At 56.4% G+C, this 56,246-nt stretch carries 55 protein-coding genes; 28 read left to right on the top strand and 27 right to left on the bottom strand.

Going from position 1 to position 56,246, the window contains the following annotated elements; translation table 11 throughout:
- The first annotated feature begins 501 nt into the window (after positions 1-501).
- Positions 502-804: a hypothetical protein gene (locus CKW17_RS26915; RefSeq protein WP_095122874.1), complete on the top strand. Its 303-nt coding sequence runs from the start codon at positions 502-504 to the stop codon at positions 802-804.
- A 114-nt stretch (positions 805-918) separates the two neighbouring features.
- Here the strand turns inward: CKW17_RS26915 and CKW17_RS26910 are convergent, their stop codons facing one another.
- The 9 genes from CKW17_RS26910 to CKW17_RS26870 all read right to left on the bottom strand — a co-directional run bounded on the left by CKW17_RS26910 (position 919) and on the right by CKW17_RS26870 (position 10,311).
- Complete coding sequence (locus tag CKW17_RS26910; RefSeq protein ID WP_095122872.1) at positions 919-2,556, bottom strand: BatD family protein; 1,638 nt, start codon at positions 2,554-2,556, stop codon at positions 919-921.
- Complete coding sequence (locus tag CKW17_RS26905; protein WP_095122870.1) at positions 2,553-4,298, bottom strand: tetratricopeptide repeat protein; 1,746 nt, start codon at positions 4,296-4,298, stop codon at positions 2,553-2,555. Before CKW17_RS26905 ends, CKW17_RS26910 begins: the two co-directional genes overlap by 4 nt.
- Entirely contained in the window at positions 4,295-5,374 is a 1,080-nt protein-coding gene (locus CKW17_RS26900; protein ID WP_095050115.1) for a VWA domain-containing protein, read from the bottom strand. Before CKW17_RS26900 ends, CKW17_RS26905 begins: the two co-directional genes overlap by 4 nt.
- Positions 5,367-5,864: a DUF4381 domain-containing protein gene (locus CKW17_RS26895; RefSeq protein ID WP_034155614.1), complete on the bottom strand. Its 498-nt coding sequence runs from the start codon at positions 5,862-5,864 to the stop codon at positions 5,367-5,369. Before CKW17_RS26895 ends, CKW17_RS26900 begins: the two co-directional genes overlap by 8 nt.
- Positions 5,861-6,805, bottom strand: a complete 945-nt coding sequence (locus CKW17_RS26890; RefSeq protein ID WP_038369285.1) for a DUF58 domain-containing protein — start codon at positions 6,803-6,805, stop codon at positions 5,861-5,863. Before CKW17_RS26890 ends, CKW17_RS26895 begins: the two co-directional genes overlap by 4 nt.
- Positions 6,806-6,810: 5 nt before the next feature.
- A complete protein-coding gene (locus tag CKW17_RS26885) occupies positions 6,811-7,770 on the bottom strand; it encodes a MoxR family ATPase (RefSeq protein WP_007913915.1) in 960 nt (319 codons plus the stop codon).
- 269 nt (positions 7,771-8,039) lie between these two features.
- Positions 8,040-8,393, bottom strand: a complete 354-nt coding sequence (locus CKW17_RS26880) for a hypothetical protein (protein ID WP_095122868.1) — start codon at positions 8,391-8,393, stop codon at positions 8,040-8,042.
- Between the two features lie 70 nt (positions 8,394-8,463).
- Positions 8,464-9,030 carry a hypothetical protein gene (locus tag CKW17_RS26875; protein WP_095122866.1) on the bottom strand — a complete coding sequence of 189 codons (567 nt, stop codon included), beginning with the start codon at positions 9,028-9,030 and terminating at the stop codon, positions 8,464-8,466.
- A gap of 81 nt (positions 9,031-9,111) precedes the next feature.
- Positions 9,112-10,311 carry a colicin-like pore-forming protein gene (locus CKW17_RS26870; protein ID WP_038369291.1) on the bottom strand — a complete coding sequence of 400 codons (1,200 nt, stop codon included), beginning with the start codon at positions 10,309-10,311 and terminating at the stop codon, positions 9,112-9,114.
- A 373-nt stretch (positions 10,312-10,684) separates the two neighbouring features.
- Here CKW17_RS26870 and CKW17_RS26865 point away from each other — a divergent pair, with 373 nt between their 5' ends.
- Together CKW17_RS26865 and CKW17_RS26860 are read left to right on the top strand one after the other, a co-directional pair.
- Entirely contained in the window at positions 10,685-12,079 is a 1,395-nt protein-coding gene (locus CKW17_RS26865) for a hypothetical protein (RefSeq protein WP_095122864.1), read from the top strand.
- 480 nt (positions 12,080-12,559) lie between these two features.
- Complete coding sequence (locus CKW17_RS26860; protein WP_095122863.1) at positions 12,560-17,455, top strand: NAD-glutamate dehydrogenase; 4,896 nt, start codon at positions 12,560-12,562, stop codon at positions 17,453-17,455.
- 56 nt (positions 17,456-17,511) lie between these two features.
- Here CKW17_RS26860 and CKW17_RS26855 read toward each other — a convergent pair whose 3' ends face one another.
- The 5 genes from CKW17_RS26855 to CKW17_RS26835 form a co-directional block, all read right to left on the bottom strand.
- Entirely contained in the window at positions 17,512-18,816 is a 1,305-nt protein-coding gene (locus CKW17_RS26855; RefSeq protein ID WP_095122861.1) for a hypothetical protein, read from the bottom strand.
- A gap of 226 nt (positions 18,817-19,042) precedes the next feature.
- Positions 19,043-19,756: an ATPase gene (locus CKW17_RS26850; protein ID WP_095122859.1), complete on the bottom strand. Its 714-nt coding sequence runs from the start codon at positions 19,754-19,756 to the stop codon at positions 19,043-19,045.
- Positions 19,757-19,973: 217 nt separating this feature from the next.
- A complete protein-coding gene (locus CKW17_RS26845) occupies positions 19,974-20,378 on the bottom strand; it encodes a cupin domain-containing protein (protein WP_095122857.1) in 405 nt (134 codons plus the stop codon).
- A 190-nt stretch (positions 20,379-20,568) separates the two neighbouring features.
- Positions 20,569-20,862, bottom strand: coding sequence for a putative quinol monooxygenase (locus CKW17_RS26840; RefSeq protein ID WP_095122856.1), 294 nt, complete (start codon positions 20,860-20,862; stop codon positions 20,569-20,571).
- Between the two features lie 123 nt (positions 20,863-20,985).
- Positions 20,986-22,419: a PLP-dependent aminotransferase family protein gene (locus CKW17_RS26835; RefSeq protein ID WP_095122854.1), complete on the bottom strand. Its 1,434-nt coding sequence runs from the start codon at positions 22,417-22,419 to the stop codon at positions 20,986-20,988.
- 311 nt (positions 22,420-22,730) lie between these two features.
- On the opposite strand from CKW17_RS26835, the gene CKW17_RS26830 reads away from it, so the two are divergent.
- Positions 22,731-23,171 (top strand): carboxymuconolactone decarboxylase family protein, encoded by a 441-nt coding sequence (locus CKW17_RS26830; RefSeq protein WP_095122853.1) that lies wholly within the window; start codon positions 22,731-22,733, stop codon positions 23,169-23,171.
- Positions 23,172-23,299: 128 nt separating this feature from the next.
- Here CKW17_RS26830 and CKW17_RS26825 read toward each other — a convergent pair whose 3' ends face one another.
- On the bottom strand, positions 23,300-23,614 hold the full coding sequence (locus CKW17_RS26825) for a hypothetical protein (protein WP_095122852.1): 315 nt from the start codon (positions 23,612-23,614) through the stop codon (positions 23,300-23,302).
- Positions 23,615-23,821: 207 nt separating this feature from the next.
- Here CKW17_RS26825 and CKW17_RS26820 point away from each other — a divergent pair, with 207 nt between their 5' ends.
- From CKW17_RS26820 to CKW17_RS26810, 3 genes are read left to right on the top strand one after another with little or no spacing between them, the layout of a single operon-like run.
- Positions 23,822-24,487 carry a secretin and TonB N-terminal domain-containing protein gene (locus CKW17_RS26820; protein ID WP_095122850.1) on the top strand — a complete coding sequence of 222 codons (666 nt, stop codon included), beginning with the start codon at positions 23,822-23,824 and terminating at the stop codon, positions 24,485-24,487.
- A complete protein-coding gene (locus CKW17_RS26815) occupies positions 24,484-25,035 on the top strand; it encodes an RNA polymerase sigma factor (RefSeq protein WP_007913935.1) in 552 nt (183 codons plus the stop codon). Before CKW17_RS26820 ends, CKW17_RS26815 begins: the two co-directional genes overlap by 4 nt.
- 31 nt (positions 25,036-25,066) lie before the next feature.
- A complete protein-coding gene (locus tag CKW17_RS26810) occupies positions 25,067-26,005 on the top strand; it encodes a DUF4880 domain-containing protein (protein ID WP_095122849.1) in 939 nt (312 codons plus the stop codon).
- 846 nt (positions 26,006-26,851) lie between these two features.
- Here the strand turns inward: CKW17_RS26810 and CKW17_RS26805 are convergent.
- Together CKW17_RS26805 and gspH are read right to left on the bottom strand one after the other, a co-directional pair.
- On the bottom strand, positions 26,852-27,460 hold the full coding sequence (locus tag CKW17_RS26805; protein WP_095122847.1) for a prepilin-type N-terminal cleavage/methylation domain-containing protein: 609 nt from the start codon (positions 27,458-27,460) through the stop codon (positions 26,852-26,854).
- Positions 27,457-27,903 (bottom strand): type II secretion system minor pseudopilin GspH, encoded by a 447-nt coding sequence (gene gspH / locus CKW17_RS26800; protein ID WP_095122846.1) that lies wholly within the window; start codon positions 27,901-27,903, stop codon positions 27,457-27,459. Before gspH ends, CKW17_RS26805 begins: the two co-directional genes overlap by 4 nt.
- 439 nt (positions 27,904-28,342) lie before the next feature.
- On the opposite strand from gspH, the gene CKW17_RS26790 reads away from it, so the two are divergent.
- Positions 28,343-28,648 carry a hypothetical protein gene (locus tag CKW17_RS26790; RefSeq protein ID WP_095122843.1) on the top strand — a complete coding sequence of 102 codons (306 nt, stop codon included), beginning with the start codon at positions 28,343-28,345 and terminating at the stop codon, positions 28,646-28,648.
- A 209-nt stretch (positions 28,649-28,857) separates the two neighbouring features.
- Here the strand turns inward: CKW17_RS26790 and CKW17_RS30895 are convergent, their stop codons facing one another.
- Positions 28,858-28,962 carry a prepilin-type N-terminal cleavage/methylation domain-containing protein gene (locus CKW17_RS30895; protein ID WP_095122841.1) on the bottom strand — a complete coding sequence of 35 codons (105 nt, stop codon included), beginning with the start codon at positions 28,960-28,962 and terminating at the stop codon, positions 28,858-28,860.
- A gap of 445 nt (positions 28,963-29,407) precedes the next feature.
- On the opposite strand from CKW17_RS30895, the gene CKW17_RS26775 reads away from it, so the two are divergent.
- The gene (locus CKW17_RS26775; RefSeq protein ID WP_095122840.1) at positions 29,408-29,713 is read left to right on the top strand and encodes a hypothetical protein; all 306 of its coding nucleotides are present in this window, start codon (positions 29,408-29,410) and stop codon (positions 29,711-29,713) included.
- Positions 29,714-29,928: 215 nt separating this feature from the next.
- Here the strand turns inward: CKW17_RS26775 and CKW17_RS30890 are convergent, their stop codons facing one another.
- Positions 29,929-30,033, bottom strand: coding sequence for a prepilin-type N-terminal cleavage/methylation domain-containing protein (locus CKW17_RS30890; protein ID WP_095122838.1), 105 nt, complete (start codon positions 30,031-30,033; stop codon positions 29,929-29,931).
- Between the two features lie 119 nt (positions 30,034-30,152).
- Between CKW17_RS30890 and CKW17_RS26765 the strand changes: the two genes are divergently transcribed.
- Both CKW17_RS26765 and CKW17_RS26760 read left to right on the top strand, forming a co-directional pair.
- Complete coding sequence (locus tag CKW17_RS26765; protein WP_095122837.1) at positions 30,153-30,584, top strand: type II secretion system protein N; 432 nt, start codon at positions 30,153-30,155, stop codon at positions 30,582-30,584.
- A 260-nt stretch (positions 30,585-30,844) separates the two neighbouring features.
- Entirely contained in the window at positions 30,845-32,566 is a 1,722-nt protein-coding gene (locus tag CKW17_RS26760; protein ID WP_095122835.1) for a hypothetical protein, read from the top strand.
- A 632-nt stretch (positions 32,567-33,198) separates the two neighbouring features.
- Here CKW17_RS26760 and CKW17_RS26755 read toward each other — a convergent pair.
- Both CKW17_RS26755 and CKW17_RS26750 read right to left on the bottom strand, forming a co-directional pair.
- The gene (locus CKW17_RS26755; protein WP_141234596.1) at positions 33,199-33,957 is read right to left on the bottom strand and encodes a DUF4435 domain-containing protein; all 759 of its coding nucleotides are present in this window, start codon (positions 33,955-33,957) and stop codon (positions 33,199-33,201) included.
- Positions 33,958-34,098: 141 nt separating this feature from the next.
- A complete protein-coding gene (locus tag CKW17_RS26750; RefSeq protein ID WP_176470125.1) occupies positions 34,099-35,412 on the bottom strand; it encodes an AAA family ATPase in 1,314 nt (437 codons plus the stop codon).
- Between the two features lie 822 nt (positions 35,413-36,234).
- Between CKW17_RS26750 and CKW17_RS26740 the strand changes: the two genes are divergently transcribed.
- Complete coding sequence (locus CKW17_RS26740; protein ID WP_008087957.1) at positions 36,235-36,594, top strand: DUF6124 family protein; 360 nt, start codon at positions 36,235-36,237, stop codon at positions 36,592-36,594.
- A gap of 157 nt (positions 36,595-36,751) precedes the next feature.
- Here CKW17_RS26740 and CKW17_RS26735 read toward each other — a convergent pair whose 3' ends face one another.
- A complete protein-coding gene (locus CKW17_RS26735) occupies positions 36,752-37,141 on the bottom strand; it encodes a hypothetical protein (protein ID WP_095122829.1) in 390 nt (129 codons plus the stop codon).
- 284 nt (positions 37,142-37,425) lie between these two features.
- Here CKW17_RS26735 and CKW17_RS26730 point away from each other — a divergent pair, with 284 nt between their 5' ends.
- From CKW17_RS26730 to CKW17_RS26720, 3 genes are all read left to right on the top strand, one after another.
- Complete coding sequence (locus CKW17_RS26730) at positions 37,426-38,574, top strand: hypothetical protein (protein WP_095122828.1); 1,149 nt, start codon at positions 37,426-37,428, stop codon at positions 38,572-38,574.
- Complete coding sequence (locus CKW17_RS26725; RefSeq protein ID WP_095122826.1) at positions 38,571-38,954, top strand: hypothetical protein; 384 nt, start codon at positions 38,571-38,573, stop codon at positions 38,952-38,954. Before CKW17_RS26730 ends, CKW17_RS26725 begins: the two co-directional genes overlap by 4 nt.
- A gap of 85 nt (positions 38,955-39,039) precedes the next feature.
- Entirely contained in the window at positions 39,040-39,426 is a 387-nt protein-coding gene (locus CKW17_RS26720; protein WP_095122824.1) for a hypothetical protein, read from the top strand.
- A gap of 129 nt (positions 39,427-39,555) precedes the next feature.
- On the opposite strand, the gene CKW17_RS26715 is transcribed toward CKW17_RS26720, so the two are convergent.
- A complete protein-coding gene (locus CKW17_RS26715; RefSeq protein WP_256586329.1) occupies positions 39,556-39,897 on the bottom strand; it encodes a hypothetical protein in 342 nt (113 codons plus the stop codon).
- A gap of 592 nt (positions 39,898-40,489) precedes the next feature.
- Here CKW17_RS26715 and CKW17_RS26710 point away from each other — a divergent pair.
- The 6 genes from CKW17_RS26710 to CKW17_RS26685 all read left to right on the top strand — a co-directional run bounded on the left by CKW17_RS26710 (position 40,490) and on the right by CKW17_RS26685 (position 44,610).
- Entirely contained in the window at positions 40,490-40,849 is a 360-nt protein-coding gene (locus tag CKW17_RS26710) for a DUF6124 family protein (RefSeq protein WP_095122821.1), read from the top strand.
- A gap of 306 nt (positions 40,850-41,155) precedes the next feature.
- Positions 41,156-42,481 (top strand): hypothetical protein, encoded by a 1,326-nt coding sequence (locus tag CKW17_RS26705; RefSeq protein WP_095122820.1) that lies wholly within the window; start codon positions 41,156-41,158, stop codon positions 42,479-42,481.
- Entirely contained in the window at positions 42,478-42,861 is a 384-nt protein-coding gene (locus CKW17_RS26700; RefSeq protein ID WP_095122818.1) for a hypothetical protein, read from the top strand. Before CKW17_RS26705 ends, CKW17_RS26700 begins: the two co-directional genes overlap by 4 nt.
- A 53-nt stretch (positions 42,862-42,914) precedes the next feature.
- The gene (locus CKW17_RS26695; protein WP_095122817.1) at positions 42,915-43,304 is read left to right on the top strand and encodes a hypothetical protein; all 390 of its coding nucleotides are present in this window, start codon (positions 42,915-42,917) and stop codon (positions 43,302-43,304) included.
- 124 nt (positions 43,305-43,428) lie between these two features.
- Entirely contained in the window at positions 43,429-43,809 is a 381-nt protein-coding gene (locus tag CKW17_RS26690; RefSeq protein WP_095122815.1) for a hypothetical protein, read from the top strand.
- 441 nt (positions 43,810-44,250) lie between these two features.
- On the top strand, positions 44,251-44,610 hold the full coding sequence (locus tag CKW17_RS26685) for a DUF6124 family protein (RefSeq protein ID WP_095122814.1): 360 nt from the start codon (positions 44,251-44,253) through the stop codon (positions 44,608-44,610).
- 180 nt (positions 44,611-44,790) lie between these two features.
- Here CKW17_RS26685 and CKW17_RS26680 read toward each other — a convergent pair whose 3' ends face one another.
- Entirely contained in the window at positions 44,791-45,732 is a 942-nt protein-coding gene (locus tag CKW17_RS26680) for an aromatic alcohol reductase (protein ID WP_095122812.1), read from the bottom strand.
- A 96-nt stretch (positions 45,733-45,828) separates the two neighbouring features.
- On the opposite strand from CKW17_RS26680, the gene CKW17_RS26675 reads away from it, so the two are divergent.
- Positions 45,829-46,287 (top strand): helix-turn-helix domain-containing protein, encoded by a 459-nt coding sequence (locus CKW17_RS26675; protein ID WP_095122810.1) that lies wholly within the window; start codon positions 45,829-45,831, stop codon positions 46,285-46,287.
- Between the two features lie 111 nt (positions 46,288-46,398).
- Here the strand turns inward: CKW17_RS26675 and CKW17_RS26670 are convergent, their stop codons facing one another.
- The 3 genes from CKW17_RS26670 to gspI all read right to left on the bottom strand — a co-directional run bounded on the left by CKW17_RS26670 (position 46,399) and on the right by gspI (position 48,963).
- Complete coding sequence (locus CKW17_RS26670) at positions 46,399-46,968, bottom strand: LemA family protein (RefSeq protein WP_095122809.1); 570 nt, start codon at positions 46,966-46,968, stop codon at positions 46,399-46,401.
- Between the two features lie 3 nt (positions 46,969-46,971).
- A complete protein-coding gene (locus CKW17_RS26665; protein ID WP_095122807.1) occupies positions 46,972-48,075 on the bottom strand; it encodes a hypothetical protein in 1,104 nt (367 codons plus the stop codon).
- Positions 48,076-48,576: 501 nt separating this feature from the next.
- On the bottom strand, positions 48,577-48,963 hold the full coding sequence (gene gspI, locus CKW17_RS26660) for a type II secretion system minor pseudopilin GspI (RefSeq protein WP_095122805.1): 387 nt from the start codon (positions 48,961-48,963) through the stop codon (positions 48,577-48,579).
- A gap of 146 nt (positions 48,964-49,109) precedes the next feature.
- Here gspI and gspG point away from each other — a divergent pair, with 146 nt between their 5' ends.
- From gspG to gspE, 6 genes are all read left to right on the top strand, one after another.
- A complete protein-coding gene (gene gspG / locus CKW17_RS26655) occupies positions 49,110-49,568 on the top strand; it encodes a type II secretion system major pseudopilin GspG (RefSeq protein WP_038368790.1) in 459 nt (152 codons plus the stop codon).
- Between the two features lie 8 nt (positions 49,569-49,576).
- The gene (gene gspK, locus CKW17_RS26650) at positions 49,577-50,536 is read left to right on the top strand and encodes a type II secretion system minor pseudopilin GspK (protein ID WP_095122803.1); all 960 of its coding nucleotides are present in this window, start codon (positions 49,577-49,579) and stop codon (positions 50,534-50,536) included.
- On the top strand, positions 50,533-51,711 hold the full coding sequence (gene gspL, locus CKW17_RS26645) for a type II secretion system protein GspL (RefSeq protein ID WP_095122801.1): 1,179 nt from the start codon (positions 50,533-50,535) through the stop codon (positions 51,709-51,711). The genes gspK and gspL overlap by 4 nt, the downstream gene beginning before the upstream one ends.
- On the top strand, positions 51,704-52,249 hold the full coding sequence (gspM, locus tag CKW17_RS26640) for a type II secretion system protein GspM (protein ID WP_095122799.1): 546 nt from the start codon (positions 51,704-51,706) through the stop codon (positions 52,247-52,249). The genes gspL and gspM overlap by 8 nt, the downstream gene beginning before the upstream one ends.
- Positions 52,246-54,615 carry a type II secretion system secretin GspD gene (gene gspD, locus CKW17_RS26635; protein ID WP_095122797.1) on the top strand — a complete coding sequence of 790 codons (2,370 nt, stop codon included), beginning with the start codon at positions 52,246-52,248 and terminating at the stop codon, positions 54,613-54,615. The genes gspM and gspD overlap by 4 nt, the downstream gene beginning before the upstream one ends.
- Positions 54,616-54,745: 130 nt before the next feature.
- Positions 54,746-56,152, top strand: a complete 1,407-nt coding sequence (gene gspE / locus CKW17_RS26630; protein ID WP_095122795.1) for a type II secretion system ATPase GspE — start codon at positions 54,746-54,748, stop codon at positions 56,150-56,152.
- Positions 56,153-56,246 lie beyond the last annotated feature (94 nt).

The following is a 56,246-nucleotide window of genomic DNA, read 5'->3' as shown; positions in this document are numbered from 1 at the left end:
GCGGAGGATAACGGGACAGACCTCTTTTAAAAAAAAACGTGGACTGTCCCTGAGGGATCTTTCGTGGGTGTGACTCCAAAATCGCCATAAGGCAAAACTTGAACAGAAAAAGGACACTTCAGTAGCCATGCCAAAATTTGCTTGTGTATGCGGTCACGTCATTAACCTTTCTCAAGGGACGTCCGAGTGTGAAATGTCTCTGGTCGCTGAACAGAAGATAGATGAAATTGGCTATGCGCTATCAAATCGCTGGCTGTCTGAAGACGAATTCTACGAAGCGATAGACCAAGGGGCTGTTACGGTTTATCGATGCCAGCAGTGCGGGCGGCTGCACGTGGACCAAGGTGGTGGACAGTTTTCTTCCTATATAAAGGAAGTGAATTAGTTGCTTGGGATTGGGCGATTGAAGTTGACAGGATGTCGAGGCCAACTGTGTCGAGCTTTTCCGCGCACACTTAAAAGAGGGGATAATTGGAACAATAAATTTCCGGAGGTCAGAGAGTGATTGCTGAAGATTTTGAACTTGTGAAAGCCATTTTTCAGCTGGTTGAGGCCGGAATTGTTCACGGTTATGACGCCTTTCGATACCGCGTTGAATGGGGAGGGAACTATATGGAGGCAGACCTCGCCGTTGAAAAAAATGGCTCAGAAATCTGGGACGCTGAAACTGATTTCAACCATTCGAAAATCTATGCGCTTGTCGAAAAATTACACGAGCGTGCAGTCGCTCGCGGTGAACCCTGGAAGGCATTTGTTCTCTCCTATCGCGAAGGCGAACAAGTGAAAACGAAATTCGACTATTGATTCCGATTGTTTTCAGCCTTTTTTCCCTAAAGTAAAATCGAAAGATCGCAGCCTTCGGCAGCGCCTACACATACCCTCTGTAGGAGCTGCCGAAGGCTGCGATCTTTTGCTCTTTTACTTCGGATAAAGCGGCGGCAACCCGCTGTCACCCACCGGGTCCTGCACCCGTTCCGCCGCCGGAATGGTCCGGATCGCCCGCCACAAATCCTCACCCTGCCAATGCTGCCCCGTTTCGCTGTACAGCGCACCATTCAACCCATCCAGCGCATCCGACAACGGCACAAACCGCGCTGCCATGTCCGCCAGTGTCTCCGGCTGCTGACGCGCCCAAGCATCCAGTGCCTGCCGCGTTGCTTGCGGGTCATTGGCCTGACTCGCGCGTTTGATGTCATCCATCAAGGTGCGCGGGCTCGGGCCGGTTTGGGCGGCGCGATGCACCGCCGGTTGCCAGCGTGCGCGCCACCACAGGCCGAAGCCGAGGAGGGTGGTGCAGGCGAGGATCAGCGTGCTGAGTTTCCACCACCACAACACATCGTTATCGACGACGCTCGGTTGCAAATTGCCGGTCGGGGTGTCGACTTGCAGGCTTGGGTTATTGGCCACTTGCAGGGTGCGCGCCGGCAGGCTGCTGTGTTCCAGGTGATCTTCGAAGGTGTTCCACCAGACCACGTCCACCGTCGGCAAGTCGATGGCGCCGCTGCGGCTCGGCACCAGGGCTTCGCGTTCTTCGCGGCTGCCGACAATGCCGCGGTCGGTGCTCTGGTTGCTCAGCACTGGTTGGTCGGGGTAGCGGCGCAGGCCGTTGACGTCGGTGGCGGGCAGCGCTGGCAGTTGCGAGCTGGCAAGGCCTTCGACCTTCAACGTCAGGCTGCGGGTCAGGGAATCGCCAACCTGGGTGTGTTCCGGTTCCGGGTTCCAGCTTTCGCTGAGGCTCAGACTGCGTGCGGGCAGCCACGGCGCATCGACCGGATAGGTCAGGGGTTTGGGTTTGACGGTCAGGGGGATTTCCGCAGAACTGACGCGCATCAGTTTGCCCGGCTTCGGTCCCTGCGCATTGGCGTCCTGAGACGGCTGCGTGTCGACCAGTGTGGCGCTAAAGGTCTGTGGCGCAATGGTCAGCAAACCGCTGTGTTGCGGGTAGATTGCATAGCGCATTTCGATCACGCCATGGCGCACACCGTTGAGGTCTTTTTCGTAGGTGCGCGTGTCGCCCAGTTGCTCGATGCGTGCATCGACGATTTGCAGCGGCGTCAGGCTGCTGTCGTCGTACAGCGACACTGAATGGTAGATGCGCAGGGTCAGGATCGCCTGCGCCTGCACGTAGACGCTGGACTGATCGAGGCTGGCCTCGATGAACACCGGATCAAGGCTGTTCTGGTTCTCGCGGGTATCGCTTTCGACCACTTGCACGGTGATCGGCTGGCTCTGTGCGTCGCCCAGTTGCAGCGGCGGGATCACCACGCTGCCGTTCTCTTTGGGCAGCAGGGTGATGATCCAGCGCGTGGTCGCGCGGTTGTCGCCATTGAGGGTGTTGAGCTGGTTGACTTGCCGCGTGCCGCGCACTTCGAACAACGCTTCCAGCGCGGTCAGATCGGGTTTGCCGAACTGGGTGACGTCGCTGGTTTCGAGGGTGAGTTCGACCGTCTCGCCGGAGTTCAGGCGACTGCGATCCACACTGGCCGTCAGCTCGGCCGCCTGGGCGGTGGCCGTGCAGAGCAGCAGGGGCAGCAAGAGAGCGGTGAAGCGGGTCATCGAGTGTTTTCCTGATCCTGATCCTGATGTTGTTGCTGTTCGTACCAGAATTTGCGTCGCAGCAGTTCGCCCGGTTCATCCGGGATCTTGCCCAGCCATTGTTCCAGTGCCTGACGTTGCTCGCCTTCGAGGTTGTCCTCGCTCGGGCGCAGCGTCGGCACGGTGTCCGTTTGTTCTTCCTCGGCGCTGCCTGGCACTTCGTTTGGACCTGGCTGCGGCGGCGTGGTCGGTGGCGGTTCGCTGGCCGATTCGCTCGGTTGCGCGTCGCTCTGGGTTTCACTTTTTACCGCCGGTGGCGGCGTGGTCGCGGGCGCTGGTTCGTCGCCCGGCAGACTTTGCTGCTCGCTTGGTTTGGTGTCCGGCTCGGCGGGCGGAGGGGCGCTTTTCTGCTTGAGCAGGTTTTCAACCAGTGCCTTGTTGGTCTGCGCCGGACGCAAATCCGGTTGCAGTTCCAGTGCCTGTTCATAAGCGTCGATCGCTGCTTCCAGCTCACCGCTTTTTGCCAAAGCGTTGCCACGATTGTAGTGGGCGCGGGCATCGCTGCCTTCGGCGAAACGCTGGGCGGCGCCACTGTAGTCGCCGGCTTCGTACAACGCCACCCCTTGCCATTGGTGATCGTCAAAATGCTGCGCGGCTTCGGCCGGGCGCTTCTGTTTGAGCAGGTGCAGGCCCTGTTGATCGGGGCGTAGCCACAAGTCCTCAAAGTCAAAAGCGTAGCTCGGTTGCGGCAGGCACAGCAGTAACGGCAGGCAGAACAACCAGCCGCGACGCCCGGCACACGCGGCGAGCAACAACAGCGGCAACAGCAGCCAGTAACCCTGATCGGCCCAGGTATCGAGGCGCACGGTCTGGCCATCGTCGCGCAGACTGCGCGGGCCATTGAGCAGGCCGAGCGCACCAAGATCCGCTTCGTCGAGGCGGGCAGGGTGGTATTCGCCGCCGACGCTGTTGAGGAATGCGCTCAAGGCCGGACTGTCGAGCTGCGGCACCCGGATCGCGCCTTGTTCGTCCTTGAGGAAACTGCCGTCCTCTTGAGCAATTGGCGCGCCTTCAGCGGTGCCGATGCCGAGCATCAGCAGTTGGGCCGATTCTCCGCTGAGTGCGCGGCGAATGCCTTGGCGTTCTACTTCATCGAGCGATGAGCCGATTAACAGAATCCGCCCCTGACCGAGCGCGCCCTGTTTCAGCAGGGCCAGCGCTTTGCTCACGGCCAGATCGGCACGATGGCCGCTTTCCGGCATCAGTGACGGTTTGAGCGCGTCGAGCAGATTGCGGCTGGTCGCCAGGTCATCCGACAGCGGCACCAGCGTGTGCGCGCTGCCGGCGTAGACAACGATGGCGGTCTGCGCATCGCTGCGTGCCTGCAACAGATCGAAGAGCTTGCGCCGCGCCTGTTCCAGTCGCGTCGGCGGCGAGTCGGTGGCGAGCATTTCCGGGGTCAGTTCCAGCACCACCACCAAGGGATCGGCAGGTTTCTGGCTGGTCTGTTCAACGCGCTCCCAGCTCGGCCCGAGCAGCGCCAGGATGGTCAGCAACCACGCCACGCCGAGGGCGACCCACGGCTGTTTGCTGTCGCGACCGTTACCGCCGCTGAGCAGGGTGGCATGAAACGCCGGCGGCAGAATCATCTGCCAGCGCCCGGCACGTTTCTGCCGGTGCCAGAGTTGCCAGATCAGCCAGCCGAGCAGCGGCAGCAACAGCAACCACCACGGACGGAACCAGTGCGGCCAGAGCGCAATCATCGGCGCCTCCGCAGACGCAGGCGCTTGAGGCGCTCGCGCCAGTCGGGCAGTGGACTTTGCAGATACAGTTCCTTGGTGAACAGGCGTTGCAGCGGGTTGTCCGGCCACAATTCACGGGCGACCAGCAATAGGCTCAACCATAACGCCAGCGCCAAAGGCCAGTGATACAAGGCTTGTGCCGGGCGGGCCTGGGTCGGTTGTTGAGTCACCGGTTCGAGCTGGTCGAGTGTGTCTTTGATGGCTTGCAGTTCTTTGCCGTCGTGGGCACGGAAATACTGGCCGCCGGTGACTTCGGCGATGGCTTTGAGCGCCGGCTCGTCGAGATCCAGGCTCGGATTGACGCCCAGCAGGCCGGTTGAGCCGCTGTCCTCAGGATTGGCACCGATGCCGATCGGGTAAATCTTCACGCCTTCGCTGGCGGCCAGTTTTGCCGCCGTCAGCGGATCGATTTCGCCGCCGTTGTTGGCGCCGTCAGTGACCAGAATCAGTACGCGACTTTGCGCCGGACGCAGGCGCAGGCGTTTCAGCGCCAGACCGATGGCGTCGCCGATCGCAGTGTTCTTACCGGCAATGCCGATCCGCGCTTCGTCGAGCCAGACGCGCACGGTGTGGCGATCAAAGGTCAGCGGCGCTTGCAGATAGGCCTGGCTGCCGAACAGGATCAGGCCGACGCGGTCGCCATCGCGGCTTTCGAGGAAATCACCGAGCAGATGCTGAACCAAGGTGAGACGACTGACTTCTTCGTCCTGCCACTGCATATCGGGGAAATCCATCGAGCCGGACACGTCCACCGCCACCAGCAGATCACGCCCACTGGCGGCAATCGGCAGTGGTTCGCCGAGCCATTGCGGGCGCGCGGCGGCGGTCAACAGCAACAACCACAGGAGCATGAACGGCGCTTGTTGACGCCATGCAGGCAGATTGGCGCGAGCGCGACGGCGGGCGAGGCCTTCGAGGTCGGCGAGAAAACTCACTTTCAAGGCTGGCTCGCCACTGTCGGCGACCGGCAGCACCAGACGCATCAGCCACGGCAGCGGCACCAGCACAAAGATCCACGGCCAGGCGAACTCAAACATGTTTGCGAATCCACGTGTCGACAGCCTGGGTCAGACCGGCGATGGCTTTGTCGTCGAGTTTGCATTCCGGTTTGTACGCGCCTTCGACCAACACCATCCAGCGCGTCAGGCCAGCGGCCGGGCAACGGTTGTCGAGAAACGCCAGCCATTTACGCCCGTTGAGGGTGTGGCTCTGGCTGTAGGGATAGTGGTTGCGGCACAGGCGTTTGAGCAGGCCGTTGAGTTGCTGCAGCCAGGCACCGGCCGGGGCGCCGTCGTAGGGTTTGGGCATTTGTGCCAGTTCGGCAAGGGCGGCGATGCGCACCGGATCGAGCGGCTGTTCGGCACGGACGATCGGGCGTTTCTTCAGCGGAATGAAACGGCGCAGGCGCCACACGGCAAAACCCAGCAGCGGCAACAACAGAAGCAGCAGCCACCAACCCGGTGCCGGCGGCCAGAAGGCGATCGGTGGCGGTGAGATCAGCGGTTGCAGTTGTTCGAGGCCGTTCATCGACCTTTCCCCGGACGCTGCGGATTAAGGAATTCGCGCATCTGCTCGACCATTTCACTTTGCGTGCTCAGCGGCATCAGCAATACCCGCAGCTTTTGCGCGAGCAATTCCCAGCGAGCGATGCGCGCTTCGGCTTGAGCGCGGTAAGTCTGGCGCAGCTCGAAATTCAACGTGTCGAGTTCGAGTTGCGCGCCGCGTTCGGCGAATCTGAGCAGGCCGGCAGCGGGGAGGGCGTGATCCAGCGGATCGGAAATCGGCAACATCAATAAGTCGCAATGACGCGATAAGAGGCTGAGCTGTTGTTCGGCGCTGTCGGACAACGCACGCTCGTCGCAGATGACAATCACCAGACTGCCCGGGCGCAACACTTCGCGGGCACGGCGCAGGGCCACGCCGAACGCATCGCGATCCGGCTCACGCTCGCTGTGCAGCGACTGATTGACCTTGACCAGACGGTTGAGCAATTGCAGCAGGCTCTGTTTGCTGCGCCGCGGTTTGATTTCATAGTGCTCGTTGTCGCCGAACACCAGCCCGCCAACCCGGTCGTTATGACCCAGCGCGGCCCAGCCAATCAGCGCCGCCACTTGCGCAGCCAACACCGATTTGAACATCAGCCCGGAACCGAAAAACAGCCGCGTGCTTTGCTCGACCATGATGAAGATCGGCCGCTCGCGTTCTTCATGGAACAGCTTGGTGTGCGGCTCTTGCGTGCGCGCCGTCACGCGCCAGTCGATGGTGCGCACGTCGTCGCCAGCCTGATAGACCCGCACCTGATCGAAGTCGACGCCACGGCCACGGAATTTCGAGTGATGCAGGCCGATCAGCGGGCTGCGCTGACTCGGCGTGGAAAACAGCTGCACTTCACGCACGCGGTGACGCATCTCGATCAGCTCGGCGAGGCTGACGCGGATACCCGGTTCGGACGGCAGGGGGGCGTTCATAGGGGTCAAGCGACGGCTACGACGTCGAGAATTCGCTGCACCACCCGATCCTGATCGATGCCGGCGGCTTCGGCTTCAAACGACAGGATGATGCGGTGACGCAACACATCGAACAGCACCGCTTGAATGTCTTCCGGGCTGACGAAGTCGCGGCCGGCAAGCCAGGCGTGGGCGCGGGCGCAGCGGTCGAGGGCAATCGAACCGCGCGGGCTGGCGCCATAGGCGATCCACTCGGCCATTTCCGGGTCGAACTTGGCCGGGTTGCGCGTGGCCATGACCAGTTGCACGAGGTATTCCTCCACGGCGTCGGCCATGTACAGACCGAGGATTTCCTTGCGCGCGGCGAAGATCGCCTGCTGGCTGACGCGGCGTTCGGGTTTGGTTTCACCGTTCAACGCTTCGCCACGGGCCTGCTGGAGGATACGGCGCTCGACGGCGGCGTCCGGGAAACCGATTTTCACGTGCATCAGGAAACGGTCGAGCTGCGCTTCCGGCAGCGGGTAAGTGCCTTCCTGCTCGATCGGGTTCTGCGTGGCCATTACCAGAAACAGCGGCGACAGCTCGTAAGTGCTGCGACCGACACTGACCTGACGCTCGGCCATGGCTTCGAGCAGCGCCGATTGCACCTTGGCCGGGGCGCGGTTGATTTCGTCCGCCAGCACCAGGTTGTGGAAGATCGGCCCTTGCTGGAACACGAAACTGCCGGTTTCCGGGCGATAGATCTCGGTGCCGGTGATGTCGGCCGGCAGCAGGTCCGGGGTGAACTGAATGCGATGGAACTGTGCTTCGATGCCCTCGGCGAGTTCTTTGATCGCTTTGGTCTTGGCCAGACCCGGCGCGCCCTCGACCAGCATGTGGCCATCGGCGAGCAGGGCGATGAGCAAACGCTCGATGAGTTTTTCCTGGCCGAGAATCTGCGTTGAAAGAAAGGTTCGCAGCGCGAGCAGCGCTTCACGATGTTCCATCGGTGACTGTTCCTGGAAAGGGGTGGCCACAGGCGTTCGGATAACGCCGGGGCTGGGGGCGTTACTTTAATCCATCGCGGGGGGTGGCGACTAACGGCATTTTGCGCAAAGTGCGGGAAATGACTGGGGGAATTGTTGGATTTTTGTAGTCGGGCAGTGATTGGTTGCCTGTGCCGGCCCTATCGCGAGCAGGCTCACTCCTACAATGGATCGTCGTACACCGACCTGTAGGAGTGAGCCTGCTCGCGATGGGGCCAGTTCGAGCGCCATCAAACTTCGTTAATGAAGGTCCCCGTCCCGTCGAGGATATTCGTCAAGGTCTCGACAACCTCATCCATATCCACCATATCGGGATTAAAGCTGATCTCCAGCACATCATCCCCGTTCAAAGCATCGGCATCCGCCGCGCCAATCTCGATCTTCAACAGATTCGAGGTCAGGGTGACTTTCACCCCGTCCAGCGTCGAAGGCTCGCCATCCAGGGCGATCTCCAGCTCGTCCTCATCCGGATAGCGGCTCATCAGGAACATATCGCCCTTGTCGCTGTGGCAGCAGAGCATGGCCATGTTGTCTTCTTCGTCATCGCACGGGTTGACGATCAGTAGGGCGGTGGTCATTTGCATGGGGGGATTCCTAGTCGGCGCGGACAAAATGTAATTTTGCCACCCTAAAAAAGTTTTTGCTGCTATTGCTTCACGCTTTTTCTCTAGAGTTCCACCACCTTTTTAGAATGCGACATGGGATGTAATACAAGCAGCGTTGCACCATAAATGGTACAACGAGAAATGGAAATAAAGACATGGCCACGTTGTGGGCGGAAAAGAAAAAGACATTAAGTCCGAACAAATTTCCGTATTTGCCTTTGGTTGTTCCGAGGTCTGTTGATGTCAAATAAAAACACCAGATAAAAAGTGCTGAGAGAGCTACGCCTGCGAAAAGCAAGGTCAGATATCGTCTAAGTGTCATTTGATCGAACTGCGTTGAGTCGAACTTTTCCGTGAAGGCATAAAAAGTTGAGACAGCAGCGAGCAGGGGGGCAAAAAGCGCAATATAATTTGCAGTCGCTTTTGAGCTGAAAGGAAATAAGGATGACCAGAAACCAATCAGTCCGAATAGCTGATTGTCCAGAAAGTGATCAATCGCCATATCCAAGTTGGACTGAGGGTGGGCGGGAAGGATCAGGTTAATTAGAAAAATGGGCGTTGCGAACAGTCCGAATGCAATCAAAGGTAAAGGTTGATCTGGTTTTTTACTCGTCATGAACTGCACTCTTTGGAATCGAGGTTTATGCCGCTTTGGTAATCGGGGTCTGGCTAGGCGTGCTCGACCCCGACAGTGACTTTAGCGCTGATCTTTCAGTGCAGTTTCTAGGTGGTCAGAGATGAAAGCGTTTATTTTTTCTACATTATTGGCATTTAAAAGAGATGCGATTGTGGCAATCGCTACGCCAACGGCAACGATACCTATTGCGCTAGCGGCGAAACCCGGGCTGAACACTGCGAGCAATGTCGCCACCGCCGCGCCAGCACCCACGCCGAGCGCGATACTCTCAAGCTCCAGAATCAAGGGCTTCCAGTTACCGTCCCGGAAGCCAATGACCGTCTTTTCGATCACCGAATGGGCCTGAACGATTTTTCCGGTCACGCCAAACCCCTTGGCGAGCTTATTGACACTGTCCATATAGGTCGCTTTATCCAGCGCATTGAGCGCGTCCACAACCGCACGCGTATCCTGCGGACTGAGCCGCGCATTGGGATTGGTCCGCACTGTTTCAAAAGTCTGCATCGCCTCCGCATAGCTTCTGATCTTCTTCCCCGAAATATCCTTTTGCAGATCCATGACCACCTGGTGCAGATTGGCGCCATATTTCTCGAAGATGTATTTGTTCGCGTCGGCGACGAAAGCCACCGCGCGTTTGTAGTCATCAATGCGTTTGGCTTCTGCTTCGGCCGCAATTCGCTTTTTTTCGTCGTCCTGTCGTTGAGCTTCCGCCAGAGCGGCCAAATGAGCTTGTTCTGCCGCGTGTCTCTGAGCTTCTTCAGCACGTCGCGCCGCTTCGGCAGCCTGTTGTTGCGCAAGCGCCTCGGCCTGTCGACGGGCTATCTCGGCATACAGTTGTGCTTGTCTTGATTGAAGGCTGGAAATTTGCGCATTCAACAGCATCGCATCATAAGTCGCTTGCAACTTTGCATGCTGTCGAGAAGTCTGCACGTCTCTCAGCTTTTGTTGCAGTGCCGTATTCTTCTGAAAGAGTAACTCGTTGACGGTGTTGGTTGCTCTGTCGAGCCATGCTTGCGGGGTTGCATCAATCAATGGTGGCTGTCGGCTGTCTGCCAGATTGAGCTCTATTTGCAAGTTGTGCTCAAGGTTTTGTTGTTGCGCGAGATAGTCGCTTTCGATGGCCAGTGTAAATCCATGCATTGGATTACCAAGCGGATAATTCTTTAGAATGTCACCGCGAATGGAGCCTGGGTTCAGATTGATTATTTCCCATGTGCCGTCGCCATAAAATACAGTTGTCGGAAGTTCCAGTTGTCTCATGTGCTGACTCCTTTTCCTGATAAAGAACCTGTTCCGTGGTTCGGTCTAATATTATTAGCGCTGCTGGCAAAGATATTCTGTAGGGCCTGGTCTTTTAATTGTGTGAGACAATTCTTGTCGGGTTGTGAGCTTTGGTAAGTGATGCTTGCTGGTTTTTGTTTTTTCAATAGGAGAGCTGTGGTAGGAAAATTCCTGCGTTATTTTCTAATTGTCTGCGATGAAATATCTGATGCAGTTGTAGGATTTTTTATCGTGACGAAATTTCACGGAGAAATTCTGTTTGCATGCTTGTTTTAGTCACGCGGATACGATTATTTTCGCCGTTCGAACGCAAAGGAGTGCGTATGTAAAACTGAAAAAAGGATCTCTTTTCATGCATCAGTATTTCGAACGTGCCGAAGAAATAGCGCACTTGTCCGACGAACAGATCGAGCTGATTTATCAACGTTATCTGGATGGAGAAAAAACTGCCGTACTCATGACCGAGTTTCAGATTCCGGCGACTGTTCGCAGTTTGCTCAAGGTACTGCCGCCGATTGTCAGCCCGGATCTCACTTGCCCATATTGCGATTTGCCGATGTGGGTTCGTCGTCACGCCAGAGGCACGCCGATTTCCTTGCGTGATCCGTTTAAATGCGTGCGGTGTGAGCATCGATATATTGCAGCCAGTCTCTATGGACGGCGCTCACCTTGTACGTGCAAGGAATGTTTCAAGGCTCACCAACAACAATTGGCAGCCCAGGCTCAACGGGATCGCGCCGAACTGCAGATTCGCCACGGCGCACCTTGTCCTGCTGTGCCTTACGCCGCGTTGGGGTTTGTGCAGAAACTGGCGTTATTGGCCTTGCTCGAAGACGGCAATGGCAGCGCTTTGGAGTCGATTGCGCCACTGAAAGCACCCTCCAGAAGCGAATGCCTGGCTCCCACCGATGAAGCCAGTGAGGACATCCTGAAGAGTCTTTACGAGGCTGGCGTGTTGGTGGTTGCGACCGACTCTGACATCAAGGCCTTTAATCGGACTGATGGTTGCAGCATCGCCGATTATTTGGCCGTGCGCTGGCTGCCCAATGTGGCGCTGGACGGCGCATTGCGTAGTCCGCGTGACAGTCTGTATCTGATGCTTTATCAGGACTTGTCCGGGAGTGTTCAGCCGGCGTGGAAGAGCGAGCTCTACGCACTGATCTTTACCCTCGCACGACAAGAGTCGATCCAATACATCCATGTGCTGGCCAATGAAGTGAGCTTTGCCTTTACCGCCGAAGCTCGCGCTGAAACGGTCGTAGGGCAGTTGTTGCAGGACTTCTCCGTGAGTCAGCTCTATTACTTCGCGCGTTTGGCTGTGAAAAGCGCCGCTCACTTCTACGCCACGGGTAATTCGAAGGGGCGCAATCACGCCTCCAACACCATCCCGCGCAACATGCTCGGCACGGCGCAGGATGCGCTCAAACGAAACTGGCGCAAAAACGCTCATCGCGACTCGCGGGTAGTGCAATCGGCGATGCATCGACTGTTGTATGACATCGTGCTCAAGGACAGCGGCGCTGGATTCTCCAAGTCGCCGGGCATGTACTGGCGCGATGAACTGGTGCCGCAGTTCTTTTCCGGTGCAGCGTTCGACAGCGACCTGGTCGGCCATTTGCAGCTCTTCTGCCGCGAGTGCGACTCCAGCAATATTGATGCCAGCATGGATAAATTGACCCTGCAAATGCAGTGCTACGACTGCTCCACCATCAGCAAATTCCGGGCATACGAAGAGTTGCCGGACTGATCCGCATCAACCGCTGGCGCTGAACCCGATGCCACGCTCAAGGTCGATAGAACGGCCTTGGGCGTTTTCGTTTCTGGATATGTAGAGGCAAAAGGTCTGCATCTGGCACGAATGTCCCGTAAATACGGGCATGCAACCCGGCGTTTTGTGCCACGAGTGCTAGTGTTTACCGGTGCCAAACCCTCGGTTTACGTGCCAATGACCGAATATGTCGCAGCACCGCAAGCAGACACATTGTCGCACCCTTTAAGCTGCGCAACGGATGAGCACCCGTAAAGGCATTGTCGGCACCGCTGGCAGTCGCTTTTGCAGATGCTCATTCTATGGAAGGTGAATGTGACCTGAGTGTCCCGTCCAGCTTCACCCACCTGTCCCCCTGTTTCCTCTGCCCGAGAATCAGGAACAGGGCGACACAAACCCCGAAAGGGGTGTTGCACGCGACGCTTTCCATCAATAACAAGCTTAAGCGGAGTACCACAGATGGCGTTCTTCACCGCAGCCAGCAAAGCCGACTTCCAGCACCAACTGCAAGCGGCACTGGCGCAGCACATCAGTGAACAGGCACTGCCACAAGTGGCGCTGTTCGCTGAACAATTCTTCGGCATCATTTCCCTGGACGAGCTGACTCAACGTCGCCTCTCCGACCTCGCTGGCTGTACTCTTTCTGCGTGGCGCCTGCTTGAGCGCTTCGATCACGCGCAACCGCAAGTGCGCGTCTACAACCCTGATTACGAGCGTCATGGCTGGCAGTCGACCCACACCGCGGTCGAAGTCCTGCACCACGACCTGCCATTTCTGGTCGACTCGGTCCGCACCGAGCTGAACCGTCGCGGCTACAGCATCCACACCCTGCAAACCACCGTGCTCAGCGTACGCCGTGGCAGCAAGGGCGAGTTGCTGGAAATCCTGCCGAAAGGCACCCAGGGCGACGGCATTCTGCAAGAGTCGTTGATGTACCTGGAAATCGACCGCTGCGCCAACGCGGCCGAACTGAATGTGCTGAGCAAAGAGCTGGAACAGGTTCTCGGTGAAGTCCGCGTCGCGGTCGCCGATTTCGAGCCGATGAAAGCCAAGGTGCAGGAAATCCTCGCCAAGCTCGACAACAGCGCCTTCGCCGTCGATACCGACGAAAAGAACGAAATCAAGAGCTTCCTGGAATGGCTGGTGGGCAACCACTTCACCTTCCTCGGCTACGAAGAATTCGTGGTCACCGATCAGGCCGATGGCGGCCACATCGAGTATGACCAGAACTCCTTCCTCGGCCTGACCAAACTGCTGCGCACCGGCCTGACCTACGAAGACCTGCGCATCGAAGACTATGCCGTTGCCTACCTGCGCGAACCGACCCTGCTGTCGTTCGCCAAGGCTGCGCACCCGAGCCGTGTCCACCGTCCGGCGTACCCGGACTACGTGTCGATCCGTGAAATCGACGCTGACGGCAAAGTCATCAAGGAACACCGCTTCATGGGCCTGTACACCTCCTCGGTGTATGGCGAGAGCGTGCGGGTCATCCCGTTCATCCGCCGCAAGGTCGAAGAAATCGAAACCCGCTCCGGCTTCCAGTCCAAGGCTCACTTGGGCAAGGAACTGGCGCAGGTGCTTGAAGTGCTGCCGCGTGATGACCTGTTCCAGACCCCGGTCGACGAGCTGTTCACCACCGTCATGTCGATCGTGCAGATCCAGGAACGCAACAAGATCCGCGTGTTCCTGCGCAAAGACCCGTACGGTCGTTTCTGCTACTGCCTGGCCTACGTGCCGCGCGACATCTACTCCACCGAGGTTCGTCAGAAGATCCAGCAAGTGCTGATGGAGCGCCTGAAGGCTTCCGATTGCGAATTCTGGACATTCTTCTCCGAGTCGGTACTGGCGCGCGTGCAGTTGATCCTGCGTGTCGACCCGAAAAACCGTCTCGACATCGACCCGGTGCTGCTGGAAAAAGAAGTCGTGCAAGCCTGCCGCAGCTGGCAGGACGACTACGCTGCACTGACCGTCGAAAGCTTCGGCGAAGCCCACGGCACCAACGTGCTGGCCGACTTCCCGAAAGGCTTCCCGGCCGGCTACCGCGAGCGTTTTGCCGCGCATTCGGCCGTGGTCGACATGCAGCACTTGCTGAGCCTCAACGAAAAAAATCCGTTGGTGATGAGCTTCTATCAGCCGCTCGGTCAGGTCTCCGGCCAACGCGAGCTGCATTGCAAGCTGTACCACGCCGACACCCCGCTGGCGTTGTCCGACGTGCTGCCGATTCTGGAAAACCTCGGCCTGCGCGTACTGGGTGAATTCCCGTACCGTCTGCGTCACACCAATGGCCGCGAGTTCTGGATTCACGACTTCGCGTTCACTGCCGCTGAAGGCCTCGACCTCGACATCCAGCAACTCAACGACACCCTGCAGGACGCGTTCGTCCACATCGTTCGCGGCGACGCCGAAAACGATGCGTTCAACCGTCTGGTACTGACCGCCGGCCTGCCGTGGCGCGACGTGGCGCTGCTGCGTGCTTACGCGCGTTACCTGAAGCAGATTCGTCTGGGCTTCGATCTGGGTTACATCGCCAGCACCCTGAACAACCACACCGACATCGCTCGCGAACTGACCCGGTTGTTCAAGACCCGCTTCTATCTGGCGCGCAAACTCAGCGACGACGATCTGGAAGACAAGCAACTGCGTCTGGAACAAGCGATTCTGACCGCACTGGATGACGTTCAGGTGCTCAACGAAGACCGCATCCTGCGTCGTTACCTCGACCTGATCAAAGCCACCCTGCGCACCAACTTCTATCAGACTGATGCCAACGGCCAGAACAAGTCGTACTTCAGCTTCAAGTTCAACCCGCACGCGATCCCTGAACTGCCGAAGCCAGTGCCGAAGTTCGAAATCTTCGTTTACTCGCCACGCGTTGAAGGCGTGCACCTGCGCTTCGGTAACGTCGCTCGTGGTGGTCTGCGCTGGTCCGACCGTGAAGAAGACTTCCGTACCGAAGTCCTCGGCCTGGTTAAAGCTCAACAAGTGAAGAACTCGGTCATTGTGCCAGTGGGGGCGAAGGGCGGCTTCCTGCCGCGTCGTCTGCCTCTGGGCGGCAGCCGTGACGAGATCGCGGCCGAGGGTATCGCCTGCTACCGCATCTTCATTTCCGGTCTGTTGGACATCACCGACAACCTGAAAGACGGCGCACTGGTGCCGCCATTGAACGTGGTGCGCCACGACGATGACGACCCGTACCTGGTAGTGGCGGCGGACAAGGGCACTGCGACCTTCTCCGACATCGCCAACGGCATCGCCATCGACTACGGCTTCTGGCTGGGTGACGCGTTTGCGTCGGGTGGTTCGGCCGGTTACGACCACAAGAAAATGGGCATTACCGCCAAAGGCGCGTGGGTTGGCGTACAACGTCACTTCCGCGAGCGCGGCATCAATGTTCAGGAAGACAGCATCACCGTAGTGGGCGTCGGCGACATGGCCGGTGACGTGTTCGGTAACGGCCTGTTGATGTCCGACAAGCTGCAACTGGTCGCGGCCTTCAACCACCTGCACATCTTCATCGACCCGAACCCGAACCCGGCGACCAGCTTCGTTGAGCGTCAGCGCATGTTCGACCTGCCGCGTTCGGCCTGGACCGACTACGACACCAGCATCATGTCCGAAGGTGGCGGTATCTTCTCGCGCAGCGCGAAGAGCATCGCGATCTCCCCGCAAATGCAGGAACGCTTCGACATCAAGGCTGACAAGCTGACCCCGACCGAACTGCTGAACGCCTTGCTCAAGGCGCCGGTGGATCTGCTGTGGAACGGCGGTATCGGTACTTACGTCAAGGCCAGCACCGAGAGCCACGCCGATGTCGGCGACAAGGCCAACGATGCACTGCGCGTGAACGGCAACGAGCTGCGCTGCAAAGTCGTGGGCGAGGGCGGTAACCTCGGCATGACCCAACTGGGTCGTGTTGAATTCGGTCTGAATGGCGGCGGTTCCAATACCGACTTCATCGACAACGCCGGTGGCGTGGACTGCTCCGACCACGAAGTAAACATCAAGATCCTGCTGAACGAAGTGGTTCAGGCCGGTGACATGACCGACAAGCAACGCAACCAGTTGCTGGCGAGCATGACCGACGAAGTCGGCAATCTGGTGCTGGGCAACAACTACAAGCAGACTCAGGCCCTGTCCCTGGCGGCGCGCCGTGCTTACGAGCGCATCGCTGAGTACAAGCGTCTGATGGGTGATCTGGAAGGCCGTGGCAAGCTGGACCGTGCCATCGAGTTCCTGCCGACTGAAGAGCAGATCAACGAGCGCATTGCTGAGGGCCACGGTCTGACCCGTCCTGAGCTGTCGGTGCTGATCTCGTACAGCAAAATCGACCTCAAAGAGCAGCTGTTGGGCTCGTTGGTGCCGGACGACGATTACCTGACCCGCGACATGGAAACGGCGTTCCCGCCGTCTCTGGTCAGCAAGTTCTCCGAAGCCATGCGTCGTCACCGTCTGAAGCGCGAGATCGTCAGCACCCAGATCGCCAACGATCTGGTCAACCACATGGGCATCACCTTCGTTCAACGACTCAAAGAGTCGACCGGCATGAGCCCGGCGAATGTGGCTGGCGCTTATGTGATCGTGCGCGACATCTTCCACCTCCCGCACTGGTTCCGTCAGATCGAAGCGCTGGACTACCAGGTCAGCGCTGACGTTCAGCTGGAATTGATGGACGAGCTGATGCGTCTGGGCCGTCGCGCGACACGCTGGTTCCTGCGTGCCCGTCGCAACGAGCAAAACGCTGCCCGTGACGTCGCGCATTTCGGTCCGCACCTGAAAGAGCTGGGCCTGAAACTCGACGAACTGCTGAGCGGCGAAATCCGTGAAAACTGGCAGGCGCGTTATCAGGCGTACGTCGAAGCCGGTGTACCGGAACTGCTGGCGCGTATGGTTGCGGGCACCTCGCACCTGTACACCCTGCTGCCGATCATCGAAGCCTCCGACGTGACTGGCCAGAACCCTGCAGAAGTCGCGAAAGCTTACTTCGCTGTGGGCAGTGCGCTGGACATCACCTGGTACCTGCAACAGATCAGCGCACTGCCGGTTGAAAACAACTGGCAAGCCCTGGCCCGTGAAGCGTTCCGTGACGATGTCGACTGGCAGCAACGCGCGATCACCATCTCCGTCCTGCAACAGGGCGACGGCACACTGGACGTGGAAGCACGTCTGGCGCTGTGGATGGAACAGCACGAAAGCATGATCTCGCGCTGGCGCGCCATGCTGGTGGAAATCCGCGCGGCAAGCGGCACGGACTACGCCATGTATGCGGTGGCCAACCGTGAACTGCTGGACCTGGCGTTGAGCGGGCAAGCGGTAGTGCCTGCAGTTGCTGCGAATGCCGAGCTTGAATTGGCGTAAGTAGTGGTTGAATGAAAAAGCCCCGGTGTCGTGAGATGCCGGGGCTTTTTTATGCCTCAGTAGAGAGGCGAACAGCGCAAGGCAAAGTTGCGCGGGACCGTGAGGGATGACAGGGCATTACCCGCCACAATGATCTGATTCAACTGAATTGCCACAGCCTCAGCTATGTCGAGGTGGTCAGTCAAATCGAGGATCAGTAGCCCTTGATTGCCAAACGCCGCATCGAGAGTGCCGTCTGCTTTGAACTGGGCAAGGACGATTTGCGAGTTTGCCTCCCGCAGGGGGTTGCCGACTGTGAGGATCCGACCACCGGTGCGCAACACAGCACCAGACCATTGGATTCCTCCTGTAGCTTGCGGATAAGTCGTGAAAACAGGCTTGCCTCGATTGAATGTCGGCACCGCTTTGCCTTGGGCATCGACGCACACCAAAACGCTCCTGCAAACTACGTTCAAATAGCTACTGCCGACACCGATAATGCTCTTGTCAGGCATTTCTATCAGATCGGTTAGTTGGTCGAGTTCACCTTCGAAATCAAACGTTATATAGCCATTGACTCCAAAATCCTTGATTGGGCTACCTTGCGTGTCAAATCGGGCCATCATGGCAAACGTTTTTTCTTCGATATATGCACTTCCAGCAACGGCAAACGTTCCATCCTTGAGGGCGATCAAGGAGCCTGCCCAGGTCGAGTTAGCGAGGTATTGAATGAGGATGTAGCCTTTGCCGTCGGCGAAGGTTGTATCCAGCGATCCATTTTTATTCAGCCTCATCAACACGCCCACTTCGTCATAGTAGCTGTACCGGTGATAGCTCAGAACCATGAGCTTGCCATCGGGCAACTCAATCGTATTGCCGCGTTGACCGGATGCAGCCGGGCCCTTGCGCTTAATCTCTTCTTCAGAAAGTCCGTACTGTGGGGTACTGAGGGGATGGATGACGGTGACCCCTCCATTTCCAAAGCTTTTTACGAGTACGCCCTTGTCGTCGAACAATGCCAGCCCGCGCTCCTGGGGCGCCCCATATTCCTCAAGTTCAAACCAGCCTTCGAGGAGGATGTTCCGGTCGCTGAGGACTTGGACGTTCTTGCCTGTGGATCGGAAGCCTGGGGCGAATCCACCCGTCACGGTTCCTTGGTTGCCAAAACTGTCATCTTGTCTGCCATCAGCATTCAGCCGCGATAGGGAAAACTCCGTCCCCCTACGGGCTGCGATCAGGATTTTGTTGTCCGGTGCGACGCTCATGCCTCCGGCAATCCCGCTGACACCGTCGGGATATTGGAGCCAGGTGATCCCTGTTTCATCAGGGCCGAAAGTAGGGTCGAGGATTGGCGCAGTCGATGTGTTCGATGAGGTATTCATTCAATGCTCCTTGAGGTGAGCGAACGCTGCAGACACCGATAGCCAGGGCTGACTTGGGATCAACGCAGTCAGAACATTGAAAGGACTTGTGAGACGGACGTCTACTGTCAGCTCTGACAGTAGACAGACTGTTTTTTCTATGGCGCGGATGTTGTGTTCTCGCCGCCTTCGCGAGCAAGGCGCTCCCACAATTGACCGCATTACCCTGTGGGAGCGAGCCTTATGTTCAATACAGTTTTTTATTATGTTTGCTGTCGAGCATCGACACCTTGACCGCAGGCCGCGCGACTAAATTGTTGAGCGACTGGTCAAACTTCTGCAACGCCCGAACTTGCACATCGTGCTGCTGATTAATATCCGCAACAATCTCTTCCGAACGCTTGAAGTCCGCCCACACCGGCGTTAACGCCCGTGCATCCGAACCTTTCGCCGTACCGATGTAATTCAACCGCGCATCATAAAAATCGGCACTGACATCCGCTTTGATATCCGAGCTACGTGAGGTGATCAGTTGGCTATGGGTATCAACAATCGCCACCACATCCGGTCTGGCCGCACGCAGGCTTTGCATGTCCGGATACACCGTCACTGAGCCGAATTGGCGTTGCAAGGATGCGTTGACCCATTCCACCGCCATGTCCGGTTTCGAGCTGGCGACGTAGGCGTCATGAATCGGCTGCACCAGCAGGCTCTGGCCGAAACCGGTGCCGGCGTTGGCCTGATAGTCACGCAGGTATTCGCGGTTGGTCTGGGTGCTCGGGCTGTAGACCACGCCGAGCGACACGCCGGGACCGCTTTTCACTTGCGTGACGCTGCTGCGGCCGGTGGGATGGGGGAGCAGGGTGTCCAGCGAGGAAACTGCTTTGGGGGCGGTGGGTACCGAACAGGCTGACAGAGCTAAAACCGATATCGCCAGTACACTGGTGAACGCAAGTTTCATGGTGTTTCTCCCGTGAAACAACATCAGTCGGAAAGTTTGAAATGCCGTCGGCGACGACAGTTAATTCAGACTAAACCCGCCAAGCTGACAATTTGCTGTAATAAAAGCTGAGCAATAGTCTGATTCGCTTTAACCCTTAATCACTAATTGCGCCGGGAAATAAAAAGGCGCCAATCAGCGATTTGCGCCTGTTTATTTATGGCTGGTTAAACAGCCATCAGTTTTTCAGCGGGATCAGCACTTGCTCATCCGGGGCCAGGACCATGAACACCAGCAACTTCGCAGGTTTGGTTTTGCTGGCGTTTTTCGAGACCAAATGTTCGGAACCAGCAGGCTCGTACCAGAACTGACCCTTTTTGTAGGTGATCGGTTGTTCACCTTTGACCTGGGAAATCACTTCGCCTTCCACCACGTAGGCCATGGCGGTGCCGTCGTGTTTATGGGCGACGGAGGACTGACCGGGTTTGTAGTCGACTTCAATCATCATGGCTTTTTTGCCGGGGGCGTTTTTCAGCATCTGGTCTTGCAGGACGGTGACTTTTTCTGAGGGGTCGTGGGCGAAAGTGGCCGAGGTGCAAAGGCTCAAGGCGAGGGCGGCGGCGAAGAAGGGCAGGGCTTTCATGGCGGGTTACCTGTGATGATTGGGGGTGTAATCACAGTAGTCCGCAGGGTGGCGCATTCAAACGGCCAATATTCGGGAAGATCAGGTGACCAATTGAGATGCCCCAAAAATCAAAAGATCGCAGCCTTCGGCAGCTCCTACACCGATCTCTGTAGGAGCTGCCGAAGGCTGCGATCTTTTGATCTTGCTTTTAAACAATAGGGAAGCTGTTGAAATCCACGCTATTGGCCAACCGACTATCGATCAGGTCAATAAACCCCTGCGCCTCGGGCCGGTTGAAATGCGCCTGCATCGCCGCTTCCGACTGCCAGCGGGCACTGACCGTCCAGCGGTGGCTGTCCTCGGGGCAGCGGTCGACCAAGTAGGAATCGCAGCCCGGCGTTTCGCGCAGGGTTTCGACGATCTTCTGCAGTTGCCTGCCCAGTTCATCCGAGCGGCCGGCCGCAGCCTGCACCTCGACCGTATTGATCACTTCGTTGGACATTGCTCACACTCCTGAATCAGGCCGGACGAATCCTGCTCATTGAGGGATAACGCCTGTGCAGGATAGGCCTGCACCCCCGGAACACCAATAACCAATCGGCGGTTAAATCTTCAGGCCAATCGCTCAGGCGACCTGCTGGAGGATGTCGCGCAGGCGATCCAGCGCAATGTCGATGTCCAGGGTTTCGATGGCGCCGAAGCCGAAGTACAGGCCGTTTTTCGCGGGTTGCTGATGATAGAAACCATTGATCGAGTACAGCCCGACTTCGACCTTTTTCGCCAGTTCGATCACCAGCGGCAGGTCGATCGGCACCTTGCAGAACACCGCCATATGAAACCCGGCGCTGGCCGGTACCGCCTCCAGCCATGGCGCCAGATCAGTGGCCATGCGCGCCAGAATCCGCTCGCGGCGTTGGGCGTAGATCGCATGACAGCGGCGGATGTGCTTGAGCAGGCAGCCCTCGGCGATGAACTTGGCCAACGCCCATTGCGGCAGGGTCGAGGCGTGCAGATCGGTGAGTTGTTTGGCGCGGATCACCGCTTCGAGAATCGCCGGCGGCAGGATTGCATAACCCAAACGCAGCTCCGGCAGCAGGGTTTTCGAGAATGTCCCGACGTAGGCGACGATGCCGCGCTGGTCGAGATTGAACAGCGAATCGGTCGGCCGACCTTCGTAGCGAAACTCACTGTCGTAGTCGTCCTCGATGATGATCGCGCCCAGTTCATGAGCGCGGGCCAGTAGGGCTTCGCGGCGCGCCTGACTCATCGGCATGCCCAGCGGGAACTGGTGCGACGGCGTCACATAGATGAGGCGCGTGCCATCGGGAATGTTTTCGACCTGAATGCCCTCGGCATCCACCGGAATCCCGACCACCTCGGCGCCATGGGTGCCGAACAGCAGGCGTGCCGGCGGATAACCGGGATCTTCCATCGCCACCAGACTGCCGGGGCGGATCAGCACACGGGTGATCAGGTCCAGCGCCTGTTGCGCGCCGTTGCACACGACGATGTCTTCATCCTGACAGTTGATCCCGCGGGAAAACGCGATGTGCCGGGCAATCGCATTGCGCAGCGCCGGCAGGCCTTCGGGCAGGCTGTAGAAACCCTTGGACTGGCTCATCTGGCGCATCGCGTGGGCGACGCAGCGGCGCCAGTCATCCTGCGGAAACTGGCCCTTGCTGGTGGCGCCACCGATGAAGTCGTAGCGCAGCGAGCCTTCCAGCGTCGGGTGGCGCAGAAACACCGGCAGATTGCGCCAGCTCTCGATCACTTCGGCACTGGCCAGTTCGGTGTGGCTTTGCTTGCGCTGGATCTGCGCCGGGCGCGCGTTGACGTAGGTGCCTTTGCCGATCACTCCGGTGAGGAAGTTTTCGTAGGTCAGTTGCGCGTAGGTGTCGGAAATGGTCTTGCGCGAGATGCCCAGTTGCTCGGCGAGCAGACGGCTGGGCGGCAGTTGTGTGCCAGCGGCCAAGCGCCCGGTTTCGATGGCGCCGCGCAACTGCTGATACAACTGACCGGCGAGATCCTTGCGGCCGTTGATCACGACGTGAAGTTCCATACCGACGAGGCTCCCGGGGCTATTTGGCGTGCCTGCCAGATTAGCGCTGTTGTTTGATTGGCAATAGTTGCCTACCCGAAAAAACCAAAATTGGCCCCAATCCCCTGTAGGAGTGAGCCTGCTCGCGATGACGGTGGCATATCCGACAACAATGTTGCCTGACACACCGCTATCGCGAGCAGGCTCACTCCTACAGGGATTTGTGCTCGGCTCATGGTGATTGGTGTAGCGGTTTTCCGTGCAATTGGGGCTGTAATGCATCGCTGTCGGCGTTTACGGTGAACTCATCATTCCGTCCACCGAGAACCGCTATGTCCCCGCGCCTGGATTACTACAACGCTTCGCCCAAAGCGATGAAAGCGATGATTGCCATGGAGGCTCTGACCGCCAACCTCAGTATCGAACAGCCGTTGCTGCAACTGATCCGGATCCGCGCCTCGCAGCTCAACGGCTGCGCGTTCTGCACCGACATGCACTCGGTGGACGCGCGGCGGGCCGGGGAGAGTGATCGACGGTTGTATGCGATTGCGGTGTGGCGCGACAGCAACTTCTTTAACCCGCGTGAGCGTGCGGCGTTGGCCTGGGCGGAGGCGGTGACGTTGTTGGCGGAGAGCCGTGTGCCTGATGACGTTTATGAGCAGGCGCGCGAGCAATTCAGTGAAGGCGAGATGGTCGACCTGACTATGGCCGTGACCACCATCAACAGCTGGAACCGCCTGGCCGTGAGCTTCCGTCAAACCCCAAGCGACTGAACACCCATGATCGTTCCCACGCTCCGCGTGGGAATGCCTCAACGGACGCTCTGCGTTCGGCTCTGGATGGGACGCGGAGCGTCCCGGGCTGCATTCCCACGCGGAGCGTGGGAACGATCGGTGGGGTGTCATTGCGGTGGGCGTTGCGGTTTCACCGAGGTGCCAAAGGTATTGCCCATCCGCGTACTGGTGGCGGCAGGCGTCGCGAGGCCGACGTGATTCGGTGGCCGTTTATTCACCGGCACATTCAGCGCTTCCTGATTCCTCTCCGCCGCCGCAGCGCCTTCCGGGTTGTTGCCCATCTGCTGGCTCAAACAATCGTAATTCGGCGCCTTGTAACCGCCGACTGTCACCTCGACACAGCCCAACGGCTGCTCGGCATAAGCGCTCGACAGCGCCATCAACAACAGCCCGCCAAGGCTCAATCGCCACAGTGTGTTCATGCTCGCCTCCTGGCCGGCCCGACGGGGCCGCGCTATGGCGTGAGTCTAGTGCAAGCCGTGCGCAATTCCCGTGATGGTTTTTTTGCACCGCCCGTCACACCAGATTCATAAACAGCCCTCAGGATGACGATTTCCAAGGATTCGTCAGCCGTGCAGCGAGGCAATTCCACGGACGGTTTTCAGCGTTCAACGAGGCTTGTGCGCCGGATGTGTCTGGGGTGGCTGCTTGGCTGTGCGGCGGGCCACGCCATGGCCGATGCGGTGCCGGCGGATTTGCGCATGACGCTGCACATTCCGGCGCAGGATCTGGCACACGCGCTGGATCAGTACAGCCACGCCACCGGCGTTGCAGTGCTGGTTGACAGCCAGTTGAGTCGCGGCCGACGTTCGCTCGCGGTGGACGGTGAATACACCGCCGCCGACGCCCTGCGTCGGTTGCTCGGCGGCAGTGGTTTGATGGCGCGTTATGCCCGCGACGATGCATTTACATTGCAAGTGGCGCAGGTCGAAGACGTGCCGGCGCCGCCACAAAAACAGACGCCGGAAAGCGTCGCCGTCAACCGCAGTTACGCCACGGCGGTGCAAGCGGCGATCGAGCGCAACCTGTGCCGCTCGCCGCTGACCCGGCCGGGCAGTTATCGCGCGGTGTTGCAGGTCTGGGTTGGCCGCGATGGCTTGGTGCAGCATAACCGGTTGGTCACTTCGACCGGTGATGTACGGCGCGACAACGCGCTGGTGGAAAGTTTTCGTAACCTCAAAATCGACCGGCCGACGCCCAGCGCCTTGCGTCAGCCGGTCACGTTGCTGTTGTTACCGGAGTCGTCAGGAAAACGCATGGAATGCACCAAATGGGAAGGAGTTTCCGGGGGATGAAAGACACCGGACAAGGTTCGATGGTCCAACTGTTCCTGACGTCCTACGAGGACTTTCGGGTGCGCCTGCGCAGGCGTCTCGGTTCGGAGGATCTGGCCAACGACGTGCTGCACGAAACCTACCTGCGCGTCGACCGCATGGAGACGCCGCCGAACGTCCTGCGGCCCAATGCCTACCTCTATCGCATGGCCCTGAACATCGCCGCCGACCGCCGCCAGGCCGATGCGCGCCTGCTCACCGGCGAGGAAGTCGAAGAGCTGCTGCAAATCGGCGACGAAGCGCTGGACCCGGCGCGAGTGGTGGGCGGGCAGAAGGAAATCCAGTCGCTGCTCAGTGCGTTGTACGAGTTGCCGGCACGGCGCCGGAAGATCTTCATCGCAGCGCGTCTGGAAGAGGCGCCGCACCTGGAAATTTCCCAGCGCTTCGGCATTTCCACGCGCATGGTTGAGAAGGAAATCAAAGCTGCATTGGGCTTCTGCGCGGCGAAACTGGAAAGAAAAGTGTTTCAGCGGTTCGGTCGCGGGGCCGGAAAACCGTCTTCTGAATAGTGCCCGATCAATTCGTTGAGAATCTGCGCGTTTGAACATCTTTCGACTGACACCTGCCGAGCCATCGGCGGCCGACAATCTGCACAGCGAAGCCCTTGACTGGCTGGTCCTGTTGACTTCCGGCCGCGCCACCGTGGGCGACGCCCGGGCACTGCGCGAATGGTGCGCGCAGAGTGCCGAGCATGCCCGTGCGTTCGAAGAGGCCAAGCGGTTGTGGCACAACCTGCAACCTGCCGTGGAGCAGATGCAGGCGCCACGCGGGTTTGGTCGACGTGCTTTTCTCGGTGGTGCGATTGCTGCGTCGGCGGCGTTTTTGCTGGTGCGCGGGACGATTCCTGGTGGTTTTGAAGGGCTGGGCGCGGACTACATTACTGAAGTCGGCCAGCAGCGCCGATTTGAACCGGCGCAGGGTTTGAGCCTGGAGCTGAATACTCAGACGCGGATCAATCAGCGTGCAGTGTCTGAGGGTGTGCAGGGTTTTGAGTTGGTCAGTGGTGAAGTTGAAGTGCAGACCGCGCGGTTGCCGTTGGCGATGCAGGCTGGGGGAGGGTGGTTGCGCGCTAGTCAGGGGCGTTTCAACCTGCGTAATACCGATCAACAAGTTTGCGTGACCTGCCTCGATGGCGCGGTGGAAGTCGACGTAGAAGGCCGAAGCCTGCGCCTCGAACCGGGCCAGCAAGTGACCTACGACGCACGGCAAGTCGGCAGCGTACAAAGCGTCGACACAGCCGCAGTGATGAACTGGCGCCAACAAGTGCTGGTCTTCAACGGCGCGACCCTCAGCCAAATGATCAACGAGATCAACCGCTATCGCCCCGGCATGTTGCTGCTGCTCAACCGCGAACTCGGCCAACGCCGCGTCCAGGCCCGCTTCAGCCTCGACCAACTCGCCGGTGTCGCATTGCTGATTCGGGATGCCTATGGCGTCAAATGCACTGAGCTGCCCGGCGGCGTCGTCGTTTTGAGCTAGTGGGTTTGATCGTGTACATATCCGTTGCTGCGGTAACGGCTGCTTAGGGTTTCGCCCTTACGGCGACTCACTTTTTTTACAAACGCCTAAAAAAAGTAAGCAAAAAAACGCTTGCTCCTACGTACGGCCCGCTCGCTAAAGCTCGGGGTTCCTTCGCTGCGGGATCCATCCGGGCGCATCGCCTACGGTTTGCTTCGCTGCACCTCCTCTCGATGCATTTGGCTGCGCCAAACGGTCGCTGCGCTCCCACCCCCGGATGAATCCCTCCACTCAGCCTTCCGACGTCGCTCGTGGATCAAGATCAAGAGCTGCAGCCGAGCTAACGCTCATCCTGTTGAGTGGGGCGGCTTTGCCGCTGGGGTGTACGCAGATTAAAAACTGTGGGAGCGAGCCTGCTCGCGAAGACGTCCTCACATCCAACCAATCCCCAACTGACCTCACCCAATCCAACTGTAGGAGTGAGCCTGCTCGCGAAGACGTCCTCACATCCAACCAATCCCCAACTGACCTCACCCAATCCAACTGTAGGAGTGAGCCTGCTCGCGATGACGGCCTAACAGCCAACCAACCCCCAACTGACTCGCCCCAATCCAATTGTGGGAGCGTGCTTGCTCGCGAAGATGACCTCACAGCCAACCAACCTCCAACTGACTACCCCCAATCCAATTGTAGGAGCGAGCCTGCTCGCGATGACGCCCTCACAGCCAACCACCCCCCCAACTGACTACCCCAAATCCAAATGTAGGAGCTGCCGAAGGCTGCGATCTTTTGATTTTCAAAATCAAAGTCAAAAGATCGCAGCCTTCGGCAGCTCCTACAGGAATATCCGATCAGAAGGGATATATGTCACTCCAACGGCCCAATCACCTGCCGATACTTCTCCACCCCCTGCGCCGTCCCCCGACTCAACCGAATCTCCAACCCCAACGGATCCTCCCGCCGATTCCCACTCAACTGCCGCCACCCCTTATCCACCTCCCAAACCCGCACCTGCACATCACTGACATCATTCAAAACAGCAACCCCATTCCCAGGCGCCGGCAACGGATACCGACTCCGCGCCTCAGCCACCGCCCGATACAACGTGTCGCCCTTGACCCACCACCGCACCCGCTGCAACGCCCCCGGCTGATCCGCCGCCGTACGAATGATGTCCAGGCGAAACCCCTTACTGTCGCTACTGCGCACAGTCAGAGCGGGCGGGGCGCTCGGCGGCTCATCATCCACCCCAACCTTCTTCGGCTCAGTCAACTCAATCCCCGCCCGCATCTCCACATCCCGCTGCAACTGATTCAACGCCCGCAACAAACCGTCACTCTGCTCACTGCTGGCCTGCAAATGACTGTCCGCCCGCGTCACACTGTCAAGCCCCCGCCAGGCAATCAGGCTCACCACCGCCATCAACAAAATCGCGACCATCACCTCAATCAACGTAAACCCTTGCTGGCGCTTCATTGCAGGCTGATCCTTCCACTGCCATCACGCAGCACACTCAAGCGATTCAACCCATCCGACAACATCAATTGCAGCGGCGGATTGATCCACTCAGCGTTCAGCACAACCCTCTGTTTCGGCTCCACCCGCACCTCCATCTTCGGACTCTGCCAGGCACGCGGCCGCAACTGCGGATCCTGCGCAAAATGATCAAACCCCTTGCCACTGTCACTGCGCCGACTAAACCGAAACCCCTTGGCATCACTCACCCACACAATCGGCCGGCCATCCGCGCGCGCCTCGGCCTGCGCGACTTGCAGCAACTGCGCCACACGCTCGGCATCCTTGCGCAGCAACTGCAACGGATCCGGCTTGATACTCAGGCTGATCGCCGCACTGGCGATGCCGATGATCACCAGCACCACCATCAACTCGATCAGCGTAAAACCCTGTTGCCTGTTCATCGCGCGCGCTCCTTTGCGTCCTGCGCCATCGTGCACGGCCAACATGTAAGGCGTGTGAAATAAAACGGAGAGAATTACCGCGTAGGCTGACAGCAGGGATAAAAAGGAGATTCAACCCATGACCTTCACCGCACGCATTTCCCCACCACAAATGGTCCAGGCCCTCGCGCTGGTCGGCGTGGCGACGTGGTCGGCGCTGCTGATGGCGGTGGAGGGTAATGCGGTGGTGAGAAAGCTGAGTAGGGAGAGGCTCCGACTGGTGCGGCATAGTTGCCGGAAGGGCCGTGGTAGCCCGTGCTGACCGACCCTGCCGGGCCCTGAGTGGTGCCGACCGTTCGTCGGAAAAGGACTGCTACCTGTCAGATCTGACAGGTGTCCATTTGCGTTTTTTAGCGTTGAATTACTCCGTCACATCTATCTCACTATCGGAGTTTTCACCATGTCGACATCCCAATCCAATGCAATCGCACCAGCTATCGTTTCGGTCAAAGGAGGCAGCGGCGTAGAAATCGCAAATGGCGGTACAACCAACGAGACAAGCGTGATTATCGTCGGTGAAGGGGGAAAACATATAGAACTGCGGGATGGCATAAGAGGCCTAGGTGCAGTTTCTGCAGATTCAACGGGGAGATGGACCTTTTCCAAGACTGGATGGACCTTGGGTTTGCACACCATTATAGCCGACGCTGCTTCCGGCACGTCCCTGCCCTGGACCTTCACTGTGGTTCCAAACAAGTCGGCTTAAAAACTGGCTCCTGGCTTGGTCCGATTCTTGGGCTAGGCTCAGGAGCTTTATGGGCGGTTCACCGGGGTCTCGAGCGTGGCTAACGGTAGCGCCTCCTGACTACGGTCAAACACTTGCACGCCAACCTTGAGAAACCGCCGATTCTCTGCAGCGCCAATAACCCGTTCGTAGCGCAACAACCGCCTAACCTGGCCATGCGGACTCCGCAATCAGGGCCATCGAGCGCTCATTGCTCCTCGTCTCAAACCAGCCCCGGCGAAGAACACCAGCACCACCATCAACTCGATCAGCGTAAAACCCTGTTGCCTGTTCATCACGCGCGCGCTCCTTTGCGTCCTGCGCCATCGTGCACGGCCAACATGTAAGGCGTGTGAAATAAAACGGAGAGAGTCGCCGCGTAGGCTGACAGCAGGGATAAAAAGGAGATTCAACCCATGACCTTCACCGCACGCGTTTCCCCACCCCAAATGGTCCAGGCCCTCGCACTGCTCGCAGCGCTGGTCGGCGTGGTCGTCGCTGCTGCTGGCGGTGGAGGGTAATGCGGTGGTGAGAGAGCTGAGTAGGGAGAGGCTCCGACTGGTGCGGCATAGTTGCCGGAAGGGCCGTGGTAGCCCGTGCTGACCGACCCTGCCGGGCCCTGAGTGGTGCCGACCGCTCGTCGGAAAAGGACTGCTACCTGTCAGATCTGACAGGTGTCAAATTGCGTTTTTCAGCGTTGAATTACTCCGTCCCATCTATCTCACTATCGGAGTTTTCACCATGTCGACATCCCAATCCAATGCAATCGTCACAACTATCGTTTCGGTCCAAGGAGTCAGCGGCGTAGAAATCGCAAATGGCGGTACAACCAACGAGACAAGCGTGATTATTGGCGGTGTAGCGGAAAAATCTGTTGAAGTATTTGATGGCCGGTTCGCCAAAGGTGCGGCTGTTGTAGACTCAACGGGGAAATGGACCGTTCCCATAAAGGGATTGACCTTGGGTTTGCACTCCATTACAGCCCACGATTACAGTAATGGAGGCCCGTCCCTGCCCTGGACCTTCACTGTGGTTCCAAACAAGTAGGCTTAAAAAACTGGCTCCTGGCTTGGTCCGATTCTTGGGCTAGGCTCAGGAGCTTTATGGGCGGCTAAGCAAGGTCTTGAGTGTGGCTACGGTAGCGCCTCCTGACTACGGTCAAACACTTGCACGCCAACCTTGAGAAACCGCCCATTCTCCTCCGCGCCAATAGCCCGTTCATAGCGCAACAACCGCATAACCTGGCCATGCGGACTCCGCAATCAGGGCCATCGAACGCTCATTGCTCCGCGTCTCAACCCGGCCCCGGCGAAGAACACCAGCACCACCATCAACTCGATCAGCGTAAAACCCCGTTGCCTGTTCATCGCGCGCGCGCTCCTTTGCGTCCTGCGCCATCGTGCACGGCCAACAGTAAGGCGTGTGAAATAAAACGGAGAGAATTGCCGCGTAGGCTGACAGCAGGGATAAAAAGGAGATTCAACCCATGACCTTCACCGCACGCGTTTCCCCACCGCAAATCGTCCAGGCCCTCGCGCTGCTCGCAGCGCTGGTCGGCGTAGCGACATGGTCGTCGCTGCTGCTGACCTCCGCCGAATCACACACCCCGGCAGCGGCCCCGCAATTGCTGGCGGCGCGCAGTGATAGCCCGGCGTTGCAGTGGTTTTCCAATCAAACGGCGCCGATGGATATCAAAGTGAGCGGGGTGATGGCGGGAAGTCGGGGGGCGGTGGCGATACTGAGTCTGAACGATGGGCCGCCGAGGAGTTTTTTGCAGGGGGAGAAGGTGGGGCCTGGGGTGAAGTTGGTGGCGGTGGAGGGGGATGGGGTGGTGATTGAGCAGGGTGGGGAGAGGGTGAGGTTGGGGGTGGAGAGGTTGGGGGAGGGGGTGGTGTTGCCTAGGTTGGTGAGGCCGTGATTTTTTTGGAAGGGAGTAATTTTGGCGTTTTAGTCGGATGGTGGGTATTGATCACCCGGGATGTACTGGGAGGCTTTTGACCAACCACAGGAGGTATGTCGAAAAGGTCCGCTTTCGGCTAAAAGCAGATGATTTAGGTGCGCAAATTTTTAATCTTATTTGCCCGGGTGGTTCACCAATTTTTATTGCTTCGTGTTCCTTGGCATCGTTATTATCGATCGGAAAAGCCTGTCGAATTCACACGAAGGGGATTTCGAAGAATGTACCACCTACCTAATATTTTTCTCATTGATACTGATGACAGTGTTTATAAAGCTTTGAAAAGCAAGTGGGATAGCATCGGAGTTGGCACTCTTGGTATCCCCTACGAAGTACCTACTGACAGTGACTGGCGCCCAGTAGTTCAACATAGAGAGCTTGTAAAATATCAAGAGTCGGATCTGATTATAATTGATTTGACGTCCAAAACACTGGCCCTCACTGCCCAAGGCGGAAAGCACAGGCCAGAAGATGAAATAGACCTATGGGCGAAGTGTGACAAAGGGTGGATAGATGCGAGGGTGCGGACAGTATTATCCGCTAAAGAAAACTTTAATCGTATAGTAACTAGCGGGGGTGTTCTAATAATTTTTGCGGGACCAGATAGTCCTATGGCATTTCAATGGGCGTCTGCCGGTTATCGTGACCTCGCCACAAAAGAAAGAATTGATGGCGGTATATGGAACTTCATTGATTCTATGGAAGATATAGAGTTTTCCACCGAGTCTGGCTCCGTAATCAATGTGATCGGCGACGCTCTAATAGAAAGACTATTGAAACGCCATGTAGAAGGTGCTGAGTTCAAATGCTCCTTTAAACCTCGATGGTCAAGATATGGTCATTGGACTCCTTTGGCGACTAATAAATATGGCTCGCATGTTGCTTTGGCAGGTAGGCAAGGTGATGGGTTGGTTTTTATTTTTCCTCAAATCTCAGATAAGGCGAGTTTTATTGCGGAGTTCCTTGAAAGTGTTTTGCCTGAACAATTGCCACACCTATTTCCAGATATCGAGAAAGGAAAATGGACCCATCTTCCAGAGTACGAACTTGAGCAAATTCTTGAGTTGGAAGCCAAAAAAACTCTAGTGATCGCTGAAGCCGATAAAGAACTTAACAGGCTAACACAGGAGATTGCCGAGCAACGTTCTGAGGATGGATGGTTGCATGATCTATTAACCGCGACAGGAGATGATCTGGTTGTTGCAATTAAAATTGCTCTTTCCAAACTAGGATTTCAGCGCGTTATTGATGTCGACGAAATACGAGATGCTGAAGGTAAAAGCCGACGGGAGGATTTAAGGGTAGAAGATCATGAGCCCACTCTAATTATTGACGTTAAAGGAGTGGGAGGGAAAGCCAGTGATGATGACCTCATGCAGGCCAATAAACACGCGATGATCAATATGAGGGAGCTCAATATAACTACCATACAAGGCCTATCAATAATCAATCAGCAAAGACATCTACCTCCACTGCTACGAGAAAACAACGAACCTTTTCGCCAAGAAATTCTTGATTTCGCTGGAGAGACAGGAATGGGGTTATTGACTACTTTCGATCTGTATCGAATAGTAGTAAACAAACAAAGACATGGTTGGTCATCTGACTGGGTAAAACCGCTATTCTATAGGCATCAACGAATTTCACCCTTGCCTGAGCACTACCAGTATGTCGGGAACGTCTCTAAAGTCTTCAGTGACTTTTTTGGTATGCGCATTCTAGAAAATAGGGTTGAAGTAGGTGATTATTTAGCAGTGGAAGGAGATATTTATTTCGAAGAGGTGGGGGTTTCATCAATTCAAGTTGATAAAGTTGATGTGAAAAGCGCAGAGCAAGGTGATCCTGCGGGGTTTAAGTGGCCATCGAATGCGATCAGGCTTCGAGAGGGAATGCGAGTATATGCCGTGCCGAAAGCTACTCTAAATCTGAAGGATCAATCTTGAAGTTCGCACCAATGCTTTATTTTAAATTAATATTAAAACGACTGTAGTTTTGTTGGAGCATTGGGTGTAGTCGATATCAGTTATTGGATGGATCGAACGGATACTCGAATGAGGAAAAAGGGGGCTGATCTATTTCTAAAAAATGAATCAGTATTGTTTGTTGTGCGGCAAATAGCGGCTATTTGCGACAAGGCGGGTTCGGCTACAACAGATCAGTCGATAATCAAGCTGCTCAGATCCCTGACGCAACCATCTGCTAGAATGGGAAAGGACGGCTGTGACTAACTCTGTAAATTTTCCCTCCTCGCCCGTGGAACTATGTAAATTGTAGAACCTAACGCCCAAGTTTTTGTAAAAATCGGTTATATTTTTGAAAATTGACGTTTGAGTTTAATCGCGTTGATTTCTCCCACGTAGGCTCACTTCAAAGGGCAAGCGGGGTGATCGCCTTGATTAACCGATGAACCATCGATCTAGCTCGACAGTTTGACGAATGGAACAGCTTTGAAGCGTATAGCTTGATAGGGTGAGCGCTTCCTTAGCTGGAGCGTTATTGAATCCCAAATCGAATCCTATTCAATATTTAAGTGGCGCCAAGAATTACAATTCGAGGCGCCATAGCTAACTGTCGACTAAAGCGAAAAGAGTCCAGCAATCTGATTTTTTTCTTGCCAGTTGTTGATTTTCTCAAACAGTTGCGTTTTTCTAAACTTTTCCCTGTCAAAGGAAAGGGCGAGAGCTTCCTCTAAGTAATCTGGATGTTGAAAAGTATGATTCTTGCTTCTAATGCCGACCGAAGCTAAATAGCATGAGATTTCAGCAATATCATGTCCATTTATAACTTCAAGGCAATCATGATTCTGGTCTAGTACTTCATCTAACTTTGACTTGATCAGCTCCTTAGGAGAGACATCGATATCTCTATTTTTAGAGTATTCGGTGACAATATGGATCATCTGAGTACTGTCAATTGTGAAGTTCCTTTCGCAAATAAACCTTTTAAACTTAAGTCTATTTCCATCTTGGCGAGCTGGCTTAAACGACAAGCCGAGACTGAATTTTTTATTTGCCAGTCTCAAGCATCCAATAATGTAGGCAAGTTTTAGAAGCCGGTCTTTGAATGATTCCCCTAAGCTTTCTTCGAAAGCATTTTGTGATTGCGGATCAACTATCACAGACAGCATATCTTCGAGAGTGTTTACGGATAACATCATGACTTCTGAATCATGACCATCAGTTGGATATATATCCTCTTGATAACCCTCGTCGTATTTCACGTTTCCTTTAATACGTAAAAAATCAGCATCACGGATAGCAAGCTTATTTGTAAAGTTTCGAGCAGACAATATTTCAAATGCTTCTCTAAGTTTGTACTTTCCGTAAGTTTGCATAAGTCTAACTTGCTCTCTTCGGAAAAACTTAGTATACACTTTAATGTCTTTTACACCCTCAACCAATATGTGGTATCCCTTGAATCGGACATCCTGCATGACAGAGTTTGCGATACGATCTGCCGTAATGTATTTCTCCAATTATTCAACCCCCAGCAGTTCAACTCTAAGATCCCAATTTGAAGAGATTATGTCCGGGGAATGCGTAGCGATAACTGCAGAAAACTTGCTAAGAGCTGCAACCCTTTTCAAATCATCAATAAACTGCGTTTGCCAAGAAATATGCAACGATAGCTCAGGCTCGTCAATGAGAATTAGATCACCCGGGGCTGAACCAAATATAAGCTTGTAAAACAACACCAACTCATGTTGCTCTCCAGAGGAAAGCTTGGTCAAATCTATATTAATAGAATCATTGTGCTTATCCTTCACAATAGAAGTAAAGACTATACCGTCATCCTTGCTAATTTTTATATTTTTATGCTTAAAGCGATTGCTGACAATATCCATAAACAAACCAATTTTTTCAGCAAGCTTCTCATATGGCTCTAATTTTAGCTTGCTATCCTCGACATATTGTCTCATCGATATAATAATAAGGTCGTTATGCTCATCTTCAATAACGGCAAGTTCCGAATCCTGAGCGTCGACGACAAGACCAGCAGCGGAAAGAGTTTTTCGTTTCTCATTTAACTCAGAGAGCTCATCATTTAACTGAGAATATGTATAGTGATTTTCCGCGCGAAGATTCTGAACAAGACGATTTGGATAAGTACTATCCAGTGCAGACGTAATATCAGCTGATGATTTTATCGCAATGGAGATTAGCTCTTTCAATTCATTTGAGCATTGCGTCACCGCACTTTCGTAAGAGTTTTTGCTTATTTCATTTCGAGTTATAATTCGTTGCGTCTCAATCAAGCGAATCTTTATTTTCTTTGTCTCTTCAATAAACCATTTAACTGGCTTTATTTTTTCTTGCTCTGACCGATATTTATATTCTAAGTAATCACTTTCCAGTAAGAGAGCATGAACATCTTTAGACTCATAAGCATAGTGAGAATTCATCATCTCATACTTACGAAACTCCATTTCTCTTCGGCGCCTTTCCCTGGGGTCGTTCACGGCGTTTGGGCGCTGATTCGAAAGTTTTTCTGGTTTTGATTTTGAGCCTGGAGTTCGCCTGTGTACATATAGTGTAGATTCATTGTGGAGCTGGGACTTAGAGAAGTCCCATACTTCATCAGTATCGAAAAAAATGGACAGCGTTTCAAAGTCCAAATCAATTAGGAAGTTATAGTCGTTGCGAAATATAGCACTTATCGCCTCAAGAACTTTTGTTTTTCCAATGCCATTCTCACCTAGAATAATTGTGATGCCAGGATTTTGATTGAGAGGGATATCATGATCAAAGATCCCGAAAAGCTTAGTGATTGATATTTTTAGTATTTTCAATTTTTCGTCCTTAGCAATTTATGCACACGTATTTTTTGAGCTGTCTCCATTGCTCGCACATCGAACGCAAGGAGGGGAAATAGATACAAGCCTCATTAATTCTTGCGGCTGAACCTGAGTCAAAACCGACTATCAAGCATCAATAATCGCCAAAAAACTAGACCAATTTACCATTGTAGCTAGGAACGCTTACGGAATATCTACCGCTTCGTTTTTACCGGTCTTGATTTTGGCAGAGCGTCTGACCGCTCCCGATCAATGCGAGGAAGAGGCTTGTTCAGCTGAGACTCATGAATGATGAATGCCCGAGTTCGAAGCGTTGTACTGCCAGCGAAGAAACTGCTCGATCAACCGAGAACTTTCACCTTCAATGAGGAAAAAGGACTGATTTATTCCCAAAAAAAAAATCTGAGAATCATCTGGCCTGCCTCCCCACCTCATGGAGGTGCCGCAGTAAGGCTTCGATAAATATCAACGTTTAAAAAGACATCTCCAGACACTCACTCAGACTACACACCCTTGCGCCTTTGCCTACAGCTACGCCAGAATCCGCCGGCTTGTGGGCTTTGTACCTGGTCTATATCGTCTATGGGTCGCTGGCAACCCAGCGACCGGGTTTAGCGACCTGACCAGGTATAAGTACAACGACGCTCCAGTTTGTCGCAGACGTTTGCGACGACGCTATGGTGGCTGTGCGTGGGAGACCTTCGGGTCTGCCGGGTCTTATACCTCTCGGTTCGCTAACCCGCGTACAGCTGCCACCCTTACTTGTTTAGCGACAAGTGTTGGTGGTTCCACCAGGTATAAATTTGGAGCTTCACCATGATCAAACCAACACCCAATCCGCCCGAAACCGCCTCGGTTTCACCCTACGAATCCATCGATTCCAAAAAACTCCACGAAGCCGCCGACCGCGCGCTCGACCATTACCTCTGTCCACCCGGTTCCACGCCGCCCCCACGTAAAAACCGTGGGATGTACGCCGTGACGGCGGACAACAAAACCGAAGAACTGCTGGTCGATGCCAGTGCAACACTCGCTTCGGCCAAAACCATCGCCCAGAACGTCTCCAGCCTGTTGCCGGCATCGCAGCGCCATGCGCTGGCGGGGATTGCGCAGTTGATCATGCTCGGCGAGTTGGCGGTGAATCGGGCGTTGGATAATTTGCAATTGCCGGAGTGACGCGGGTGCCGGGATCACCTGGTGATTGATCGGGTGTTCATTCTGGCGCCTTCGCGAGCAGGCTCGCTCCCACAGGGTTTTATGCTGATTGCAGATGTTATGTACGACGCTGGAACCTGTGGGAGCAGTCGATTATTACCGCGTCGTCTTCGGGTGGTTATTGGGGCGCCTCGGGACATTCGCGGGTCCATCGCGTCACGGTCATGTCATTGAATTGCTCACCGATGGTATCGACGCGTAGGCAAGTTCCTTTCTTCGCGTAGTACAAGATGCAACGCGAGCTATCAAACGAGCAGGTGTCCAGTTCGAAGAACTTGCGTGCAGCCAACTCCTTCTCCACGCCACTGTATTCATAGCCGTCGCTGGTATGCATCCGCGTCGGCTTCCAGCCTTGTTTGACGAGCTTGGATTTGGCCGCAGCCAAACGCTCACCGACGACTATGCCTGCTGGCCCGCGCTTGTCGTTCGGCGCCTGTGAGCCATCGGCAAACGTTGCGCTGATACCCATGCAATAAAGTGCGACGAGTACGAGGGGTGAAGCCTTCATTTGGTTGTTCCTCCAGCCGACTTATAGCTCGACAAAAACTTCGAGTACTCGGCACAAGGTTGCGGGTGGGGCAGGCAAATCCTGCGATTATTCTGTGTGTGGCCATCTGCTGCCATACAACCATCTTCCCTCACCAGTTATCCTGCGCACCCCGCGAATGACAGGAATCAGCCGTTTGGGCACAGCTTTTTAGGCTTTGTCCTACAGCCAGCACTTGGGCTTTTCGATAGCGTCGGACTGTCGGAACCTCAAGTCGGGATTCCCGAAGTGAACAAGGATGATGCATGAGTGAATATGGAAACGTACCAAGGCCCGCACTACCTAACCCGCCAAGAAAACAGGTCTACCGTGGCGTAGAACCGACTGATCTGCACGCCAAGCACTGGGCAGAATACCCTGAGGCTCCCGCAGAGAAACCGGCTGTTGCGAAGCCAGCAGCGGAACCCGGTTTCTACATCGTTCAGCAAGTCATGCCGCGCTCTGCGCTGGAAGCAGCATTGTTCGATAAGCCGGATGGTGCAACGCTTGAGAAATTCACGCGCCTCAACCCTCACGTCACCGGGTACGCCAAGCCCGGGCAGCTCATCGTGTTGAGCGATCCGAACAATCCTCAGTGCACACGTGAAGAAGCGTTGCTCATGGAAGCGGCGCAGAAAGTGGACACGGCACTCAAGCCCATGACTGACGAAGAAGCGAGCTTCATGGTTCGCTATCAGAGCCAGATAGAGTCCATTCTTTCGCAAGGCTCAACATCAATCGGTGTGGGTGAGTCGATATTCGCCAAGAACCTGGGAGACGTGACAACCTCGCTGAAGGAAATCGAAACGCTGCACCAGAAAAGTTTTCAGCGTGACGGTCACTTGCGTAGCTCAGAGTTTTTTGATGAGCGTGCACGGCTGTTTGCCAAGCTTGATAGACAGCTCACCGGGTTAACCAGAAAGGGCATCGGTTTCCCTGATCATCCAAGTTTGAAATCAGCCCTCGGCATCTCAAGCAAAAGCTTGGTGCACCACTGGACCCTGGCCGGTGCTCCGGGACAGATTCCCGGTTACGCCACTCACGCAGAAGGTGTCGCCAGAGCGGCCAAGGTTGTGAAGTACGGTGGCTGGATTGGTACAGCCGTAGGTGGTGGGGCGTCTTACATGAAGGTTCAAGAAGTCTGTGCAGCAGGTAACAAGGATGCGTGTGAAAAGATTAAATACACCGAGGGCGGTAGTTTCATTGGTGGGGTGGCCGGTGGCGCGATGACAGGTGCAGCACTCACTGCTCCAGTGGTAGGTGCAATCTGTGTGGGGCTTGGCGTGCCTACGGGTGGATTGGGAACTCTCGCTTGTGGCGTGGTAGTTGTAGCGGCAGGCTCATATGCTGGCGGGGCGGTTGGAGGGGCCGGCGGTGAAATGTTCGGCGAAGTGATTTACGAGGTGACTAAATGAATACCGCTGAACTGATAGTCGGAGGATTGTGTGGCGTTGTGATTATTTCGATGATCATCTGGATCGGGATTGCTCTCTACATTGCACATATCAAGATGGACGTGATCCTTGAACACCTCAAAAACAGTTCTGCCGGCACCAGGTTAGCTGCGCTGAAGCACGGAGGTGCATGGGGCAGATTGCTTTTAGTAGGCGGTGCCTCTGGTCTCGTTACGTTCACCAATTTCTATATGAGACGCGGCACGCTCAGCGCCGATGATGTCGAGAATTTTCCTTCGTCACTCAAACAGAGACTTGTGTTGATGCAATGGAGCGCAATAGCGCTGCTTTCTGCGATGGTTGTGCTGGTTGCTTTGGGGAAATCAGGAGTACTCAAGTAACCGGATGAGAAGCGTGCTCAGCCCCGTTTGAACGCTTGGAAACCACAGGCGAGTGGGCTGGTGAGTAAATCTATTCCGCAGGGAAGTGAGTTTGAACGTCGTTGATAAGGTACTTCTGTCCATTGCCATCGTTGATCTGGCAGGGTTAATTCTTTGGATAGGCGTCTGTTTGCACTTGGCCTATACGAAGATGGATTTGATGTTGGAGCACCTGAAGAATTGCTCAGCGATCATGACTCGGGCTCCGCTTCGGCATGGTGGGCCTTGGGGAAAGCTTCTGCTCGTAGGTGGTATTTCGGGAATTGTGACCTTTCCTAAGTTTTATTTGAAAAGGGGTGAGCTGAGCTCTGAAGATTTGGCCAGTTTCCCAGCCTCCCTTAAACGTAAGCTAGTGGTGCTGCAATGGAGCGTCATTTCTCTGTTGTTGGTCATGATCAGCTTTGGGATCGCTGTTAAGTCAGGTTTTGTTTAGCGCTGCTGAACACTGAGTCATCAAAGCCAAAAAAAATCTGCTTCCACCTCCGACACCAAAAAGGGACTGATTTATTTCCATAAAGTAAATCAGTCCCTTTTGTTATCACTTTGTTGTCGATTTCTGGTTTCAATCATTTTCAGGACATTTGAAGTTCCAGGAATAAATTTTCATGTCTTTGACTTCTTCGCCGACAGTTCCTACACCTAAACAATCTCCGTTCTTGATGTAGTTGAAGCTGCAGAAACGGACGCCCTCCGTGCAAGACTCGATTTCATTGAAACCTTGTCTTTGTAGGACGTTTTCAACCCCGAACTCACCTGAGTAGGACGGATTCGGCTTCCAGCCATTTTTGATCAACGCTTTTCGGGCTTTCGAAAATGGCATTCCCTCTTTGATAGGAACGTCTGCTGCGCTAGAAAATAAACTGACGCAACATAAAAGGCTGATGGCTAATATTTTTAGTTTCATTTAACAGTACCGCCAAAAATCTACCGTCCATGTACGTTTGCGTCGCACAGAATGCCTGAGGCAAAATTTGCGCTCAACATTTCCTACAGTCCTTTGATTGACTGTTGGTGAGTGGCTTCTGTCGAGTCGCTCGCAATGCCTTTACGCCCTGACTGGGTTTACGTTTTGTGCGCGGGAAAAATTGCGGGTAATGGGGCAGATTTGTTTAAGTGGTTGGGTGCCGCAATAAGGCCTCGATAAACACTAGCGTTTAAAAAGACATCTCCAAACAATCTCCCAGGCTACACATCCTTGCGCCTTTGCCTACAGCTACGCCAGAATCCGCCGGCTTGTGCGCCTTGGGGGCGGGTTCTATTGTGGTCTGGTCGCTGGCGAATCAGCGATCGGGTTTGGTAGCCCGGCTTAGACTTGGCGCATAGCGTCACCCGATACAGGCCTTTTTGGGGCTGTGTATTTATGGTGGCCATGCGCAGGGCGTCTTCGGGCGCGCCGGTTCTCCAAGTCACCGGTCTACCAACCTTCGTATGGCCACCACCCCTTCGTTTGGTAGCGAAAGATGATGGCTCCTTTTCTATGATTTGGAGATTCACTCATGATCAAACCAACACCCAACCCGCCCGAATCTATCTGCACGTCCCCCTACGAATCCATCGATTCAAAAAAACTGCACGAAGCCGCCGACCGCGCGCTCGACCATTACCTCTGTCCACCCGGTTCCACGCCGCCGCCACGTAAAAACCGTGGGATGTACGCCGTGACGGCGGACAACCAAACCGAAGAACTGCTGGTCGATGCCAGTGCAACACTCGCTTCGGCCAAAACCATCGCCCAGAATGTCTCCAGCCTGTTGCCGACATCGCAGCGCCATGCGCTGGCGGGGATTGCGCAGTTGATCATGCTCGGGGAGTTGGCGGTGAATCGGGCGCTGGATAACTTGCAACTGCCGGAGTGATACGGGTGTCGGGATCACCTGATGATTGATCGGGTATTCATTCTGGCGCCTTCGCGAGCAGGCTCGCTCCCACAGGGTTTTATGCTGATTGCAGATGTTGTGTACGACGCTGACACCTGTGGGAGCAAACGTTGGCGACGGATCTATTTTCTGCCCCACCCAGTACCGCCATAAAACATTGATGATTTGAGCGCGGCGTCTGCAAGTCAAAAAGCCGGATTTTCCCTACAACGAACACCGATCCGTCCTGCATTCAAACCTGAGTCCGTTCGCCAAAGTCCTGCGTTTTCAGAACGGGACACGGATGTGACCAGACTCATCCCGCTAAGCGAGTTCCATGGCCAGCGAGAGCAGATCCTCGATGCCTACGAAGCCATGGAACATTTCCGACAGGCATTGAATCGTCCGGACGACTTGCCCGGATTCGACGACTTGTTAAACGCCATGGGCCTGCATCGTAACAACTACATGCAAGGCGCGAATGAGCGAAAACTCATCGATGCTGTGCGTAACGGTGATTGGGCTCTGGTGAAGCTACGCATTGCTACAGACAACGGCGGCGCTTCCTGGAATGCCTTCAACCCCAAACCCGAGCCACCTCCTGCACAACACTTGGTGGAGGAACACGCCTACACCTTGCCGCAACCGGCTGAATCGGGTTTCCACATCGTTCAGAAACCCATGACGCTCGAGGCGCTTGAACGGGAGTTGTACGAAATCAGTCCCGGCGACTTACTGCGTCGCGAATTCCGTTCACTCAATCGACATCTCGGTGAGCGGGTCAAGCCTGGGCAAATGGTCTTGTTCAGCGACTCACGCAACTACATGTGCCGACGCGAAGAAGCACAGATGATGGCCGCTGCGGAGAAGGTGAACGAGGCGTTGAAAGACCTTTCGGATGAAGAAGCTTCGTTCATGGTTGAGCATCATGAGGTCATTGAGCCGTTTCTGGAGGTGTCGGCCGGCACATTGGGCGTTGCGTCATTCATGATCGGGCAGCATCTGGAAGGATTGAAAAATACCCTCAAAGAGTTGGAGCAACTGCATCAGCAGCAATACACCCAACATCGCCATCTACATTCCCCAGAGTTCTTTGCCAAACGCAAACGTCTGATGGCGAAACTGGATGCCAGCCTTGGGCCGCTGGTACGCAAAGGCACGGGTTTGCCAGATCATCCAAAACTCAAACGTGCACTGGGATTGTCCAGCCGCCGAATTGTTCACCGATGGGGCAAAGCAGGCGCACCGGCACAACTACCCGGATATGCAACCAACATTGCGGGCGTTGCCAGAGCAGCGAAGTTCATGAAGGGAGGTGGTTATCTCGGCATAGGTCTGCAACTGGGCGCATCCAGCTCAAAAATCTACGAGGTCTGCGCGTCCGACCGCGAGGCGGAATGCAGGCAAGTGAGGTTTGTAGAGGGAGGAAAAATGGTCGGCGGTACCGCTGGAGCTCTTGCTGGTGGATATATCGGAGGGAAAGTAGGTTTGGCGGTATGCGCGAAACTGAAAGGAATGGGAAAACTCGTGTGTGTACTTGTGGTCGGTGCGGCAGGTTCCGTGGAGACAGGAACTCGGATGACTGAAGGCGGTGAGTATTTAGGACAAAAAATCTACGAGTATTCCGAATGATGGAAGTCGACGGCACTGTATATGCCTGGGCTTGGGGAGCGCTGATCCTATTAGGCGTGATCAACTGCGCAATGATTTTCTACGCCGTTTATACAAAACTCGATGCTCTGGAAAAACACTTTGCTGAGTGGCTGTACCTATCCATGGACTGCGGTTCATCAGGTGGAAGTTTTCATTGGAGAGCTCATCGAATGGCCGCTGTCAGCAGGTTGATTACATCCAAGAGTATCCAACGGCAGGAACCGTTGCTGATCGACGCCGTTCAACGCCTTCCCAGAGGACTCAGGTTTTGGGCGACGAGTCCATTTCATGTCGGCTATTTCGTGTGCGGTGCATCGTGGGTGCTTTGGCTTTATGGGAAATACAGAGGTTTTTTGTAAAGGGGCAGAGAGAAGGTCAGTCCTCGGTGAAATCGTTTACGAAGCAATCTTAAATGACTGAAATCAAACTTCTGTTCGCCGCCACTGGCATTGCGTTACTGGTGCTGATCATCTCCAACGTTCTGGTGATGATCTATGTCGGGTATTTCAAGCTTTCCGAAATTGAGTCGCACCTTGAAAATTGCGATCTGCTCCATAACTGCCCGCAGAAGGGACGTTCCGGTTTTTGGGCGCGCAGGTACAGGCTCACTCTGATCACTGCTTTGCTTCGTAAACGTCCTTCGCGCCTGTTGCTGGATAATCCGAGCGCCCTCGAAGAGGTCCGGAGCCTTCCGCTGAATTTGCGGCGGTGGGTCGAAATCCCATATCGATTGAATTCCTTTTCTCTGCTGGGAATTCTGGCTTTGTATGGTTGGGCGGAATATTTAGGACTGTTCGAGTGAGCACCATGAGAAACCGGTCGTCTATCAAGTGCTATCGCGAGTCGCCAGGGTGCCGTGGAGACAGAAAAAAGGTGTTTGATGATGTTGAGTTTTCAGGACAAGAAATTCATGAGTATTCCGAGTAATGGAAATCACCAGCACAGTATTTGCCTGGGCATGTGGGGCGCAGATCATGATGGGCGTGATCAACTGCGCAATGATTTTCTACGCCGTTTACACAAAACTCGATGCTCTGGAAAAACACTTTGATGAGTGGCTGTACCTTTCCATCTACTGTGGTTCATCAGGGGGAAGTTTTTACTCGAGAACTCAGCGGATGACCGCTGTCAGTCGGTTGATTACATCCAAGAGTATCCAACGGCAGGAACCCTTGCTGATCGACGCCGTTCAACGCCTTCCCAGAGGACTCAGGTTTTGGGCGACGAGTCCATTTCATGTCGGCTATCTCGTGTGCGGTACATCGTGGGCGGTTTGGCTTTATGGGAAATACAGAGGTTTTTTGTAGGAGTGGGTTAGTTTGATGGTTCGACGTTTCGGGAGACTCAGGGCGATTGGTTCCCCGAGCGACTTAGCAACGTCTGATGTCTCGATAAACACCAACGTTTAAAAAGACATCTCCAAACACTCTCGCAGGCTACATATCCTTGCGCCTTTGCCTACAGCTACGCCAGAATCCGCCGGCTTGTGCGCCTTAGAGGCGAGTTCTATTGTGGTGCGGTCGCTGATGAATCAGCGATCGGGTTTAGCGACTCGACTTTTTGTAATAGGTGCATCAGCGTTCCATGCTTTGTCGCAGACTCGATGTCTGCGACTCCGCTATGGTGGCTGTATGCGGGAGACCCTCGGGTCTGCCGGGTGCCTATAACCGGTTCGCTAACCTGCGTACAGCCGCCACCTTTCTGTTTAGCGACAGTTATGGCGGCTCCACCCTAATAGGAGCTTCACCATGATCAAACCAACACCCAACCCGCCCGAAACCGCCTCTGTTTCCCCCTACGAATCCATCGATTCCAGAAAACTCCACGAAGCCGCCGACCGCGCGCTCGACCATTACCTCTGTCCGCCCGGTTCCACACCGCCCCCACGTAAAAACCGTGGGATGTATGCAGTGACGGCGGACAACAAAACCGAAGAACTGCTGGTCGATGCCAGTGCAACACTCGCTTCGGCCAAAACCATCGCCCAGAACGTCTCCAGCCTGTTGCCGGCATCGCAGCGCCAGGCGCTGGCGGGGATTGCGCAGTTGATCATGCTCGGAGAGTTGGCGGTGAATCGGGCGTTGGATAATTTGCAATTGCCGGAGTGATGCGGGTGCCGGGATCACCTGGTGATTGATCGGGTGTTCATTCTGGCGCCTTCGCGAGCAGGCTCGCTCCCACCTTTAAGTGTGTTTCAAGGTGGGAGTGCGCTGGCTCTTCAGCCGCGATAAATGTCGAGACGATGTACGCGTTTCTGTAATTGTGAGTGGCGGGGTGCTTGCTTAGCGTCAATCGACTGCCAGGTTGTCCCGAGCCCACTGTTCAGCCGTTGTGACCTGAATCGACTGCTGTTCGTTGAAAGTCCCCGCTTTAGGCCACGACACGCCTCTGCCTTGGGCAAATACGGCGCGGTATTTTTTGATGTGGTGAGTGGGGTCTTTTTCCAGTTCCTGCATCAGGTGAGGAACCGTCCAGACGTTACGCTTGAACGGCCGCCCCAGCACACGTTCAAGCAGGCTCGCCACCTGCCCATACGTCACCGTGTCGCCAGACAGGTAGACGATCTCATTGCGAAAGCGCGGTTCGAAGAAAACGATATCCGCTGTCAGCTTGCCGATGTCCTCCGGTGTCGTGAGCGTTACGCTGGTTTCCAGGCTGCCCAAGGCGTTGACGGTGTCGCTCTCAAAATCGACGACCTCAAAGACCGGCTCGAACAGAAAACTGGTGAACATACCGGTCGAGATGATCACCCATTCGGTTTTTTCCTGGGCGCGGAGCAACTCGCGCACGTCGAGTTGTGCATCGAACAAATCCTGCGGGCTGCCCCGGCCAATCACTTCGAAATCGACGCCGAACTGCCAGGGGAAGTAGCGCTTCACGCCGGACCTGAGCGCTGCTGTCGCCAGTTTCATCGGCGTTTCCCGGCCCGCGACCATGCCTGCGCAGCCTATGACGGTGTCGAATGCTGCGAACACTTCGGCCAGTTGATCGATGGAATCGTTAACCAGGTCTGCAGCGACTAGCTGGATGCCCAGACTGCGCAGTTCATCGACTTCCAGTTTTTTCTCGGGGGCTTGCGTGTTGATGGTCGAATCCCTGAGCAGGACGCTGATGGTGCTGCCGGTCGAGCGCTCGGCTACCCGCGCAAGATTGCGCAGCACCGGCAGGCCGAGTTCGCCGGCGCCGAGTACGAGAATGGATTGTGGGGAAGGGTGGGTCGCTTCGGTCATGATGTCTCCTGAGATCCGTCGTCTGTATGATTTGGCGATGCTGGCACGATTGCGCAGCGCTCAGAAGAAGGCACACGCGTGATACCAGGGGGACACATGACCGATGAGGAAACCCTTAGCCAGGCAGAAGCGATCTGCCAGACGCTAAGACGAGACGATGATGGCGTGCGGCGCGAAGTCCTGGCTCACGCCGGTAGCCGCTGGTCACTGGGTATCCTGCATGCCCTGGGTGTGTACGGCACGATGCGTCATGCCGAGATCAAACGGCAGATGACGGGCGTGACTCAGCGCATGTTGACCAAGACGCTGCGTGCGCTGGAACGCGATGGTTTGCTGATACGGCGGGAGTTGGATCAAGTGCCGCCCCATGTCGAGTATGAGCTGACGGCGTTGGGTATGGAGTTGTTGGTTCGCATGTCGCCGATTTGGACTTGGGTTGTGGAGCACGTGGATGATTTTCGCGAGGCGCGTCGGGTGTTTGATGGTCAGAGTGGGAAAAAACCTGCTTGGCAGGTTCCGGTGGTGGGGCTGGTTGATTCAGAAGGGGCCGATTGACCGCTCGTGTCATTGAATGGTTCGCGCCCGAGAAATCAGCGGCGGTCCTATTCAATAAGACAGGTGACCGACCACCACCCTCACGGGTGATGGTTCGATGCTTAACGCGGGTTAGATATTCGGGGTGTAAGAGAAACCCTGCGAAGCTTCGGTATCGGTGAATGGCGTGACGCGAGTTTTCTTGTTGAACAGGCCATTGACGACCGAGCCGGGGAACATCTCGATGGCGTTGTTGAACAGTTCGACGTTGCGGTTGTAGATGGTGATCGCTGCGCCGACGTTCTCTTGTTGTTCGGCAATTTCACGCATCATGTTGTTCGCCGCTTCCGATGCTTTCAGATCAGGGTAGGCCTCGAAAGCGATGCGCAGGCCACCCATTAGCTCCCGGGTGGCGGTTTCAACGGTCGTGAGGGCATTGCCATTGGCGCCCGCAGGCAGGGCGTTGACCGCGCTGCGAAGGCCGGTGATCTTTTCCAGGAGGCTGGCCTCATAGACCATGAAATCTGCGAGCACTTTTTGAAGCTGGTCGAGCACTTTGGTCTTCTGGCGTTCGTAAACGAGGACGTCTGACCATGCACGTTGTACTCGGTTGTGTCCCCCAATGATGCCGTTGTAGATGCTGAATCCCCCGATGATCATGACGACAGCGATAACAGCGGCGAGGATGAGTGCAATGTCCATGGCTTACTTCTCTTTGCGGTTTGTAGGGGTAAGGGAGCTGAAGTTGTCATCGTGCAGCTCACTGAGTGCATGGCTCCATTGGAGCGCAGACATCAGTCGCGGCAGTTCGATACCAGCAGAAATTTCCGCGTAAAAATATTTGGGCGAAGCCAGCGAATACTGAGCACCGTACGCGAACAGGTCGCTGCTCTCAAAACTGAGGCAGAGCTCTCCACTGTCGGAGAACTCCAGGTTCGGACGATGGAGGATGTCGAACAGCTTCAGCAAGTGGAGCACCGTCGAAGGCTTGATGAATTTCGCACAGAGCATCTCGCTGCGACCGGTCAAACGGAATGCTTTATTGAAATCCGGAGAAGTCGTGTCCATGGGGTGCGAATAGTCGTTCTCTGACTGGTAATCCGATCTGACCGATATTCCGGTGACCCATGGAAAGTCGATGACCAAACTGTAGCGATCGTAGTGGTCATGAACCACCCGAGTCTCCGTTTTGGTATTGCCCTTTTCGTCGGTAACCGTGGTATGCACTTCTCGTTGGTTGACATAGTGCAGCTGGCGGTACGTGTAAGGGAGGTTGCGCAACGTGCCGGTGAATACGCCCTGTATCGACTCGACCAACTTGCGGCTGTAGTCGCCCCGGCGGTAATCACCAAATTCCGTGTCCAGCTCCTTCAGGGTCGCGGCCGAGTCTTCTCTCAGGAAAGTCAGTCCGTTGTGGAAGTAGGATGACAGTCGAGCAATTCTTTTACTGAGCGACGGCAACCGATCAGATTTGGATTTCATCCATGTCAGACTCCAAACGGCAATCACGATGCCAAGAAAACCAGTACCGATGCCGAACGAGTCGGGATCAATTTCCAACCGGTAAAAGAACAGAGCGACGCTAGAGATATTCCCAATCCAATAAAGGACCACAGCACTCGCAAGCAATAACAGGCCAGTGCCGAAAAACCACCATGCGCGTGTGTGATCAAATTCGAGCGGGCCACGGTACGAGGCGAACTCATGGATCACCTTCAATAAGTCGGTGTTGGACTTAGCCCTCTCAACACTGGCTTCGTTCACGGCCAGCAACTTATTTAACCTCGTGTTCTGCGATAAGTTGGGCATGTCAGGTATCCATTGATTCAGGAGTGCCTGGTATGGGAGCCACGACCCGGATTGAGGATTTGGTGCTATTCATAATCTGTCAGAAATTTTAAAAAGGAGGGGACGATACCATTGTCATGGCAATGATGGCTTCTCGCCTGTTTCAGTCTGAAGGGCAAAAGCTACCCTCACCCCAGCCCTCTCCCGGAGGGAGAGGGGGCCGAACGAGTTGTCTTGCGGGGTACGTCGACCTGGAAGATTTTGGTGATTATGGCTTTGGTGATTCTGGAGGCTGCGTGAGTAGAAGCGGCCCTCACCCCAGCCCTCTCCCGGAGGGAGAGGGGGCCGACCGAGGTGTCTTGCGGGGTACGTCGACCTGGAAGATTTTGGTGATTATGGTTTTGGTGAAGGGCCTTCGATTTGGCTTTGTGAGCTTGGCGAATTTGGATTCAATGAAAGACGTTCAAGTCGGTGTAACTCTCGAATATCCCCGAATCGGTTCCCTCTACCTCTGGGAGAGGGCTAGGGTGAGGGGCTTTCGGTTCGGGACAACAAAGTCTCAAGCTTGGCCAACGGCGGGGCATCTTGGTTGCGGTCAAATACCTGAATGCCAATCTTGAGCAAGCGGCCGTTTTCGGCTGCGCTGATCACCTGTTCACACCGCAACAACAACCGCCCCTGATCACATTCCTGCGCCTTTATCCCCATCGGCATACGACCTTCCAGTTGCAGCTCTGCCATGCGTGTTTGCGCCGCAATCATCGCCACCGACCGATCCCTTAAAACCCCACTGCTCTGCGTAATCAACCCCGCCACGCGCACAGCCGCCGACATCGCCACGGCAATAATCGCCAGCGCCACCAGCACCTCAATCAACGTGAAACCCGCTTCCCGCGAACGCGCACGCATAAACCGCCCAAAACCAAACCCAGCCCTCGACGCTAACCCGCGTCCTTGACGGCTTGACGACGAAAACACCCGAGGATTTTCAACATCACTGACATATCTTCTTGCAACACTGCGCGTCGAATCGAATCAAGCCAGGGTATGTCGAGATGGATATCGCACCTTTCAAATCGCTTCAGCAACCGATGCGCACGCCGCGTGGGCAGCAGGGTTTTACCCTGATCGAGATCATGGTGGTCGTGGTGATTTTGGGGATTTTGGCGGCGATGGTGGTACCCAAGGTGCTCGATCGGCCGGATCAGGCGCGGGCGACGGCGGCGAAGCAGGATATTGGTGGGTTGATGCAGGCGTTGAAGTTGTATCGCCTCGATCACGGCACTTATCCGAGCATGAACCAGGGCCTGAAGGTGTTGGTGGAGCGGCCGGCGGATGCGAAGAACAGCAATTGGCGCTCGTACCTGGAGCGCTTGCCGAACGATCCGTGGGGGCGTCCTTATCAGTACCTCAACCCCGGCGCCAACGGCGAAATCGACATCTTTTCCCTCGGTGCCGACGGTCAGCCGGACGGCGACGGCGTGAATGCCGATATCGGTTCCTGGCAGTTGTAAGGCCGGCCATGAACAGCCGCTCGCCTGAGGGGGCGAAGCAACAGGGCATGGCGATTATCAGCGCGTTGTTGATTGCGGCCGTTGTGGCGGTGATTGCGGCGGGCATGTTGACGCGCCAGAGCGTGTCGACCCGTGCGCTGGAGGCGGATCAGCAGCGTGTGCAGGGGCGTTGGGTGGTGCAGGGCGGGTTGGAGATCAGCCGTCAGTTGCTCTGGGATGCACGTCAGCGCGATCCGTTGACCCGGCTCGATCAGCCGTGGGCGCAGCGTCTCTCCGCGCAAGGTTTTGAAGGACGACTGGAGGATGAGCAGGGCAAGTTCAACCTGCGCAATCTGGTCGCCAACGAGCGGGTCGATGAGGCACAGGTCGCGGCGTTTCAGCGTTTGTGCGAGTTGATCGGGGTCAGTGCCGGGTTGAGTCAGCGCATCAGTCAGCGGGTGATTGCGTCCTACCCGCGACTGCTGAATGCGCAGATTGCCGAGGCGCCGAAAAGCGGTTTCGACAGTGGTCGCGCGACCTCGCCTAACGCTTCACACAAACCGCAGAAGCCGACGCTGCCGATGCTGCGCAGCATCGATGATTTGCGCAGTGTCGACGGTGTTAATGAGGCGTTGATCGGCAAACTGGCGCCGTACCTGACGGTGATCCCCGCGACGACTTGGCTCAATGGCAACACAGCCACTGCTCCGGTTTTGGCCGCGTATGTGCCGGGGTTGTCGCTGGAGCGCGCCAATGCGCTGATTGCCGAGCGTGATGCCGGGCGCTGGTTTATCAATCGAGGCGATTTCGTTAACCGTTTGCGCATGCCGCAACTGGAGCTGACCAGCGTCAAGGTCGGCATCACCAGTGACTGGTTTCGCCTGCGCGGTGAGGCGCGGCGCGATCAGCGGCGGGTCAGTCTTGAGGCGTTGTTGCATCGCAGCCAGGACCGCTTGCCGCAGGTGATTTGGTCGCGGGTGGGCGTATGAGCCAGTTGAAAGTGGCGTTGCCGCCCTTGGCGGAACTGGATCTGCACAGTCAATTGCACTGCGCCTGGCTGGATCGTCAGGGCCAGGTCACGCGGGAAGAACGCCACAGTCTGAGCCAGTTGAGCCAGCAGTCGAAACTGCCGCCGCTGGTGTGTTTTTTGCACCCGGCTGACAGCCTGTTGGCGAGTCTCGATTTACCGCCGTTGCCGGCCAACAAGATTGTCGCGGCGGTGCAGTGTGCGGCGCAGGCCTTGATGCTGGGTGACAGCAGCGAGATGCACATCGCGCACAGCGCGCGGGATGAGGCCGGGCAGGTGCAGATCGCCTGGGCGCCTCGGCAGCACTTGTTGCGCTTTGGCCAGTTGCTGAAAAGCGCTGGGCTGAACCTGCGCGGTCTCTATCCGGCGCCGTACAGTTTGCCGGTGTTGCCCGGCACCGTCGCGTGCGTGCAGGACGGGCATTTGTTGTTGCGCGACAGTGTGCAAGCGGCGCGGGTGCAGCCGTTGTTCGATGACGGCCTCGACGGTGTCGTGTGGGAGCCGGGCATCACTTTGCATTGGATCGGTGAGCAACCGCCGCCGGGCGCTGAGCTGCCGATGGCGGATGCGCAGCGCTGGACCGGGCCGCTACCGGGTTGGGGACTGCATGGCGCGGTCCAGCAGCAAAATACCGAGCATCGCGGCTGGGGCAGGGCGATCGCTTTATCAGCGTTGGCCGTGGCCGTTTGGGTGATCGGATTGAACCTGTATGCCGCTCGCGAGGCCGGGCAGGGCCAGCAGTTGAAAACCCAGATGAACCTGCGGGTAAAACAGACCTTTCCCGAGTTACCGGTAATCCTCAACCCGTTGCAACAGGCCCGTCAGCAACTGGCGGCGCGGCAGAAGGGCGTGGCGGATGATCCGGCGCAGACTTTCAATCGTCTGGTGTTGCAGGCCGGCAGCGGCATGCCGTCGATGGCTGGCAGTGTCGAGCGGTTGGCGTTTGTCGACGGCACCTTGCAACTGAGTCTGCTGAGTGAAGCCCGTCGTGGCGGCAATGATCAGGATTGGCAAAGCGCTTTGGCGCAGGCCGGTATCAGCGTGACGGCAGATGACGAGGGCTGGACCTTGCGTCCGGCCACTGAGGCCAGCCCAAGCGACAGCGATGACAGCGGCGGAGCAGAAGAAGATGAATAAGGCCTCGCTCGCGGTTTATCGCGCCAAGTGGCAGCGTTTTAACGCTCAGGTGCAGGCGCGTTGGCAGCCGTTGGCGTTGCGCGAAAAACGCATGGTTGGCGGCATGGCCGTTGCGCTGATCGGCCTGTTGCTGTGGGTTGCGCTGATCCAGCCGCCGCTGAAGAAAATCACTTATTGGCAAACCGAAACGCCAAAGCTGCGCGCCCAGACCGAAGCGCTGGAAGTGCTGCTGCGCGAAGTCAGCGTGCGTCCGGACGGGCAAAGCCTGGCGCAGTCGCTGGAGCAGACCCTGCAGGCCAGCGGCCTGGCGGGACATTACCAATTACAGGAGGCGCAGGGCGCCTGGCAGTTGACCTTCGATGCGGCGCCAGCCGACGCCGTGCTCGACTGGCTGTTGAGCAACCCGGCACAACTTTCTCTGCAAGTGGTCGAGGCCCGTTTGCAACGCGCAGACAACCCCTCGACCGAAGTCACCGCCGGCACTTTGTCAGGCACCGTTCGCATGGATCAGGCGCTGGGCGCTAAGGAAGCTTCATGAAGGGGTCAGGATCCAAACCGGCACGTCTGGCGTTGCCGATGCTGCTGATGGCGTTGAGCGCGTGCAGCAACACCACCACGCCGCAGAATCAGCCGCCGTTGCTGGTCGACAGTGAGCTGGGCCGCCCGCTGGCCAGCACTCAGCGCAGCGGCGACGCGGTTCTTGACCGCGAGCGTGCGCAGGCTCAGGCGCGACCTGTGCCGAAGCAATTGCACAACATCAGCAAGAGTGCCCGCAGTGGTGCGGCGGCGTCGGGCATTGCCTTGCCGAGTAATCCTTTGGGCGATCAACCGGTAACGCTGAATTTTGTCGACGCCGATATTCAAGCGGTGGTGCGCGCGTTGTCGCGTTCGACTGGTCAGCAGTTTCTGGTCGACCCTCGGGTGAAGGGCACGTTGACGCTGGTCTCGGAAGGTCAGGTGCCCGCGCGGCAGGCTTACGACATGTTGCTGGCGGCGTTGCGCATGCAGGGTTTCAGCGTGGTCGATGTTGGCGGCGTGGCGCAGGTGGTGCCGGAGGCCGATGCGAAGTTGCTCGGCGGGCCGATCTACAGCGCTGACAAACCAGCCGGCAACGGCATGCTCACGCGCACGTTTCGTTTGCAATACGAGAACGCGGTGAACCTGATTCCGGTGCTGCGCCCGATCGTTTCGCCGAACAATCCGATCAACGCCTATCCGGGCAACAACACCATCGTTATCACTGATTACTCTGAGAACTTGACCCGCGTTGCGCAGCTGATTGCGAGCATTGATTCGCCGAGCGCGATCGACACCGATGTGGTGCAAATTCAGAACGGCATCGCTGCTGACATCGCGCCGATGGTCGCTGATTTACTCGATGCGCCGGGCAATGATCCGACGCAGAAAATTGCGGTGATCGGTGATCCGCGTTCCAACACCATCATCATCCGCGCCGGCAGCCCGGAGCGTACGGAGCTGGCGCGTAATCTGATCTACAAACTGGATAACGCGCAGAGCAATCCGAGCAATTTGCATGTGGTTTATTTGCGCAACGCGCAGGCGGCGAAACTGGCGCAGGCCTTGCGCGGTTTGCTGACTGGTGAGAGTGACAGCGGCACCAGCGACAGTGCGCGCTCGGTGCTCAGTGCCATGGGTGCAAGTACCGGCGGCAGCGCTGGGCAGAATGGCCAGAGCGGTACTCAAAGCAGCGGCACCTCGACCACCAACAGCGGCGGCAGCACGGGCGGCAGTTACGCGCAGGGCAGCAGTGGCAGCACAACCGGCAGCGGCAGCGCGCAAAGCAGCGAACAGAACGTCGCCTTCAGTGCCGGCGGCGTGACCATTCAGGCTGACGCCACCACCAACACCTTGCTGATTTCTGCGCCGGAGCCGTTGTATCGCAACTTGCGTGAGGTGATCGATCTGCTCGACCAGCGCCGCGCGCAAGTGGTGATCGAGAGCCTGATCGTCGAAGTCGGCGAGGACGATGCCAGCGAGTTCGGTGTGCAGTGGCAGACCGGTAATCTCGGTGGCAATGGCGTGATCGGTGGGGCGAATCTGGGTGGTTCGGGGCTCAACACCAACGGCAAGACCAGCATTGACGTACTGCCGCAGGGTTTGAATTTGGGCTACGTCAACGGCACCGTGGATATCCCCGGTATCGGCAAGATTCTTGACCTGAAAGTGCTGGCCCGTGCCCTGAAGAGCAAGGGCGGCACCAACGTGTTGTCGACGCCGAATCTGCTGACCCTCGACAACGAAGCGGCGAGTATTTTTGTCGGCCAGACCATTCCGTTTGTCAGCGGCAGTTATGTCACTGGCGGTGGCGGCACCAGCAATAACCCGTTCCAGACCGTGACCCGGGAAGAGGTGGGTTTGAAGCTCAATGTTCGCCCGCAGATTTCCGAGGGCGGCACGGTGAAGCTCGATATCTATCAGGAAGTCAGCAGCATCGACGAACGCGCTTCCAGCAGCGCGACATCGACGGGTATCGTCACCAACAAACGTGCAATCGACACCAGTATTTTGCTCGACGACGGCCAGATCATGGTCCTTGGCGGGTTGCTGCAGGACGGCTACAGCCAGAGCAATGACGCGGTGCCTTGGCTGGGCAGCCTGCCGGGGATTGGCGCACTGTTTCGCAACGAACGTCGGGCGATTACCAAGACCAACCTGATGGTCTTCCTGCGCCCGTACATCATCCGCGACAGCGAAGCGGGGCGCAGCATCACCCTCAACCGTTACGACTTTATGCGCCGCGCTCAGGGTGGATTGCAGCCTGAGCGCAGCTGGGCGATGCCGGACATGCAGGCGCCGCAGTTGCCGACGGCGGCGCAAGGGGTGCCGGCGGTGTTACCTGGGTCGGGTCCGCGCGCAACCATCAAAGCGGTGCCTCTGCAATGAAAACACCATCCCCTGTAGGAGCTGCCGAAGGCTGCGATCTTTTGATCCTGCTCTTTGGCAGCATTGAAAAAATCAAGATCAAAAGATCGCAGCCTTCGGCAGCTCCTACAGGGATTGGGGAGGGCATGAGATGAGTGCGTTGCCCTACGCCTGGGCCAAGGCGCAGCGCATTCTGTTGTGCGATGGCGTGCTGACCGTGTGCCCGTCGACGCCGGGCTGGTCGATCAGCGAGGCGCGGCGGCAGTTTGGTGCGACCACGATTCAGCGGGTGCGCGATGATGAACTGGATGGCTTGCTTGCCAGTGCCTATGCGGATACAGGCAGTGCAGCGGCGGTGGTCGGCGCGGCAGAAAACGAAGTCGATCTTGATCGACTGATGCAGGACATGCCGGAAATCACCGACCTGCTCGACACCCAGGACGGCGCACCGGTGATTCGCATGATCAACGCGCTGCTGACCCAGGCCGCGCGCGACGAGGCCAGCGACATTCATATCGAACCGTTCGAAACCCACTCAGTGGTGCGCTACCGCGTCGACGGCACGCTACGTGACGTGGTCTCGCCGCGCAAGGCGTTGCACGGTGCGCTGGTGTCGCGGATCAAGATCATGGCCCAGCTCGACATCGCCGAAAAACGCCTGCCGCAGGACGGTCGCATCGCCTTACGGGTGGCCGGGCGGCCGATTGATATTCGCGTTTCAACCGTGCCTACCGGTCATGGCGAACGGGTGGTGATGCGTTTGCTCGACAAACAGGCCGGGCGTCTGCATCTGGAAACCCTCGGCATGGACGCGCAGGTGCTGGCCAAACTCGATCACCTGATCCGCCAGCCCCACGGCATCGTCCTGGTCACCGGCCCCACCGGCAGCGGCAAAACCACCAGCCTTTATGCGGCGCTGGCGCGGCTCGATGCGAGTACCAGCAATATCCTCACCGTCGAGGATCCGGTGGAGTACGACCTGCCGGGGATCAGCCAGATTCAGGTCAACGCCAAGATCGACATGACCTTCGCCCTCGCACTGCGGGCAATTCTGCGCCAAGACCCGGACATCATCATGATCGGCGAAATCCGCGATCTCGAAACCGCACAAATCGCCGTGCAAGCGTCGCTGACCGGGCATTTGGTGTTGGCGACGCTGCACACCAACGACGCGGTATCGGCGGTCAACCGCTTGATCGACATGGGCGTCGAACCGTTTCTGCTGGCGTCGTCAATGCTCGGGGTTTTGGCGCAGCGACTGGTGAGGCGGCTGTGCAATCAATGCAAGGAAGAAGACCCCACCGCGCCCGGCACCTGGCGCCCGGTCGGCTGCCCAGCGTGCAATCAAACCGGCTACAGCGGCCGCACCGGCATCCACGAATTGTTCTGCATCGACGACGACATCCGCACCCTGATTCACCAAGGGGCAGGGGAGCAGGCCTTGCGCGCATCCGCCGCGAAAGCCGGGATGTTCAGCCTGCGCGAGGACGGTGAGCGCTGGATTCGCAGCGGCGCCACCGCCCCTGAAGAAATCCTCCGTGTGACACGGGACGCCTGATGAATCGCTATCGTTTTGAAGCCGCCGACGCCACCGGCAAGATTGAATCCGGGCACCTTGAGGCGGACAGCCAGGCTGCCGCGTTCACAACATT

This window comes from Pseudomonas sp. Irchel s3f10 (assembly GCF_900187515.1).
Taxonomy (GTDB): domain Bacteria; phylum Pseudomonadota; class Gammaproteobacteria; order Pseudomonadales; family Pseudomonadaceae; genus Aquipseudomonas; species Aquipseudomonas tensinigenes.
This window is presented reverse-complemented; position numbering and strand designations above follow the sequence as displayed.

Coding starts and splice junctions, on each gene's coding strand:
- CKW17_RS26910 (WP_095122872.1), bottom strand. CDS start 2,556: ATGACCCGCTTCACCGCTCTCTTGCTGCCCCTGCTGCTCTGCACGGCC.
- CKW17_RS26905 (WP_095122870.1), bottom strand. CDS start 4,298: ATGATTGCGCTCTGGCCGCACTGGTTCCGTCCGTGGTGGTTGCTGTTG.
- CKW17_RS26900 (WP_095050115.1), bottom strand. CDS start 5,374: ATGTTTGAGTTCGCCTGGCCGTGGATCTTTGTGCTGGTGCCGCTGCCG.
- CKW17_RS26895 (WP_034155614.1), bottom strand. CDS start 5,864: ATGAACGGCCTCGAACAACTGCAACCGCTGATCTCACCGCCACCGATC.
- CKW17_RS26890 (WP_038369285.1), bottom strand. CDS start 6,805: ATGAACGCCCCCCTGCCGTCCGAACCGGGTATCCGCGTCAGCCTCGCC.
- CKW17_RS26885 (WP_007913915.1), bottom strand. CDS start 7,770: ATGGAACATCGTGAAGCGCTGCTCGCGCTGCGAACCTTTCTTTCAACG.
- CKW17_RS26880 (WP_095122868.1), bottom strand. CDS start 8,393: ATGCAAATGACCACCGCCCTACTGATCGTCAACCCGTGCGATGACGAA.
- CKW17_RS26875 (WP_095122866.1), bottom strand. CDS start 9,030: ATGACGAGTAAAAAACCAGATCAACCTTTACCTTTGATTGCATTCGGA.
- CKW17_RS26870 (WP_038369291.1), bottom strand. CDS start 10,311: ATGAGACAACTGGAACTTCCGACAACTGTATTTTATGGCGACGGCACA.
- CKW17_RS26865 (WP_095122864.1), top strand. CDS start 10,685: ATGCATCAGTATTTCGAACGTGCCGAAGAAATAGCGCACTTGTCCGAC.
- CKW17_RS26860 (WP_095122863.1), top strand. CDS start 12,560: ATGGCGTTCTTCACCGCAGCCAGCAAAGCCGACTTCCAGCACCAACTG.
- CKW17_RS26855 (WP_095122861.1), bottom strand. CDS start 18,816: ATGAATACCTCATCGAACACATCGACTGCGCCAATCCTCGACCCTACT.
- CKW17_RS26850 (WP_095122859.1), bottom strand. CDS start 19,756: ATGAAACTTGCGTTCACCAGTGTACTGGCGATATCGGTTTTAGCTCTG.
- CKW17_RS26845 (WP_095122857.1), bottom strand. CDS start 20,378: ATGAAAGCCCTGCCCTTCTTCGCCGCCGCCCTCGCCTTGAGCCTTTGC.
- CKW17_RS26840 (WP_095122856.1), bottom strand. CDS start 20,862: ATGTCCAACGAAGTGATCAATACGGTCGAGGTGCAGGCTGCGGCCGGC.
- CKW17_RS26835 (WP_095122854.1), bottom strand. CDS start 22,419: ATGGAACTTCACGTCGTGATCAACGGCCGCAAGGATCTCGCCGGTCAG.
- CKW17_RS26830 (WP_095122853.1), top strand. CDS start 22,731: ATGTCCCCGCGCCTGGATTACTACAACGCTTCGCCCAAAGCGATGAAA.
- CKW17_RS26825 (WP_095122852.1), bottom strand. CDS start 23,614: ATGAACACACTGTGGCGATTGAGCCTTGGCGGGCTGTTGTTGATGGCG.
- CKW17_RS26820 (WP_095122850.1), top strand. CDS start 23,822: ATGTGTCTGGGGTGGCTGCTTGGCTGTGCGGCGGGCCACGCCATGGCC.
- CKW17_RS26815 (WP_007913935.1), top strand. CDS start 24,484: ATGAAAGACACCGGACAAGGTTCGATGGTCCAACTGTTCCTGACGTCC.
- CKW17_RS26805 (WP_095122847.1), bottom strand. CDS start 27,460: ATGAAGCGCCAGCAAGGGTTTACGTTGATTGAGGTGATGGTCGCGATT.
- gspH (WP_095122846.1), bottom strand. CDS start 27,903: ATGAACAGGCAACAGGGTTTTACGCTGATCGAGTTGATGGTGGTGCTG.
- CKW17_RS26790 (WP_095122843.1), top strand. CDS start 28,343: ATGTCGACATCCCAATCCAATGCAATCGCACCAGCTATCGTTTCGGTC.
- CKW17_RS30895 (WP_095122841.1), bottom strand. CDS start 28,962: ATGAACAGGCAACAGGGTTTTACGCTGATCGAGTTGATGGTGGTGCTG.
- CKW17_RS26775 (WP_095122840.1), top strand. CDS start 29,408: ATGTCGACATCCCAATCCAATGCAATCGTCACAACTATCGTTTCGGTC.
- CKW17_RS30890 (WP_095122838.1), bottom strand. CDS start 30,033: ATGAACAGGCAACGGGGTTTTACGCTGATCGAGTTGATGGTGGTGCTG.
- CKW17_RS26765 (WP_095122837.1), top strand. CDS start 30,153: ATGACCTTCACCGCACGCGTTTCCCCACCGCAAATCGTCCAGGCCCTC.
- CKW17_RS26760 (WP_095122835.1), top strand. CDS start 30,845: ATGTACCACCTACCTAATATTTTTCTCATTGATACTGATGACAGTGTT.
- CKW17_RS26755 (WP_141234596.1), bottom strand. CDS start 33,957: ATGCAAACTTACGGAAAGTACAAACTTAGAGAAGCATTTGAAATATTG.
- CKW17_RS26740 (WP_008087957.1), top strand. CDS start 36,235: ATGATCAAACCAACACCCAATCCGCCCGAAACCGCCTCGGTTTCACCC.
- CKW17_RS26735 (WP_095122829.1), bottom strand. CDS start 37,141: ATGAAGGCTTCACCCCTCGTACTCGTCGCACTTTATTGCATGGGTATC.
- CKW17_RS26730 (WP_095122828.1), top strand. CDS start 37,426: ATGAGTGAATATGGAAACGTACCAAGGCCCGCACTACCTAACCCGCCA.
- CKW17_RS26725 (WP_095122826.1), top strand. CDS start 38,571: ATGAATACCGCTGAACTGATAGTCGGAGGATTGTGTGGCGTTGTGATT.
- CKW17_RS26715 (WP_256586329.1), bottom strand. CDS start 39,897: ATGAAACTAAAAATATTAGCCATCAGCCTTTTATGTTGCGTCAGTTTA.
- CKW17_RS26710 (WP_095122821.1), top strand. CDS start 40,490: ATGATCAAACCAACACCCAACCCGCCCGAATCTATCTGCACGTCCCCC.
- CKW17_RS26700 (WP_095122818.1), top strand. CDS start 42,478: ATGATGGAAGTCGACGGCACTGTATATGCCTGGGCTTGGGGAGCGCTG.
- CKW17_RS26695 (WP_095122817.1), top strand. CDS start 42,915: ATGACTGAAATCAAACTTCTGTTCGCCGCCACTGGCATTGCGTTACTG.
- CKW17_RS26690 (WP_095122815.1), top strand. CDS start 43,429: ATGGAAATCACCAGCACAGTATTTGCCTGGGCATGTGGGGCGCAGATC.
- CKW17_RS26685 (WP_095122814.1), top strand. CDS start 44,251: ATGATCAAACCAACACCCAACCCGCCCGAAACCGCCTCTGTTTCCCCC.
- CKW17_RS26680 (WP_095122812.1), bottom strand. CDS start 45,732: ATGACCGAAGCGACCCACCCTTCCCCACAATCCATTCTCGTACTCGGC.
- CKW17_RS26675 (WP_095122810.1), top strand. CDS start 45,829: ATGACCGATGAGGAAACCCTTAGCCAGGCAGAAGCGATCTGCCAGACG.
- CKW17_RS26670 (WP_095122809.1), bottom strand. CDS start 46,968: ATGGACATTGCACTCATCCTCGCCGCTGTTATCGCTGTCGTCATGATC.
- CKW17_RS26665 (WP_095122807.1), bottom strand. CDS start 48,075: ATGCCCAACTTATCGCAGAACACGAGGTTAAATAAGTTGCTGGCCGTG.
- gspI (WP_095122805.1), bottom strand. CDS start 48,963: ATGCGTGCGCGTTCGCGGGAAGCGGGTTTCACGTTGATTGAGGTGCTG.
- gspG (WP_038368790.1), top strand. CDS start 49,110: ATGGATATCGCACCTTTCAAATCGCTTCAGCAACCGATGCGCACGCCG.
- gspK (WP_095122803.1), top strand. CDS start 49,577: ATGAACAGCCGCTCGCCTGAGGGGGCGAAGCAACAGGGCATGGCGATT.
- gspL (WP_095122801.1), top strand. CDS start 50,533: ATGAGCCAGTTGAAAGTGGCGTTGCCGCCCTTGGCGGAACTGGATCTG.
- gspM (WP_095122799.1), top strand. CDS start 51,704: ATGAATAAGGCCTCGCTCGCGGTTTATCGCGCCAAGTGGCAGCGTTTT.
- gspD (WP_095122797.1), top strand. CDS start 52,246: ATGAAGGGGTCAGGATCCAAACCGGCACGTCTGGCGTTGCCGATGCTG.
- gspE (WP_095122795.1), top strand. CDS start 54,746: ATGAGTGCGTTGCCCTACGCCTGGGCCAAGGCGCAGCGCATTCTGTTG.